The following is a 57,671-nucleotide window of genomic DNA, read 5'->3' as shown; positions in this document are numbered from 1 at the left end:
GAAGATCTTAATTAGAGATGGATATGCTCAAATAAATGAGAAGATTCATGTAAAAAAATCAAATCGTAATAAACCTCTTTATTGTTGTTGGTACAAAGGAAAGCATTATTTGGGGATATTGCACTATATTCTCTCCTTTTTCTTTCTGCAAAACATCTTTTTTATGAAAATAGGCCAATACTTAACGTTCTTATTCTTTTTATACCAAGCCATTCCATGTAAACTACCGGATTAGTCTTTCTGCAAATTCTTCGCTACAAATTCCTCAAAAAACGTTTTCTTATAGTTTCCACCTCCTATTCCTATCTCATAAGACTTAATAAAAATATCATTGGTATCAAAAGAGTCAATCCGTGAAGTATTGACAATATAGGACTTGTTTATCCGGAGAAACTGTTTAGCGGGCAGTTGCTCATGAATATTTTTCAGATTCATCTTAGTAATCACCCGCTGACCTTCCAATTGGAGAATGGAATAATCCTTTAGTCCTTCAATAAAAAGAATATCACTGAAGTTTATCTTGATATAGCGTCGTTCCGATTTGATGAAGATATATTCTTCCTGTATCTCCTCCACTCTTTCGGCTGTTTCCGACAATAACAGTTTATGATATGCTATTGCCTTATTGACTGCTTTCAGAAAACGGTTCATTTCAATGGGCTTCACCAGATAATCAATGGCACTTACTTCATAACTATCGAGTGCATATTCCGCATACGCCGTTGTAAAGACAATCAACGTATTCACGGGAATGCTTTGCGCAAATTCTATTCCGGTAATTCCCGGCATCTGAATATCAAGGAAAATCAGATCAACCGTATATTCATTTATATAAGCGGACGCTGCGATAGCATTATTAAAGCTACCCACCAATGTCAGTTGTGGAATCTGCTCCACCAATGACTTCATACCTTTGCGAGCTACCGGCTCGTCATCAACAATAATACAATTCATAAGTTTAGATGTAAGTTGACATTATAAGTTGTTTCTTTATCTTCTATCTGTAGCGTATACCGTGATTCATAAAGTAAATCCAGTCTGCGTTTCACATTGGCCAACCCTATTCCCCCTTCCCGCTTAACAGGAACACGGGGCTTAGAATTTTCGCAACGAAACGTCAACTGTTTATTATGCACAGAAAAATACAAGTGAACATAAGATAAATTGTCGCTATCCAAATTATGTTTCACCGCATTCTCTACAAAAGGGATAAACAATAACGGAGGAATACAGATATTCTCCATATTTCCCTCTTGAAAGATTGTATATTCAAAATGATCCCTTCTCACCTTCTCCAATTCAAGAAAGCTGGTGAGAAACTGTATATCTGCAGTAAGAAATACTTCTCTTCTTGTACTGTCATTCAACTGGTAGCGAAGTAGATTGTCCAGTTTCTCCAATATCTGTGAAGCCTCATCCGGAGCATCCTTTACCAAAATATTGGCATTATTCAGCATATTAAAAAGAAAATGCGGATTGATCTGTTTCTTTAATTGTTGCAATTCTGCCTGTTTAGTCGCCTTCTCCAATTCAAGAATCTTTTTATCGGAGACAACCCAACGGCGAAATAGTTCAAAGCTCGTACAGCCACCTGCACTTAATAGCAGTACTAATACTCCATAAGCAATACTATCAAAAGAAACAGCATGGTTATCCTGTATACAAAACCCACGAATACCGTATCGTTGATATAATGGAGACAGAAATATAAATCCTAATAATACACTCACTAAATTGACTCCGAGAAACGAAATCCAATAACACCATAACTTGCGCTTGGCCTTATACAGGAAACGGGGCACTAACCAATATATATTCAGATAGATAGGAAATGCAAAAACCAATATACTAACCGGATATGCATATAGGAAACCTTCTCTAGTAAAATCTCCATATACATTCTGAAAGCCCAAAAAGAGTATAATAAATAGCAATAGTAAGTTACTGATAAGCCTGAAACGGTCATTTACCAGATTCTTCCCCCATTCGTATACATTCCAGGTATCTTTCATAATTCCAACATTAAACCAATGGTACACAGTGCCTCATCATTATAGCCACTTTTTAATTGATAACCTCCCGGATATAACAAGTCCAATCGTTGCCGTAACTTGTCAAAAGCAGGTGCTACTTGCAGACTTTCCTTTTTTCGCAGACAGTATGTACAAATAAATCGAAGCTGATTCTCTTCCATTTGAAAATCGATCCTTATATTTTCTCCCTTTCCATTCTCTCCACATACAGTTGTCTGAATCACATATTCTATCACAGGCATAAACAATAAAGGAGGAACTTGTATATAACGCACTTCATTCAGGATGTTGACTTCAAAATTAAACTCCGGATTACATAGTTTCTCCAACTTCATATAATCAGTCATAAAATCGATATCATCTCCCAACAATACCTGTTGCCGTTCACTTTCATAAAGTTGGTATCTAAGCAACCGACTTAATTTAAAGATAAGCAATGACGCCTTTTCTCCATCTTCTCCCAGCAAGGTTCGTACCTTATTCAATATTCTCGAAAAAAACTCCGGTTGGAGTTGATCTTTCAAATGATTTAGATCAGTCTGTATATTAATATTCTCCAATTCATTTAATCGTTGTTGATAGGCCACCCAACGATGCAGAAAAATAGTAAAAGAAAAAGCCAGGAAATAGAGTATCAGTGCCAATGCATTTATCAACAGAAAGAAAGGGAGATCACTGTTTAGTCTTTGCATCTGTTCGGGTATAACATAATATTGCCCTAGAAAACAAATAGCACCAACCATGGCGGTCAGCATAAATCCAACAAGGCAACTCAAATATATGATATACTTTTTATATCTACGCTGAAACAGATAACCGGGAATTAACCAGTAAGTATGCAGATTTATGATTCCCCATAGAATGACAGAAAGTAAAAGACTAACTCCCGTAGAAAGATTTAGCCCTAAACTATCGCTTTCGACAAAAGTGCCTCTGAACACTAAAAAGGAGACTACAAGAAATATCCCAATTTGCTTCAGTAACGTATATAATAGTATCTTAACTGACATCAGGCGATAAAGTTACCATTTTTTTAGAACTTATACTTCATTCCCACCGAAACATACATTGCCGGTTTAAAATATGGATCAGTATCTTTAGACATATCTTCGAAGAAAGCCTTTAAAGTGCGGGTAGTGTAATAAGCTATTCTGCTACACGACACACCGGCAGTAGCAGTGATTGAAAAAGAATTCCCCATACTTACTTCCGGTTGTAAACCTACAATAATGAATTGCTGGGAAAACATAGTATCTTTTCCTTCTCTTTCCAACAATGCCAATGACCCGTTCATCTCTGCCACGATCCTTAGATTCAGATATTTATTCATTTTCATTCCTGCCGATACTTCCATGGCATTCAGCATCGAAACTTTAATTTGATAACGTCCTTCAGTGCTCCAATCAAAATAAATAGCAGGAAATACCATCGGATAACCAAATGTGTTGTTCACAGCCAATCCGGCCCCAAGAGATAAATTGGACTTGAACTGCCGGATGAAAATAACTCCTCCCTGTCCCAGAACATTCTTCAGTTTTACATCAGAAGAGGTATAGACGCCTGCACCGACAGTCGTCAACAAAAGCCATTTTTTGCTGATAGGGCGAATATTGGTTACGCTCAACTGCATATTTATAATTTGATCTATGTCTATGTAAGATTGAAGATTCTTATTATTCATTGCCGTATAGCTTCCTCCTGCCGAAATCATCCAAAGAGTTGGCTGATTTCTTTCATTCATTTTCTGTGATACGGGAATATTGACGTTCCCTTCCACAAAGCACATATCCCCTTTCCCGGGATACTGTCCATTTTCATCTTTATATCGGGAAGAAGATATATACCCGGTTTTCACAGTAACCTGTGCCTGTATATTTTCAGGAAGTAATAGAAACAAGGCGAACGCACTTAACAAAATAATCCTCATTCTTTTATCTGTTTTAGGGTTTGAATGAGACAAAAGTAGAGTTTTACCGATCTGCGTAGAGAGTTTGTAGACCAAACCCGGCATTAAGTAGACCAAACCTGTAAATTTGTAGCCTGTTTGGTCTGAATGTATTATATAAAAAAATAAAAGACTACCTTTCAACCGAAGATAGTCTTTTATCCGTATATCATTTTTTAATTATCCACAATGGAAATACTTATGTACGAGATCTAACATCTCCATCGGCTTTCCTTCCAAATCCGCACGCAATGTTTTATCTTCATAACCACGAAGTCTGCGGATGATACCATCAATCATTGCCGGGCTGAATACATTATATTGTTCAAAGATTGCCCGTTGTTGTTGCAGGCAATCGGCAGAAGCTTCACAGCTATCCGGCAGTTGCGCCAGTGATTTCAGCTTATCTTCGTTTTCTTTCTGATGGATATTCACATTTACATAAGTTTTTTCAGCAATGTCCAGCGCATTTTCAATCTCAAAACCATGACGGCAGGCAACAGCCAAACCAGCCAACAGTTGATACAAATCTGCCGAACCATCCGGAGAACGCATTTCTACAGTCTGCTTCTGGCTGGTGTCAAAATGACTTTCAGCTTCCAACGGATTTGCCAATGTACACATATCTGTTTTTGCAGCCCATCCCAGAGGTACACGCACTAATACAGAGCGGTTACGATCTCCCCAACAAACATTGGTAGGTGCTTCCTGATGAGGAACGAGACGGAAATAAGAAGTAGGGTTGGTATTTCCAAAAGCAGTAATTGACGGAGCAAGCACCATCATTCCGGCAATTGCCTTGCGTGCTGTTTCCGACAAAACACCGTCTTTCAGCATCTGGTTCTTTCCGTCTTTCATGATACGCATGTGGACATGCAAGCCCGAACCTGCTTTACCTGCCGTAATCTTTGGAGCAAAGGTTACATTGTATCCATATCTAAATCCCAGGTTACGAATCACCCATTTGGCAATCATTAATTGATCTGCTGCCTGCGATACGGGAACCGGCAGGAATTCTATTTCATTCTGCTCATAGATATAACCATCCAGCGTAAAATTACCCACTTCGGAGTGTCCATACTTTATTTGCCCGCCTGTCTGTGCGATGTAAGACATACATTGAGTACGGAACTCATTGAATTTAGCATAAGGACCCGATTCGTGATAACCACGTTGGTCGGTTGCCTGAAACATACCAGTATCCGGAGCTATTACATAATATTCCAATTCGCCCATTGCCTGAAATTCCATTCCGGTAACTTCTGTAAAAGTTTTGCTTGCTTTGTAAAGAGTGTGTTCTGGTGCACTTTCGAGGGGTTCGCCGTCTTTATTGAAGAAAGAGCACAGCATAGACAGCGTCGGAATCTCGGCAAACGGATCAACGAATGCTGTGCAAAAACGGGGAATTACATAAAGGTCACTACTGCCCGCTTCTATAAATGAGAAAAGACTGGAACCGTCTACCCGTTCTCCACATGTGAGAATAGCTTCCAGATAAGCTTGATTGTTGATGACAAAGTTCAGGGTTTTCAGACGACCGTCTCCCGCCGGATACATGAAATTGACCATGCGGATATCTTTTTGCTGGATAAATGAGATAATGTCGGCTTTTGTAAACTCTGAAGTTGGCTTTTGAAGGAATGCCACCAACTGGTTAGCATTCATTGATAAATCATAATTCATAATCGGTTGTTTTTCGTTGTTGTATGATTAAAACGGTTTGTTGAATGCCAAAGATAAGGAAAAGATGGAAAATCAAGTAAGAAAAGATTTAATTATTTCTTTGTTATGTTGCATTTATATCTATTCTCCTATTTAAAACGCTTCAGGTCTTTCTTCTCAAAAATCCATTCCGGAGTGTATAGTTTCCCAGTATCCGTTTCGGTCAGCTCGTACCAGGGAGAAAGGTTCCGGCTGGTTGGATTGACCAGGATATGAATCTGTTGGGCAGGCATATAGCTTTGTGCCAGGAGAAATACTTTCTTCCCGGTATTCGGATGAATGGCAACATCCATAACAATCACAGCATGACCGGGTGAACCGCCTTTAATAAAGACATCCCCGGGTTGCAAGGAAGTATAAAGCACAGCTGGGAGTTCACGAGATAAAGAGGCAGTTCCGGCATACATAAAAACCATATCGAGATAGTTACGGAAAGTTTTATAGGAATAATCCACTCCCTTGCCCGAAGCATACCATTGAACCTGATTATCGTTGACTTTTATTCGATTTCCCTCCGCCCATTTCTTATATTCGGCAGTAAATCCACTTGTGAAGTTGAATTTTATGTCTGCATACCGTTTATGTTTCCACAGATATTCCGCCCGCAAGCGTATCACTGCATCGGCACACTGCTGCAAATCACGATTGCCTATCTCCATATCTACGACTGCAAATGCGGCTGCCTGATTGGCTTTTTCTTTTCCATTGTAAAGTAACACTTTACTGCCTTTAGGCAATAATGGCAAATTGCGCAAATAAGTTGTAAACGAATTATCGGAGCAGGTCTCTCTAACATATCCTGACGGAGGAGCGATTCTATCCGCAAGCCTCTCCTGTCCCCATGAGTGAAAGACTATGAGAAGCAAGCCTGCACATATTAACAAATACTTCATATCGGTTTTTCTTATTCCATATCCGGACAAATATAAGTAATTATTATTGAAAACGAAGTTGAATGTCTGTTTTTCTCCCGATTGAAGACGCTATCGTCTTAAAAATATGTAATATCGGATTCTGACTAAAACAAAGTGGCCTATACTCTCTTTTTTCTGTAAGAATAGTGCGAACTTTGTTTTCTACAAATTATAATAGTGTTTTTATGGAACAGGTGGTAGATTTAGCTTTACCAGAATACTTTGAAAGAATATCCGCAGAAGCTACCTTTCAGGAGCAATTGTCCGTCATAGATATGGATAACTCCCGTCGTTCACCGGTTCAAGTCAAAAACTATCCGATACGTTTGAAAGGCTATTCCCTCATCTTTGTTCTTTCCGGAGAAATTACAATAGGAATAAACTATTTATCGCATACACTGAAAAAGAACACGGTGATGCAGGTGTATCCGGATGATATTATAGAGCACACAGCTTATTCAGCCGATTTCAAGGGCTATCTCATCATTCATTCTGCTGAATTGAAAAAGGAAATAATGGCTATGACATCCGGCATCCGTCTGCAACAGGCGGGTCAGTTGAAGAAATTACATACCAGGCAAGAGTTGAGTGAGGAAGAAAGCCTGCGTTTGAGAAAACAGGTTGAACTCATTAAAAGTTATATTCCTGATAAAGAACACGTCTACCACTCTTATGTCATCAAGAATCAGATTATAAATCTATTCTTTGACCTTGACAACTGCCGCTGGCATAGGTATGGCGACGGAGAGCTGGGACTATCCCGCAGTGAAACCCTCCGTCAACGGTTCAGGGAATTACTTATGGAAGAATGCCGGATGCACAGAGAAGTCACTTTTTATGCAGACAAACTTTGTGTTACTTCTGATTATTTATCGAAAGTGGTCAGAGAATATGATGGGCAGTCAGCAGCAAAGTGGATTATCAATGCAGTGATTACAGAAGCTAAAATTCTACTTCGTGAACCGGACAAGACGATCAACCAAATCGCAATAGAATTGAACTTCCCGGATCAGTCTACATTCGTGAAGTTCTTTAAAAGGAATACAGGTCTCTCACCATTGGAGTACAAGAAAGGTGAAAAGACAACGAATGGCGTTAGAATTTAAACAGCCCGTTCTCGTCCAGATTAATCGGTAACATTGCCGAATTGGAAGCATATTCTTTAGGGATTATCTGCTCGATACGTTGCAAATCCTCCGGACTAAGGTGAATATCAATCGCTTTCACGGTATCGTGAAGCTGATCGACAGTACGCGAGCCTACCAAAGCCAATATGTCATCCCCCTGCGCCAATACCCATGCAATGGCGAGTTGCGATACAGATACGTTCTTCTCATCGGCCATTTCTTTCAACAGTTCGAGCCGTGAAACGGCTTGCTTTAATTTCTCGGCAGCTTGCGGTGGCATCCGTTGACTCAATCCCGCAACTTTTCCGGCAGGATTGCTACCTCCAATTACTCCATGAAAGAGGTTGGCGAATGTAACCACATCAATACCCAATTCTCGTGCAGTGGGTAGAATCCCCTCTTCAATGTCACGATCCAGCAAGGAATATCGTACTTCAACCAAACTGATAGGATGAACGGCATGCGCCCGACGCAACGTTTCAGCATCTATCTCGGTGATCCCGACACTACGCACATAACCAGCTTTTACAAGATCGGCAACGGCACCAATAGTATCTTCCACCGGGATGTGCGGATTGATACGTGCTGGCTGATAGAGGTCAACATAATCTGTGCCTAATCGTTTCAAGGTGTAAGCCAGATAATTTTGTACGTTCTGCGGACGGACGTCAATACCATAGAACCGATCATCTGGAGTGAGCATTCCACCAAACTTGACGGCGATAAAAATGTCTTCGCGCTTCCGGGTTTTCAAAGCCTCGCGGATCACCAGTTCACTTTCTCCGTGACCATAAAAGTCCCCTGTGTTCAGATACGTAATTCCACTGTCCAGCGCGGCATGTATCGTGTCGACTCCCTGCTGAACGTCAGCCATTCTCATGGCACCCAGTCCGATACGTGAAAGGGTGATACCATTGGTTTCTTTATTCAAATACTTCATTGTTTCTTTTATTATATAGTACTAATTCGATTGCAAATTTCGGATAAATTCCTTCATGATACCAGAGCAATATCCGTTCATTTTTGGTCATTATCCGTCAAGAAGCCTCTTTCTCATGAAATGTCTCAAACATACTGATTATAAAAACCAATTGACTGCCTCAACTGTTTTATTTGAATAGAACTATTAAAACTACCGTCACATGAAAAAGGATATTCTAAAAGACCTGCTGGCAAAGCCCGGAAAGAAACATTTGGTATCGGATTTTGACTCGTCATTCACTGGCGATTTATCCAAACAAGACGCTAAAGAGCAACTGGCAAAGGATATTGAGAAGCTTTCGGAGCTGCAAAGTATGCTTTATGCACAAGACCGGTATTCAATCCTGATTATCTTTCAGGCGATGGATGCTGCAGGAAAAGACGGGACTATCAAGCATGTGATGTCCGGCATTAACCCACAGGGATGCCAGGTGTATTCGTTCAAACAACCGTCTGCTGAAGAACTGGACCATGATTATCTCTGGCGTATCAATCGCTCTCTCCCGGAAAGAGGACGAATCGGCATTTTCAACCGTTCGCACTACGAAGATGTGCTGATTGCCAAAGTGCATCCGGAAATTATTCTATCCAACAAGTTACCAGGTGTCGAAACCATAAATGACATTGATCCCGACTTCTGGAAGCGTCGTTATCGACAGATCAACGATTTTGAACGCTATCTGACGGAGAATGGAACGATTGTCCTGAAATTCTTTCTCAATGTATCGAAAGCCGAACAGAAAAATCGATTCATGGAGCGACTGGACGATGCATCTAAAAACTGGAAATTCTCTTCGGCGGACATCAAAGAGCGTCAATTCTGGGAGGACTATATGAATGCTTATGCCGATGTACTGACGGAGACATCAACGGAACTGGCTCCATGGTATATAATCCCTGCCGATAATAAATGGTTCATGCGTTACGCAGTAGGACAAATTATTTGTGACCGGATGCAGCAATTGGATTTACATTACCCCAAACTGTCGAAAGAGGGATTGGAGAAGCTGGAAGAGTGTAAGAAAAGTGTATCAAACATTAACTTTTAAATCACTTGCGCTTATCCTTTTTTATTCTAACTTTGTAGAAAGACCTACATAAAGAACCAAAATTGATAAGCTTATGGACATCCAAACTTTTATTCAAAATTTCAGAGAGGCATTCGGAAAAAATGCTGAATTGCCTCTTGTTTTCTGGTACTCGGACGAGCAAAAAGGAGAAACAGAAAAGATAAACGGTTGCTTCTTCAAAGGTATGAAGACGGTAAGAGATGGTGGTATTATCAGCCTGAATGCTGAAAACATCGGTTGTGGCGGCGGTAAATTCTATACTGGCTTCACCGAAATGCCAGAACGTGTACCGACTTTCGTTTCGCTCAAAGAGAAATACAAACAGACTCCTGAAATGGTCATCGACTTTATACAGCAAATCGGAGTTCCCCGAACAGAAAACAAGTATCTTCATTTTGCACGTATAGATAAGGTAGAAAGCCTTGAAGAAATAGAAGGTGTCGTATTTCTGGCAAATCCGGATATGCTTTCGGGCTTGACCACTTGGGCTTTTTATGATAATAACGCAGCAGATTGCGTCGTTTCTACCTTTGGTTCCGGCTGTAGTGCTGTAGTGACGCAAGCCACGATAGAAAATCGTAAAGGAGGCAAACGCACTTTCCTCGGTTTCTTCGACCCATCGGTTCGCCCTCATTTCGAAGCTGACAAACTAAGCTATACCATACCTATGTCCAGATTTAAAGAGATGTATGAGACGATGCGCCAAAGTTGTCTATTCGATACGCATGCATGGGGAAAGATTAAAGAAAGAATGAACGGATAATCTCCCATAACGAAATTGCATATCATTATACAATTATCGGGACATTAGGTTTTAGCTGGGATTGATATTTAGCCCTATCTGCAACAAGCATACTGCGTTCTGTTGATAAGTTTTTGAGTTTTTGTATTATAAGCTCTGATGCGGTATACGGTTGTAGGCAATCATTATATCTTTCTGCATACATTGCTATTCGGCAGGCATCTATTTTATCATTTTTGCCACGAGGTATTCCATGACAATATTTTATTTTAGCTGCATCTTCCAAACATAAGTAGACTCCTATACTTTTTGTTGCACAGACCAAAGGATAGGTATATTGCCCTGTATGTTCCGCACAGACAACCAAACTGTCCTCAGAGAGGAAAAATTTCTCAAACGTTCTTGTTAACCAAGATTTAATAGAGGATAGATCATTAGGAATAACATCATAAAGGATGTCCTTACCGTTACTCCTTAAACATAAATCCAATTTTTTCTTACTCACATCAACTCCTAAATAAAAAACTTTCATACTTTTGTTTTTGAACATTAAACAAAAAAGAAAGGACCTGAACTTGACCTAATAACCTTAAACAGGTTTACTGAAATTCTTATATGGGTTTGAGTTCAAGGAAGGAGCAAAAGGACCGAATAGGGACTTAGACTTGACTTCTATTGCCGCTGATGGTTTTCCTTTTGCTTTCCTTTCAATATCAATTCAAAGATAAATATTTTGATGCTGCAAATCTAAGGTTGCCGCTAGGGCGATCCCCGAGCGAAGAGTTTTTGTTATTTAATGAAAGTTTACAGCCCGAAGTCTTGCACTTATAAGAGAAGATACATAATTTTGCAAAATATCTAAAATGACAACTTATACAGGAATTACAAAGGGACAAGTAAACTTATTTAGGTTTTAAAAAATATTGAGTAAACGAACTTAGGTATAACAAGCGAAGTTGTCAACTAAATCCAGTACAGTACAATCCTGCCTGTCCTATTTTGTTTCCCAGTGTGGAACTTATAGTTTCACGCTTTGAAACCATCAGTTTCACACCGAGAAACCATTAGTTTCATGCCGGGAAACTAAAAGTTTCAAGCGCCTGAAACTTTCTTTTCCTACAGGATTAAAATAATATATCAGTCGGATTAAACCTTTTATCTGGAGAAAAGTCTTATTATTAATATATTATCGTTCTATTCAACATTAAAGTATCAACGAAAATGGAAACATCCGTCAAACTCTATTCGCTGAAACACAGCAATGTGAAAACCTACCTGTTCGCCTTACTATTCGTAGCGGGTAACATTGCACTTCCACAATTATGCCATCTTGTACCTTATGGTGGTCCTACCCTGTTACCTATTTATTTTTTCACGCTGATTGCGGCTTATAAATATGGTTTTCTTGTAGGATTATTGACTGCTATTCTTTCACCAGTCATCAATCATTTATTGTTTGCCATGCCCTCGGAAGCGGTACTTCCCATCCTATTAATCAAATCGTCCTTACTCGCCGGAGCTTCAGCTCTTGCAGCACGTACTATAAAATCGGTTTCATTACTGGCCATTCTTGGTGTCGTACTCACTTATCAGGTCATAGGCGTTGCATTTGAATGGGCCATCGTCGGAAGTTTCTACGAAGCAGTACAGGACTTCCGTATCGGTATTCCGGGAATGTTACTGCAATGGTTCGGCGGATACGCCCTCCTGAAAGCAATTGCCAAACTCTAAACTAATATAGAAAGATGGACAGAAGGGATTTTTTAAAAACAGTAGCTATCACCGGAGCCGCCTTGACTATACAGCGTTCGGAGGCTATGGAGGTGTTAACTCAAACAATCAATAAAGCAAACGGAAGCAATCCTGATCTGGTGGCCGTTATGGGCGGAGAACCCGAAGAGATGTTCCGCCGTGCCATAAGCGAACTGGGGGGTATGAAGCAATTCGTGAAACCGGGACAGAAAGTGGTTGTAAAACCTAATATCGGTTGGGATAAAGTGCCGGAACTGGCAGGAAATACGAATCCGAAACTGATTGAAGAAATCGTCAGACAATGTTTTGCCGCCGGAGCTAAAGAAGTGGTCGTGTTCGACCATACTTGTGACGATTGGCAGAAATGCTACAAAAACAGTGGTATTGAAGCTGCTGCCAAAAAAGCCGGAGCCAAAGTAATGCCTGCACATCTGGAGTCGTATTACAAACCAATTGATCTGCCAAAAGGCAAAAAGATGAAGAAAGCCAAAGTGCACGAAGCGATTCTGGATTGTGATGTATGGATCAATGTTCCTATTCTGAAGAATCACGGAGGTGCCAATCTGACTATCTCCATGAAAAATCACATGGGGATTGTGTGGGATCGCGGATTCTTCCACCAGAACGATTTGCAACAATGCATCGCAGATATCTGTACATTACAGAAGAAAGCTGTACTCAACGTAGTAGACGCCTACCGGATCATGAAAACAAACGGTCCCCGGGGACGCTCTGCATCCGATGTTGTACTGGCAAAAGGATTGTTTATCTCACCGGATATTGTAGCCGTGGATACGGCTGCTGCCAAGTTCTTCAATCAAGTACGTGAGATGCCACTGGATACAGTAGGACATCTCGCCAATGGGGAAGCATTGAAAATAGGAACCATGAACATTGACAAATTGAATGTCAAGCGAATTAAGATGTAAAACAACCATGTTAAGAAGGCTACGTATTGGAATATCAGCACTTTTATTTGTGCTGATTTCTTTCTTTTTTCTCGATTTCGCAGAAATATTACCGAACAGTTTTCATCGGCTGGCACATTTACAATTTATTCCAGCCATCCTTTCACTAAGTATAGGTATCTTATTATTTCTCATTGTGTTAACGCTTTTATTCGGGCGTGTATATTGTTCTACAATCTGCCCTATGGGTATCTTGCAGGATGTGATTGCACGAATTTCCAAAGCAACGGGAAAAAAGAAAAAAAGATATAGTTACAGTCCTGCAAAAAACAAATTGCGCTGGGGTGTGCTCGGACTGACAGTGGTCGGGTTTCTATGTGGATTTACATTTATTGTTGGTTTGCTCGATCCGTACAGTGCGTATGGACGTGTAGTAGTGCACATATTCAAACCTATCTATATGCTGGGGAATAATCTGCTGGAATCACTCTTTGCCAGATTTGATAATTATACATTTTATCAGGTAGACACCTCCATCTTGAGCATTTCTTCCCTTCTCATCGCTATTATTACTCTTGCAGTCATCTTTGTAATGGCATGGAAACATGGACGGACATGGTGCAATACGATTTGTCCCGTAGGAACAATATTGGGGTTATTGAGCCGATTTTCATTATTCAAAGTCCGTATTGATACTGCCAAATGTAATGGATGCGGGCTTTGTGCCACCAAATGCAAAGCAGCTTGCATCAATAGTAAAGAACACGCTATTGATTATAGTCGTTGTGTAGATTGTTTCAACTGTTTGGGAGTATGCAAACAAAAAGCATTAGTTTACGCCCCTTCTTTAAAAAAACAGTCTGATGTAGAAACTTCTGCACCATCATCACCGGATTTGGATTCATCCAAACGCCGTTTTTTGGTTGCCGGTCTTGTTACTGCCGGAGCAACCCCCAAACTCATCTCCCAAGCCAAGGAATCTGTAGCAAGCTTGGAAGGTAAGAAGGCATACAAAAAGGAAAATCCGATCACTCCTCCGGGGTCTATCAGTCGGGAACACTTCCAACAGCAATGCACATCCTGTCATCTTTGTGTCAGCAAATGCCCTTCTCATATCTTGAAACCGGCTTTTATGGAATATGGCTTGGCAGGCATGATGCAACCTACTATTAGCTTTGAGAAAGGATTTTGTAACTTTGACTGTACTGTCTGTGGAGATGTCTGTCCCAATGGAGCAATTCTTCCCATAAATGTAGAGCAAAAACATCTTACACAAATGGGATATGTTGTTTTCATCGAGGAAAATTGCATTGTTTATACTGATGGAACCAGTTGCGGAGCCTGCTCCGAACACTGCCCCACACAAGCTGTGGCAATGGTGCCGTATAAGGATGGATTGACAATTCCCCATGTAAATAAAGAAATATGTGTAGGTTGTGGAGGATGTGAATATGTTTGTCCCGCCCGTCCATTCCGTGCCATCTATATCGAAGGAAATCCCGTACAAAAAGAAGCAAAACCATTCAAAGAAAGCGAAGAGCACAAAGTTGAGATAGACGATTTCGGATTCTGACCGACATGGTGCCGGAGCAGAGTTTCCATCCGTGTTTTATGTTCTATGACGGTTTATTTCAAATGTGAACAAGACAGATGGTATGGATTTAAAAAAACTATCCATTATATTCCACCTACTTTCAATAAATTCACTAAATTCGTGGCGAACTAAAGAAAGCAATTCATGGAGGTATTCACAAATAACTGGAATAGCCGGAAATATCAGATTGGCTATGCACTAAGCGGAGGATTTATTAAAGGATTTGCCCATTTGGGAGTCATGCAAGCTCTTTTGGAACATGATATTAAACCGGAAATCATCTCTGGAGTAAGTGCAGGGGCACTTGCAGGTGTCTTTTACGCGGACGGCAACGAGCCGCACAAAGTACTTGATTATTTCTCCGGACATAAATTCCAGGATTTAACCAAACTGGTGATTCCCAAGAAGGGACTATTTGACCTCTGTGAATTTATTGATTTTCTCCGGACTAACTTAAAAGCAAAAAATCTGGAAGAGCTACAACTTCCCCTGATTATCACAGCAACTGACCTCGATCACGGTCGCATGGTTCACTTTCATCGGGGAAGCATAGCGGAACGGGTCGCCGCTTCCTGCTGTATGCCTGTCATGTTTTCTCCGGTCAACATAGACGGCACTAACTATGTGGATGGAGGATTGATGATGAATCTTCCGGTCTCTACCCTGCGCAGGGTTTGCAATAAAGTGGTAGCTGTCAACGTAAGTCCCATCATGGCACAGGATTACAAAATGAATATTGTAAGCATTGCTATGCGCTCATTCCATTTCATGTTCCGCGCCAATACCTTTCCCGAAAGAGAAAAATGCGATTTATTAATCGAACCATACAACCTATACGGGTACAGTAACACCGAACTGGAAAAAGCTGAAGAAATCTTCGGGCAAGGCTATAATACAGCTAACGAAGTACTTAGTCAACTGTTGGAAGAAAAGGGGAAAATATGGAAATAATCTCCTATCCATCAGAAACAAGAATGAATACGAATATTAATAATCTACTCTATATGAATGACGAAAATAAAATAATTATCTACCAAGTATTCACCCGCCTGTTTGGAAATAACAACAACCACTGTGTCTACAATGGAGACATTGCCACCAATGGTTGCGGGAAAATGGCTGATTTCACGCTCAAAGCACTTGGTGAAATCAAGAAATTAGGTGCTACACATATATGGTATACAGGCATCATCGAGCATGCCACTCAAACGGACTATCGCCGTTATAATATCAGTCCGGATCATCCTGCTATTGTGAAAGGAAAAGCTGGTTCTCCGTATGCTATCAAGGATTATTATGATGTAGATCCTGACTTGGCTAACGACGTGCAAGGACGTATGAAAGAATTTGAGAATCTGGTACATCGCACACATCGCACAGGTCTGAAAGTAATTATTGATTTTGTACCTAATCACGTAGCACGCCAATATCACTCGGATGCACAACCGGACGGTACGACCGAATTGGGAGCTAACGATGACTCCAGCCAATCTTTCAGCCCATATAATAATTTCTATTATATTCCGCAAGCGGAACTTCATGCCCAGTTTGATATGAAAGACGGTGCAGCAGAGCCTTACCGGGAATTCCCGGCGAAAGCTACCGGTAACAATCGTTTTGATGCTACTCCCAATATCACCGACTGGTATGAAACAGTGAAATTAAACTATGGAGTGGATTATCAGAATGGCGGTACCTGCCACTTCTCCCCGACTCCGGATACTTGGATAAAGATGCTGGACATTCTTCTTTTCTGGGCATCAAAAGACATTGACGGTTTCCGCTGCGACATGGCCGAAATGGTTCCTGTTGAATTCTGGGAATGGGCTATTCCTCAAGTAAAAGAGGCTTATCCTGAAATACTTTTCATCGCAGAGGTTTACAATCCAGGTGAATACCGTAACTATCTGTTCCGCGGCAAGTTTGATTACCTGTATGATAAGGTAGGGCTGTATGACACGTTACGCAATGTAGCTTGTGGATATGAATCTGCATCCGCTATCACTCATTGCTGGCAAAGTCTGAATGGAATAGAGAAAAAGATGCTCAACTTCCTGGAGAATCACGACGAGCAACGTATCGCTTCTGATTTCTTTGCCGGCAACCCGCGTAAAGGAATTCCCGCACTGATCGTTTCCGCCTGTATGAACACTAATCCTATGATGATCTACTTCGGTCAGGAGTTTGGAGAACTGGGCATGGATAGTGAAGGATTTAGCGGAAGGGACGGACGGACTACTATATTCGATTATTGGAGTGTAGACAGCATACGACGCTGGCGCAACGGAGGTAAATTTGACGGGAAGATGCTTACTGAAGAGCATAAACACCTCTACTCTATCTACCAAAAAGTACTGACGATTTGTAATGAAGAGCAGGCAATCAGCAAGGGAGTATTCTTTGATTTAATGTATGCCAATATAAACGGATGGCGTTTCAATGAGCATAAACAATATACTTTTATGCGAAAATATAAAAATGAGATTCTGTTTTTCATTATTAATTTCGACAGTCAACTGGTAGATGTTGCTATCAATGTGCCTTCACATGCTTTCGACTTTTTACAGATTCCTCAAATGGAATCTTATCAGGCCACTGATTTGATGACGGGCGCTAAAGAAGAAATCAGTCTATTACCTTATAAGCCCACGGATGTTTCGGTAGGAGGCTATAACGGAAAGATTTTAAAGATTACTTTTTAAATAAAAAGACTAAGATCTGTATACTCTTCATCCCTCGGTCACTTATGAATGACCGGGGGATTATTTTATGCACATCACTCAAACAAATATTCTCAAAGGCTGTTTAGGTAGATAAATAATCCTCTAAACTCAAAGCTTATGAAGAAATTTATGATTTGTGCAATCGCATTGTTTCTGCTATTATCTACATCTGTCTTTGGAGATACCCCTCCCGGCAATGTACAGTCGACTTTCAAGAAAATGTATCCTAAAGCAAATGGCGTCGCCTGGTCACAAGACGACGGATATTATTGTGCCAACTTTGCAATGAACGGATTTACTAAAAATGTATGGTTCAACGTTCGGGGACAATGGGTGATGACGCAGACTGATCTTGTCAGTCTCGACCGGCTGACCCCAACAGTCTATAATGCCTTTGTATCCGGCCCATACGCAAATTGGGTGGTAGATAATGTGACAATGGTGGAGTTTCCCAAATGGCAGGCTATTATAGTAATTAAGGTAGGGCAAGATAATGTCGACATCAAATATCAGTTATTCTATACTCCACAAGGGGTATTGCTCAAAACGCGCAACGTTAGTGATATGTATGATATTCTCGGGCCAAGTACCTTTCTGGAAAACTAGGAACTGAATTATATAATAGGGTAATAAACGAGAAAGCCCCCGCAGATATTCAATAATATTTGCGGGGGCTTCTTGATTTAAAGATAAAATTATTTTTTCTTTCTAAGTACTACAGCGGTACGGGCAGGAATATAGAGTTTCAGCCACTCTTTCTTTTCCTTCTTGTACAGCGGATCGGTAATAGTGAAGTGCACGACAGAGTCGTCTGCTAAACCATTTCCTCCAAATGCTACATCGTCGGTGTTCAGTATCACTTCATAAGCTCCCGGAGTTACCAGGAATCCATAATCAGTGAATGACTGCTTTGGATTAAAGTTAAAGACAAATATAAGGTCTTTCCGTTCGTATGCCAATACCTGATCGCCATCATTATGCCATATTTCCTGAACAGGTGTTGCCTGGAAATCTTTCACACTCTTGAGAACTTTCAGCATTTCTTTATCAAAATCACCCATATAGTGATAGGTCAGATTTTTGTTGTCCACCAAATCCCATTGGCGGCGGGCATATTTGCACGACCATCCGTTACCTTCACGCGGGAAGTCAATCCATTCGGGATGCCCGAATTCATTTCCCATAAAGTTCAGATAACCTCCGTTGATAGTCGAAGAGGTCAGCAGGCGGATCATTTTATGCAAAGCAATACCACGGTTGACAACATAATTTTCGTCTCCCTTCTGCATGTGCCAGTACATATCGGCATCAATCAGGCGGAAGATAATCGTCTTATCTCCTACTAATGCCTGGTCATGACTTTCTGCATACGAAATGGTCTTTTCATCCTGGCGACGGTTGGTTACTTCCCAGAACATGCTGGAAGGCTTCCAGTCTTCATCGATCTTTTCTTTGATTGTCTTGATCCAGTAGTCCGGAATATTCATGGCCATACGATAATCGAAGCCGTAACCGCCATCTTCTACTTTGGCAGCCAGTCCCGGCATACCGGAAACTTCTTCGGCAATGGTTATCGCCTTCGGATTTACCTGATGAATCACTTCATTAGCCAGTGTCAGGTAACAAATCGCATTATCATCCTGATGACCGTTGAAATAATCTCCGTAGTTACAGAAAGCTTCACCCAGTCCATGGCTGTAATATAACATAGAAGTCACTCCATCAAAACGGAATCCGTCAAATTTATATTCTTCCAGCCAGTACTTGCAGTTTGACAACAGGAAGTGGATCACTTCATTCTTGCCATAATCAAAGCAGAGAGAGTCCCAAGCCGGATGTTCGCGACGAGCGCCCGGATAAAAATACTGATTCGGATCACCGGCAAAGTTTCCTAGTCCTTCTACTTCATTCTTCACTGCATGTGAATGAACGATGTCCATAATCACAGCAATACCCATCTCATGAGCAGCATCAATCAATGCTTTTAGTTCATCGGGGGTACCAAAACGCGAAGAGGCAGCAAAGAAACTGGATACATGATAACCGAAGCTTCCATAATATGGATGTTCCTGAATAGCCATAATCTGGATACAATTATATCCTTCTTCAGCAATACGAGGAAGTATTTTCTCGCGGAATTCGTTATATGTGCCCACTTTTTCCTCCTGCTGTGCCATTCCGATATGACATTCATAAATCAACAGCGGATTCGTGTCGGGCTTAAATGTTTTCTTCTTGAATTTATAGGGGTTCTCCGGAGCCCAGACTTGTGCACTGAATATTTTGGTCTGTTCATCCTGTACCACACGTGTAGCCCACGCAGGAATACGTTCGCCTTGTCCGCATTCCCAATATACATTCAGTTTGTAGAGATCGCCATGATGAATGGCATCCGCCGGCAGGTTGATTTCCCAAATGCCATTCTTTTGTTTTTTCAGCTTGTAGGCAGCTTTTTCCTCCCAATTATTAAATGTACCCACCATATAAATATGAGTAGCATTAGGAGCCCATTCACGGAAAGTCCACCCCTTATCGGTGCGATGCAATCCAAAATAAAGATACCCCGATGCAAAATCTGAAAGGGTTTGTTTTCCCTTATTCGTCAATTCAGCTTCTTTGTCTAATACATGCTGATGGCGTCCGGTGATAGCACCGGCAAAAGGCTCCAGCCAGGGATCGTTTTTTACGAGATTAAGTGTCTTTTCCATATCAGAATTGAATTAGGATTATGCTTTTACTTTTACGATTACTTTCTTCACACCATCTGGAGTGATACCGGGAGCATGACCGTCTTGCGGGAAAAAGATAGCAAACATTCCCGGTTTTACGGCAACGTATGTTTCTGCTAATCCTTCGAAGAAAGTAATATCTTTTTCCTCGTTGTAAGGTGCATCTGCCGGAACACAGTCTTTAGCAGCAGTATACCCCATTATTTCTGTTCCCGACAATGGGATTTGAATATCAATAAATTCGTTATGAGTTTCCAGTTTGGCTTCCTCTTTTGTTTTAGGTTTGGTTTGTGCAATATTCACCAACAAATCTTTTCCTTTCAGTTCTGTCTTACCAACTTCCATGGCTTGGAGGTCATGAGACTTCAAGAATTCAATAGCCTGTGCAAACAGAGGGTTTAAAGACGCATATTTCTCCAGATTTTCTAAAGTATCTACTACCATATAAGTTAAATTTTAAAGTTTATATTCTAGGCATTATTTATTCAAAATCATCAATCGTATAATTTATAAAATCGGCAAACCGTTTGAATTGCCGGAACACTTTGTCTATCTGTTCCAACATATCCGGTCGGGTAAAGAAGTCATCTGGAACATTATAAGAGCAAACATATTCTTTACATTTCAAATAATCAATGTACTTGAAATCTTTCGGAAAACCTTTCGGAGCTGTTTTCAGAAAATCCTCTCCTATCACCGGGAAGTATTTCTTAAACTCCGGATCTTCTACGATCGCAACAAACTCTTCGATATTATCATAGATAGATTGTCGCACTGCTTTCAGGATATTGGTAGGCAGACACAGGCTTCCTCCGGCAAGCATAGAACCATCCGGCTGCAAGTGTACATAATATCCACAATGATCGGACTTCTTTCCTTTGGCATTGATATAACCTCCGAAATGTATTTTATAAGGTGTTTTATCCGCAGAGAAGCGGGTATCCCGGTAAATACGATAAGTACAGTCTTTGGGCTGAATCCCCCGGATAGTTTCATCAAACAGGGAAATACGGGCGATCACTGTTGCCAAAAAGTTGTCGAACTCGGCACGGGCTGTTTCATATTCTGCCTTATGCTCATTAAACCACTCACGATTATTATTCGCGGAAAGATCTTTTAAAAACTGAAAGATAACGGGTATGTTCATCTTTATCATTTTCTATTATTACTCTACAAACGTACAAATTTTATTTCATATAAACTACAAAAGGGGGTAAAAGGACATAAAAAAAGCATCGGCCTGGTAAAACCGATGCTCTAACACATTTATCAAAAAAACAGACTCTTCTGTCTCTGACGTACTTTAGCTTTCACAAGTGAAGTACAATCTCTTTAATTAATCTTATATCTAATACTATGAAAAACACATAAATATAACAGTACAAAAGAGACTTTTGTTCAGCAGTTCTCTGTATATTTCAGTTAATTATAGTTTATAGAATTAAATGTTTCTCATTTATAGGCAATATAATGTGTTTCCAGTCAATCATTGCATTGAATAACATGATATGGGAATAGTCTTTCAAACATATTTGCGGAATGTCTTTCTCAACAATGAGCTGCCTGTCCAGAAATTCGCTTCGTTTCGTCCCCCGGAGTAACGGATGAGCTGGTGTGAACCAGGTATCTCCGTCATAGAGAGCAACATTAGCTATAGAGGTATCTGTCAGATAGCCATTTCTCACAATTAAAATATCATCCGCCATTCCTTTTTGAGCGTACAAGGCATTCAGTTCTTCCCGATGCGCACTTTTATAAGTATAATCAATGGTATCGGACACAACCAAATGCAAAGAAGATACCTGTCGCATCTGATAGGGCGCATACGTAACTTCTTCCACTTCTTTTCCATATACAATCCGGCATTTATGAATTCCATTTAAAGTTGGCGGAGATATAAATTCCCGTAAATCCAGCGGAGTGCTGTCTTTCCAAAAAGCTGCACGGGTTTCATTAAAGCGCTCTGTGTGATAATCAAGATTATAAATCTGTCCATCCTCTATCCGGATAGTCTCAATAAATGGGTACATATACTTTTTGTTTCATTTCATTATACTCGCTTTCCACATCACTCTGGCAGGTAATCCCACCTCCACTTTTAAAATACATCTTCTCTCCTTCCTGTTCTACAAAACGTATCATAACGGCACTATCTAAATCAATGCCATCAGAATATCCCATAACTCCTGTATAAAATCCTCTGTCGTAGGTTTCAGCTTCCTGGATAATCTGCATCGTCTTTTTCTTTGGAGCACCGGTAATAGAACCGGCTGGCAGTAATCTGAAAATAATATCTCCCAAATGCTCCTGATAATTTTCAGGCAATATACCCTGAATTTCAGAACTCGTCTGGAAAATGACTCCCCGATTAGTCTGTAACCTGTCCATATACCGATACCGGGAAACTGACACCCGGTTGGCAACCATACTTAAATCATTACGAATCAGATCTACAATGGTAGCATGTTCGGCAGTCTCTTTCGGATCATTCATCAATAATTGAGCAGCAGAGGGAATTGAAGCATCAATGGTTCCCTTCATCGGATATGAGCTAATTTTTCCTTGATGAATTCTAACAAATATTTCAGGAGAGAAAACCGTAAAACGATCTTTAATCCATAGCTTATAAATCGCTTTTGAATGAAAATAAATATCTTTCAGAGTGAGATTGGTTTCTACCGGAGTGCGACACGTCAAATTCGTAAGGAAACTATTTCCTGCCAGGATGTTCCGTCGCACGATATTAAACGAACGTTGATAAGAAGAGAAAGATTCTGCGAAAGGCTGCCAATGTAGTGAAGGCACTGTTTTTGCGGAGTAAGTAGCTATATCATCTTCAGCCGATATAATCTGATTGGTAAATCCATTCAAATTATACAAAACTTCAGCGGAATCAACAGCGGCAACCTCCTCTATATAAGATACATCTTGTAGATAATTTATAATGAAAATGAAAGGACGGTGGAGTTGTCCCAACTGGTTCATTCGTTTAATAGCCTGTTCCTTATTATATAAGTGCATATAAAATACTTCTACGTTTAGGGAAGGCAAATGTACACAAAAAGTATAGATTAGAAAAAGATAGCAATAAAAAAGGGTTGTCCGACGTGTCATATCGGCAACCCTTTATCATTTATAAAATTGGTCAAATTACTTCATAACAGCTTTCACTTGAGGAAGCATCTTCTTCACATTTTCATTTTCCGGAGAGATCTTAGCAGCTTCTTCCAGATAGTCTAATGCTTCTTTAAATCTACCATCAGCTTTTTCTTTTTCTGCAGCATATTTATCTGCATCAGAATTTGCCAAAGGAGCAGCTTTCTTCAGGATATTAGCGCCATCATTATAGCACAGAACTCCTAAACTGTACAATGCATTTGTTTTATATTGCTTGTGATCCAAAGGAATTACTTTCTTAAAACAATCTTCAGCTTCTTCTGCTTTTCCTGCTTTCTGTGCTGCAAGTCCTGCTTTTAGATAATGAAGACCATAATTCTTCACCATTGTCTTATTCTTAGGATCGACTTTCAGCCCTTCTTCTAATGTAGCTACATATTCAGCAGTCTTCTTTTGTGCATCTAAAGCCAAAGCTTTACGAGCATACGCATTTCCTATATTAAATTTTTTCTGAATAGCAATATCGAAAAAGGTCACGGCTTCCGCATACTTTTTCACTTCGTCTGCTGCTATACCACAATAGTAAGCTGTTGCAGAATCCTGATTATTAGTCTGTTTCAGATATTCGCTGAACTTCGCATACGCTACTGGATAATTTTTAGCATTAAATGCATCATTTCCTTCTTTTTTCAATTGCTCTGGGGCGGTTTGTGCAAAAACATTAGTCACTACAATACAAAATGCAAATAAAAAAATCAATTTCTTCATAACTTTATGTGTTTTTTAGTTGTTTATCGTTCAAAAGTAGAAGTTATAATAGAAAAACACAACCGTATTTTATTTTTTTGACCTTTTTGAAACCTATATAACGTTCGTTATTCTTCGTAAAAATGACGTTTTCCTATTCATTCCTCCCCAATCATATAAGTAAACAAAATATTTCTCTTTTATAAATTACTGATTCATAGCCATAAAGAAAAATATGAATAAAAAAGTGCCGGAAAGTTTTTGAGTTTTCATAAAAAGCACTACCTTTGCATCCGCAAATAAGGCTGGTTCCGTAGCTCAGCTGGATAGAGCAACGCCCTTCTAAGGCGTGGGTCCTGCGTTCGAATCGCAGCGGAATCACTATTAACATCCGGTAACAGTTAAATGTTATCGGATTTTTCTTTTAAATAGCTGATATTAAACGTTTTACTTTCGCCCCGTTTAACTTTTAATAACCTGCCTGTGTAGGCATATTTGTAGGCATATCCCCTCTACAGGCATAAAATAGGCATATAAAAATGACGGCAATAAGAGTTGTAAGACAAGGCAAAAAAGGCAAAACCGACCGGCTCCCCCTGTATGTGGAATTTTATATCAACCGTGAGAAAATAAGGATCGCGGTAAGGTTAAGTGTCACGTCCAAAGAATGGGACGAGCAAAACGAAGTGATAAAAGGCCGGGACAAAGAGAGTAAAGACAAAAATTTAATCATCTCAAACATCCGGTCACGTGTAAGCGACATATTTGTTCGTGCCCGTCTTAAAAATGAGACGCTGACAAAAGAAAGTTTCTTCCGCCAGTATAACAATCCTTCCGATTTTGGTACCTTCTTTGATTTTGCACGGGTTTACCTCAAACAAATTAGCAAAACAATTTCTTTCGGTACCTGGAAACATCACGTTTCTATCATCAAGAAACTGGAAACATTCGCCCCCGGCCTTGTATTTTCAGAGATTACCCATGAATTTCTCCTGTCTTTCTTTGCATATCTTCGCAAAATAGGTAACATGGATTCTACGGCATGGCGTAACATGGCTACTATCAAAATATATGTAGGTGCCGCCATACGCGGCGGTTATATGGACCAGGACCCGTTCGCGGCCATAAAGATACGTCGCCCCAAAAGTGAAGTTATATACCTGACGGAAGAAGAACTCCTCCGTCTGACCGCCTTGTACCGGTCCGGCCGCCTGGAAGAATGTACCCAGAACGTACTCCGTTTTTTTCTGTTTCTTTGTTTTACTTCTTTGCATATAGGCGATGCAAAAGCATTGCAGATAAACCAGTTCATAGGGAATGAACTACACTACACACGAGGTAAGACCAAAATACCGGTAACTGTACCCTTATCGGACCCGGCACGTTATATTTATGAATATTACCGGGCCGGACGTACAAAAGGTAACTTGTTTATGAACCTTCCCACGGATCAGGATATAAACCGGGTATTGAAAACAATAGCCGGTAAAGTAGGAATAACAAAGGATATCAGTTCAAAGACCGGGCGGCATACATTCGCTACCTTGTATTATAAGAAAACACATGATATCGTAACGCTATCCCACCTTTTGGGACATAGTTCTATAACTATGACAATGGTTTACGCACATGCTCTGGAAGATGAACGCGAAGCGGGAATACACGCCTTTGATGATATGTTATAACTAAAAGAGTGAAGGGGGAACCGTATTTCCCGCTTCCCCCTTTCGCTTTTCTACTCCAACGTATAAACACTCCAGTCTATCGCCTTTTTAAGTTCCCAGCCTTCCTTTTGTGTCTCCTGTATATGTTTCACGGCACCGGTGTAAAACTCTTGTAGTTGCTGCATACTTGCAAACTCGTAAAACGTCGGGTTGTCTTCTTCCCCGAGCTTGAAAGTAACAGGAAGGTTTTCCCCGCCTGTCTGCAAGGCAAGATCGTACGCCGTCTTATAATTCATCTGGTTCTCCATGGAAAGCCAGACTTTCAGACCGTTCCATATGTACCCGCTTTCGATCGTGTCGGTTATCTTCCGGTTATACCATTCATTAATAACCGCCTTGATTTCTGCCAGTGCGGGTAGATGATCGAACGTCTCTTCCATGTAACTACGTTGGACTCCTTCTGCTGTCTCTGTTTCCTGGTAATCCCACGTAATGCGCCAGATTCCCCGGCGGCGGTTGGTACATCTTACCGGTTCCGCCTTGCTGTCTGCATAAATTCGTATCATTTCAAGTAAAATGTATAATTATCAATCCTTTTTCACTTACTTCACCTTCGCAATGTGCTTCAAAAGGCAGTTCTCCGTCTCTTGCCGCTGATTCACAAATGAAAAGGGTTTCCTCAAGGCTGGTAAAATACTTTCTCTCCTTGCCGTCGAGTTCCAGCTTTATAACAGTCCGGTTTCCGTTTTTCGTCGGAACATCCTTTTCATAATCAAGTACGATCACATCCTTGTTCATCAGTTCGGGCGACTTGATCCTTGCCCCGGTAAATCGTTTCCGTCCGTCTTTAGGCTTGTACTTGTAGCCCAAATCTTTTAATTTTTTCATTTTCTTTCCTGTTAGTTTATAAAATAAGTTCTTGCAATCAGCATGTTTTGTAAGCCCGTAAAATGAAGCGGTTAACTCCTGCCTACGTTTCTTGCTTTTAACCTTGTGCATCTTGCGGGCGAACTTTTGTTTGTTACGCTTCCTTAACCGCACATGATCCGGGCGGGTTACATATCCCAGAAAGTCGATACCTTCGGTAATCGGGAAAACGGTATCATTACTTTTAATCTCCAGGCGGGCTTTACGGGCCTGTTCATGAATGATATCCCTAACCTTCCAAAGGTATTTCTTGCTACCAGAAAGCACCAGACCGTCGTCACAATACCGGTAATAGTGTGCTACTGCCTCCTGATCCTTTAACCGGTGATCCAGATAAATAGACAGAAGCAAATTACAAAGCCCCTGCGATGATCTTAGTCCGATACTCACGCCTTTAGGCATCATGCGGATGCACTCTTCCAGGATTCCGATCAATATTTTATCCTTGAACATCTTTTTCACTGCATCCAGCAAAACGTCCTGGTCTACGCTCTCATAGAATTTCGTTATATCGAACTGGTACCCGAACAGGGTTCCTTCGGGATCATCCTTTATATCTTTAACGATATACTGTAAAAGGTCATGCGTTCCCCTGTTTTTAATGGATGCGGAAGTAGTCCGGATAAAACGTACTTTCAAATGCCGGTCCACCACATTCATAACGGCGTTAAGAACGATCCTGTCTTCCAGGGAAACCGATTGTACGATCCTTACTTTCGGCCCGTCGTCTACGGTCATTTCCCGATATCCTCCGAGCTTGAACCGCCCACTCCTGATCCGCTGCCTGATCCTCTCTACCGCCTTCGGGACATCCGCCAGTATTCTACGCCCGGCAAAGCTGCGCTTTCGTCTTCTTTTGCGCAATACCGTTTTTATGGCGTCCTCTATATTGGCGTCCTCGACAATCTCTTCTATAATATTATCTTCTCTCCACATGATAATTAAATCAGCCTTCAATTCCCCGGGCCGGGCTTCTTCGAAAAAACTTCCTACCAAACCCCATTGCCCTGCGCTTTATTTTTCCCCTTTCCAACCGTAAACGGCTGCTGTTGGCGAGGCTCATTCCTCTTGGCTCCACGCCGGGAACACGTTCCCACTGTTGTACGCCAATTTTCAAGGCTTATGCGCTTTTTCTTTATTCTAATTGTTTGCAAGCCGAACACCGATGTTCGCATTCGTGTTCGATGAATCGTTATTCGCGTTCGCATACGAAACACCGCCTAACGCGTTCGCGTTGTTGTTCGACCGATACACCACACGAGTGTATATGAGGAAATCCGCCTTTGTACTTTTCGGAAGTACCGGCGCCCGTCTTACTTTCCGGACGCCCGCGCTACCCGCACAACGTTTTACGTTGCTGTTTTTTCTCTTAATCTGCCTGATTTATGGCTTTAAAGGCCGCGACGCTGCCCGCCCAGCGTATTATGCCCCTGAAGGCAAGCCGAACACCGATGAACGCATTCGTGAAAGATGAATCGTAAAACGCGGACGCATACGAAACACCGCCCAACGCGTACGCGTAGCTGTACGACCGATACACCACACGAGAAAGACCGGTACCCACATAGAACCTATCGAACCAATGTGAGGAAGTGGAACCGCCTTCTTTAGCTGCAATCAAATCCATATACTGGCCCCAAACCATGTGGGTAGGATAAATATCCGCGTTATAAACAGTAATTCCCTGTACAATGCGTTCCGTTCCGTCCGGCATGGTAATAAACCACCTTCCGTCCGCCGCCGTCTTGTTTACTGTGACATACTGCAACCATTCCGCCTTGTTTCCCTGGAAATTCTCATATCCCAGCACATTGACGGACTGATAATTTACACCGTCCCGATAAGCACCTTCCGCCTGTGGATTGGAACCGCCCTTTTCCTTATAATAAGAAACCGTATCACGCATCCCCAGCGCATTGGTAAGGCCTGTCACTTTCTGGTAATTGTTTGTTCCATATCCGCAAACTCCCTGCGAATCGGTATTACCGTATTTAAAGAAATGCAGATTACCCACATCCTTGTGCATCTCCCAGTCGAACAGCTGGAAACCTTTGCCCCGATTCTGGGCGTATTTGACTGCCTGGCTCTGTGAAATGGTTCCTACACTTGAAACACCGCTGACAGAACGCAGCACATCATCAATCAGGTAGGCTTCATAAGCACCGCCCAGGCATTCCGTATGCTCTACCCAGTCCGGCTCGATCGCTTCCACACTTTCCGACGTTGTGAGTAAAACGAAATCGAAGGCCGCCGAATTAAGGAAAGTAAAGGCCAGGAAAGTAGCCCCTGCGGGAACAGCACAAAACAGGTACATACCATTAATAAAACCGTTCGCGTTTGAAACGCTTACCCGACTTACTATTTTGCCCGTATCATCTATAAATGCAGCCCCGTAAAGAGTGGAAGCCAGACCGGGGAAACGGACCTGCTTGTAATCCCGCACGTCCACCAGGGCGAACGATCCGGATTCGTATTCATTCTTCGCCTCTTCAAGGGTCGTGTAATCCGTATTCTTACGAATCCCGATCCCTTCCGTTACCTCCAGCTCTTCGCGGGTAAGTTTTACACTGGTGTACCCTGCCGCTGCCGGCGCATCCTCATTGCTTGAAATAAAACCGTACAGACATTGGTTCAGCACGTCCGTTACTCCCTTGTACCAGTAATGAGGCTCATATACGTAAACTTCGCCTTCCGATCCGGTTAATACTGCATCCGTGGCGTTCTCCACGCTGTCACTGTCGGCGTATTTGTTCCGGCTCTCATCATGAAGCGGATAACAGGTCATTTCACCCTCCGCCGTCTTTTTGGCCAGAACGCAATGTCTTTTCGCCAACACCTCCAGGATATGGGAAGACGGGGTAAATTCCGTATTATAGTCATATCCGGTAGAGTTATCCAGGTTTGTAATCTTTTCCCCGTCCTCTACCGTCTGGTCTATTTTTATGCAGACAAACTGCGGCTGAATGATATTCAGTTCCGGGAAGTGCGCACAGGTGGCGGCGTACTCTTCGTCCGACATGGACTGGGTCAGCCGGTACGTACCCACCAGGCGGCACGTCTGCACGTTTCCCCCGTCTTCATCAACACCGCCCATTGTCATAAGCCCGCGAAGCAAACTTCCGTCCCCGTCCATATCTATACCGGTAATTCGTAGATAGCTGGTCGCGCTGCATTGCTGTAACAACGTGTTCCAGTCGATCAGGCTACAGTTATCAATCACAAGGCGCGTGATATTTGCCGTGCTTTCCAGCTGCAGCCCTGCATTGGTCAGTTTGTTCAGGTACCGGAGCTCCAGCGTCTGCAAAGTTGCGGGAAGGACGCAAACGGCCAGAGGCGCACCGCCGGCGAATGTCACACCGGTAAGGGATGTATCACCGGCCAGGAAGGTTTCAAGTTTGGTGTTGCTTGAAAGGTCCATACCGGTAAAGGAAGAGGATTTAAGCCCGGATATGTCGAGTTGTCGAAGGTTACGGCAATTACCCACCAGAAGGGCATTAAGTGTCATCTGTCCGGCCTCACAGCTAACATTCAGTTCACGCAAGGCCGTACAGTTGTTCAGGTTCAACGTGCCGACAATGGCGTGGGCTACATCCGTCAGATCAAGCCCGCGAATACGGCTTGCACCGTAGAAATATTGCGGATCGTTTACTATTAAATCCGTGTCCATTGTCAGTTCCACCACAGCCCCGGCCGTTTCTGCAAGTACCGCGCTTTGGTGCGGTGTTCCGGACGTGTAACCGTACCCGTAATAATACCGTTCGGAGGCCGTAATCCGAATTTTCCGGTTATCGCTGCCGAACTTATACCCGAAATAAGCCGCGAAGCTGTCACGACGATAAGTACCGGCCACGTATTGACTATCCAGAAGGGCGAAACGGTTCTGAATGGTATAAGTACGGTGCGCGTAACGGCTTCCCTGCAAGGCATACAGATAATTATAATAACTGGTTCCGCTGCCGGTTGTCACCCCTTCGGTAAGCGGAAGGATATATTTATATTCCGAATCCTTGTTATAAATCCGCTCGCACCAGTTGCCCATTTGTTCCTCGTTAAATACTTGCAGGACATATTCAAGGCTCATATTGCTACGCAAGGTTTCCGCCACTTCACGCAATTTGTCCGGACAAGACCGTACCAGTTCCCATAAAACGGAATCATGGCCGGCAAAAGCATAACTACCGATACTATCGTCAAAACTTTCGTGGGTAATGGTATATTCGTATTTCAGTACCGAATCATTACGCACACCGAACAGCGTGTCCATATCGTAAGGAAGGAAATACCAGATCAGAGAGTCCCAAGTCGCCAGCATCATGTTTTTTGCCCGGTTATCCACAGCCATAAAGTAATCGGTAATCAGATACCATGCAAACGGGCTGTCATTACCGAAATACTGGTTATATTCCGCCAGGAACTTGGCGGGATCATCCTTACATGAATCGATCCAGTTCCAAAGCCTTGTAACTGCCGCCTTGTCGTCCTCGTGTGCATCCGCCCAGGTAGTGTCCGCCTTGAAACGAAATTCCAGCGCATCATCAAAAGAAGACATGTCGGTAGTCCCGAACAGACAAAGGGCCTCGGAGTTGTTCAGGAACTCCAGACAGATACATTTGTTACGCTGCCCGTTCAGGGCCGCTTCGTCGTTGAATCCTTCAATTCCTTCAAAACCGTAAATGATCGCACTTTCCGACTTCTCATTATTGAAATTGTATTTTCCCAGATAAGTATTCGCACCGGTGCCGTCGTTGTCATAAAACAGGTCCATAGGGAAACCGTCCACGCCTATACGTACGTCATATTCCCCCTTATATGCAGCCTGCGGCGGTGTCAGCCACCCGCACCTCTTCCAAACGTCGTTCACAATACGCACCGCACCGGTATTATGTGTACCGGAAGAATCGGAAAAGTCCGCTTTCAAACAGAATATACTGATCGGCCGTGCTCCCGGTTTGAAACTGTATTCAAGGGACGGCACATCCACGCCGTTAACTTCCAGCGTGGTACCGTATTTTTCCAGGCGCAAGAAATAAAGACGGTAATTCTTACGCGGATAAGTGGTGGATGATGTACCCTGTATTCTTAGACCGACATTCCTTGCTACAAAATCGTACTCCTTACCCTGCGGGCTATAAAAATAGATATCGACCGGTACCTCGAATTTCTTGTTATTGGTGGCGTTGACAAGGTTCACATCGCCGACAATTCGCATAACCGCCTTTCCCTGGGCGCGTAACTTGTCTATGTCGATATCCGTACCGTTGTCCCCCGTAACATCATTCTTTTCAAATAACAGGACCATTTCGTCCGACGTAGTCCGGTCTACCATGTAATTGTTCAATTCTTCATCATCCGTAAGCGCACGGTTATAAATACGGAAATTCCTGATCTCCACATCCGCCGTATCACTGAACAAACGGATGTTCACCGGTTCCGCCTGCAGTAATCCTTCGGTAGCCCCATACTGCACCGCTCCGCAACGGATTCCGTTTACATAAAGTTCCAGCAACCGCTTGCCGGCCTTGGCCCCGACAATAAAGGCCATTTTCAGGTTCATATCACTTGCAAACTTCGTACTTACTTCCGTACCGCCGGAAACACGCATAAGGGCCTGCTCCGTTGTCATCTGGAAACCGATATCGCCGGCCATACAGTCCAGTATCACCCCCTGCCGGTCCGTTACCGACGAACAAAGAATTTCCATTTCATAGGTAGCCCCGGTAGTGGTTGCATCCGTGGAGAACGGCCGGTACCCGATTTCAATCTTCGCGCCTCCCGTAAGTTTCAGGGCGTCACCCGTCCAGCCGTTGCTGCTCCAGTCGAAACCAGAAAATGTCGTATGTATGTCGCCATAATCCCAGGCTCCCGGATCGGATTCGCTGTTACTCCGCCCGGCTGCCGAAAGTTTCAGTACAAGCCCGGCGGTAGTTTCCTGCAAGTCGATCCCGCTTTCCGTTACGTCGATATAAAACGGGTATTCCGTGGCCCCCGTCTTAAATTTCATAGTGATCTCGCCCTGCTCCGTAAAACGGTTGGTATATGTCTGCGTAGTACGGGCCACACTGACAGACTGCGTTTTCACCCCGTCCCGGTAAACGTCCATTTGAGCCGGCGTTGCGTCAGGATCATAAGCCACAAAGTCAAATTTTACCTGTTCGTACTGCCCCGCTTCCAAGCGCGGAACAAGATGGTCCTCCGTAAAAATACGGCCGTCCGGAAAACTCATCATCGTGCCGATGAACGGTGCCGATCCTCCGGATTTCAGAATATCAATATAGATACTTTCAGACTTTAACACGAGATCGGCGGAAGCCTCCATTTCGGCAACCATTTGAACGGTATTCCGGCCGGTCACAAGCGAAGAGGGGGACAAACTGAAACTGCCGTTTGTCGTTCCCGATCTTGTAATGGTGTGCGCGTTCTGTTGCTGACCGTTCAGATAAAGCGTGACGACCTTTGTTCCGGCACCGTTGACAGCATAAGGAATATTAATCGTGTCGGCCAGGGTATAACCGCCTGCGGCTATGGCCCCGGCCAGATTGTAAGAGCTGGTAAGGGAAAGACTAACAACCTTTACGGATGTAAACGCCTGCCGGGTTTGTTTCTTGCCGGTAGTCGGATCGGTTGTGGTTGCCACTACGTAAATATCGGTATTCCCAACAAGCAAGTAACTTGAAAGGTCCAGTTCGTAACTGCCTTTGGAAACATCGCTGACCGTCTGGGAATACATGGTAGTTGTTCCACGCCTGATCGTAACGGTGATATCCGCCTTTTGCCCGGTAGATTCCCCCTTTTCATCCCCCGTGGTGTATTGGTGATCGTATGTATAAGTAAGACGGGCGTTTCCGCCTTCCTTGATTATGGCGTTATCTACAGCCGCATTCAAGACAATTTTAGTAGCCACCGTTTCGCCGGAACCTCCACCGGAACCGGCCGGGATATCCACGGCGGTAATTTCCGTGCCGCTTTTGTTCTGGAAAGACAGACGGACGGATGTTTCATCCTCGCTTACCTCCGCATTTACGTTAAACAGCGTGGAAGCGTCCACCTCGTTAAAACGGGCGGTTACTACCTTGTTTTCTACCGGATTGGTGGAATCGGCGGACAAAGTCTCGTCCACTTCCAGGATATCCACGTTTACATTCACATTACCGGCCGCGTCCGGCGTCTGCTTCTCGCCGTTTACCGTTACGCTCTTTACCGTTCCTTTGCCGCCGAACTCTTCCCAGCTCGCCTCCTGGTCCCAGGCATCCAGGGCGGTTCCGGTAAACTGGTACGTCTCCCATTTGCCGAGCGATGTTTCAAAGGTGATGACACGCCCCCGGCCGCGCCACTTCTCCGGTACCGCGGCAATGGCGGAAGCCAGGGTATAGAAACCTTCCGTAAGCGGCACACTGCCGGTTACGTTATAGGTATTCCCGCCGCCTGAACCGCCGCTGCCGAAATCCTCCCACTTTTCGACATTCTCAAAATCCGTGTCCGGATTGCCTTTAAATTGTTTCGTTACCCAGCCGTCGGCAGTAAGGAAAGAAAGGATCACGCCGTTTTTCCGGACATCGTCAATCTTCCCCGCCGTTTTCAATGCTGCAAACACTCCCGACAGGTCACTGTAAACGCTGCCGGCGTTCAAAAGGTTGTTTACATTGGTAAAGGTGGAAGACAGACGCCCGGCCGTCTGCTGCAGCTCCTGTTTCATTTTGTCACGGTCTATCTGCAATGTGCTTATGTCATCGGAACAACTGGTTATATCCTGGGACAAACTTTTCAGTTTTCCCCAAAGGGAACCGTCTTCACTCTCCGAACTGTCTTCACTGCCGATACGGGCGTTAATATCAGCCAGCAATGCGGCCAGCGAATCACTGTCTTTAAGCCCGTTCAGAAAATTAAGAATCTCGTTAAAGTTGTCGATTGCCTGCGAAGCGTTGTCACCGACAAGCCGGTCGATACGCAAAGAAACGGCGTCGATAGCCTTCTGCAAGGCTGCATCGGCGGCAATGCGGGCGGCTTCCTCCGCCTCGATTTCCTTACCCTGGGAAACCAGTTTCAGGTGTTCGTTCAAGAAGCCAAGAACCGCCGCCACCATTTGGTTAGTAACGCTTTCCGCGTCCTCCGCGGTTTCAATGACTATAATAAGATCATCGATATACTCCTGTGTTGCCATATAGATACATTAATTAAATTGTTTGCTGAACTCTTTGGAATGAACCCGCGGTTTCCGGTAGCCGCTTTCCGTAATTTCTCCCGTCCAGTTGGACTCTTTGTCGGCAAACGTGAGCTTTAACGTCACGTTCTGCGGCGCGTCCGGACGGACACGGTAAGAAAACTCTTCCGCCGAAGGAATTACTTTTATCTCTTCCCGGCCGTAACCTGCCAGGTAAACATCATCAGAGGAAAGCAGATCAAGAAGAAAGCGTATTTCCTGCGGGCGTTTGAATCCCGTCTTAATCGTTACGGCTTCCTGTATCTCCGTCCGTATGCGATCCGAATAATAATCATCGGTAATTTCATCGTAACGCCGGAAAACAGCGTCTTCGTCTTCATCCATGCCGGGAGTTACGCTTGCCTCGCCTTCCAGGGAAAACACTTCGTAAGTCCCGTAACTGTTCAGGAACCGGAGCCGGTAATGCTCGCGAACCGTCGGGCTTTGCTCGATCCCGATCCGCAGAGCGAACGTATCACCGCTATACACGTCAAAAAGGTTGGCCAGTACCCCGTAATCGGTAAAGAATTTAAGTCTTACGGCCTCCAGGTTCAAGGCGTAGAAATTCCCTGCCGTACCTGGCACTGCAAGGCTTTGTCCGGTAAGAAGTTCCGTTATTTTCAGCTCATGCTCCGGATAGATGAAACAGAGCGGGTAAAGCTCCGTTTCGCGCATCGTTATACGCCAGTCATCACTCCGGGTGGTAAAGAAGAAATTACAGGATTCATTCAAGAACTTCAAATCAAAAATGTTACTTCCCTTTTCATGCAGTTTCTTGAAAGAACGTTTGGATATACCACCGCGCCAGGCGGTAACAACCAGATAGGTCGATTCCTCCTCCTCGTTTTGAATGGCGACCGTGACGACCGCCTTGTTATACCGTTTGTCGGAAAGGCTTATCAACATCTCGGAACTGTCCGTTAACGGGGGAATATCGACAAAAAGCGTTTCCAAGACCTCCGCAATGTTTACCTTGAAACTTCCGTTACCGTTGCCGGTAAATATGGAACGCATGGCTTCAAAGTTCACGAAATACATTATATTGTAAGTCGCCATAGAAGTAGTTTCTACCGAAAGATAGACAGGGTTTCCGGTAAAGGCGTTTTTCGTCGGATCGATGCTTGCTGTCAAACTCATAATTCAAACGTGTTAACGATGAATATTCCGTTAAACTCACTCTTATTTTCAAGCCCGGAAAGGAAATGGTCACGCTGATCCGTGGGAGACGTCAGGAACTTGTAAAAGTCCGAGAGCTTCCCCGAATGATTTTCCCTCCAAAGCTTGTAAAGCTCTGCTACCTGTGTGGTACACGGAGCAAGTACGATATTATTCTGCTTTTCCATGCTGCAAAAGTTGGGTTTATCAAAGGAAGAATAAAGGACGGGATTAACCGGAATATACAACGGAGATGAACTCCCCTATATACGAAAGGGTAAATGTTTCATTATAAGTTCCGGTAGTTGCTTCCGGATCATTCTGTATATAATTTATATTCACTCTTAACTGGAACTGGTAATCCCGCGTCAGCGTATCATTTTCAGAGGTGGGCGGATTTTCTATTATATAATCATCCGTACCGGGATTTATAAAACCGTCCGTTATGGTCCAATAGCGTTCATTCTCAATAGTAAAGCCTAAACCTTTCAAGTAGTTCAATACCTCCTGCTTTTTATTTTCCTGCACTTCCGCCTGAGTATTACGAACCAGTTTCCAGACATATAAAGTACTACCGAAATCTTTAATAAAATGTTCCTCGTCAAGATTATAGGGAGCTATTAACCGGAGTGTTCTTAATGTCAGATCGACAGGTACAATCTTATTTGCCGGAAGCGAATAAGAAAGTCCGTCAAAAAGCAGATACTGTCCCCGCAGGGCTACAGGTGTCAATATATCCATGCTCATAAGCTGGTGGACCGGTAACAGGGTATTTGCTTCTACCTGGTTGAAAGAGTGTCTTATTATGGCATCGTATTTTTTCCAGAAGTTTATAAACAGGCCGTTCTTATATTGAAATAAAAGCGATATCGTATGTTTACTTCCGTCTTTGAGGATGACCTCCTCACCCTCGGAAGTATAAGGCAACACAGAACCGAAAGGATATTTACTATTCTGTGAGGATGTAAACGCAAACACGAAAGATAACGGTGTTTCCACTTTCTCCGAATCTTCATCATCATTATTGGAGGATGTTTTAAGATATGTGTAACGGTGTACGTAATCGGCCAGATATTGAGGGGAAAGAATATCATTCGGGGCAAAATCCATTGGAACGCATTCATCATCGCTGGTTAATTCGTTATCTTCAATACTGTCGCTTTTCCGGTCCCAGGAAAAGAAACTCGATGAAGAATAAGTAAGACGCTTGTTGTCTTCATCCCATTTGAACCAGCGTCCCGTCGTTTCCTCATAATTAAGGTGTATCACCCTTTGGGAAACGTCAACTCTCGCCAGGCGGGCCACTTCCTGATCCTTTAAGTAGTCTTCAAACCGTTCAACAGAGGGGGCCGCACCGGTAAAGGAAGTTTTGGCCGACAACTTCATTTGCCGGGCCGTTTCATAAGTTATTAAAGGTTCGTCTGTCAGGCTGCGGGATAAATCAATGTCCGGAACATCATCCACAATATCACGGATCAGTCTTAAAGTGGCCGTTTTCGTATCGGAAGAAACATTATAAACCAGTCCGAAACGCACATAAAGGGCGTTTAAAAAGTCCTCTACCGTACAATCCGGCATTAAATCGGCGTAAGAAAGCTTTCCTTTAACACAACAGTCGGCCGCATTATTCAGGATTACCAGGTTATAAAGTTGTTTATCCGTCTTAAAAGGATTTTCGGTTATGGTATATCCAAATTCCGAAAAAACAAGTTCCAGTACACGCCATACATATAAAAAGGCCGTTACGCCGTAGCCTTCCGGAAGTGTTACTGCAGTCGGAGTTCCATTTACTAAGAAAGTTTCCGTTCTTGCCTGATAACGCAACTTATAGACTTTACTTCCCTCTGATACAGGCGTGATATAATTCAGGTATTTGGGGTAAGACTGGTTATCTTTTGAATCGTTACCGGTCATAATCTGGAAGACGGCATAATCAGTCTGATAACCTCTTAATACTTGTTGCAAATGCGCACAAAGGGAATTTACGCTGCTATATTCCTTCACCGGTAATGTAATGGCATTTAATTTCTTTGCTTTCCAGGCGCTGTAGGCCTCCGAATTGTCAAAGCCGATGTTAAGGGTAATACCTTCTTTTTTACCGGCGGAAACGATATTTATCTTTCCGGTACGTTTATATACTCCGTCCAGTACCGTACATGCCTGATCTTCATTCATCGGCTTTACGCCCATGTCGAGACGGTGGGCAAAACCGGTTATTTTAGCATTGTTACCGGTACATGGAACCGTGACCGGTACGGTCTGCGATCCCCGGTCGTTCATGACGGGGGATTTCTCGTCGATCTGTACGGTAAAGTCACCCCCTAAATCCAGATAACCTTTGTTCGTCTTAATCTTTAGCATAATGATTACTTATTTTCCGCGTGTAAAGGTGTCGCGGGCGTTATCTATGGTTTCTTTGGCCTTCTCCAAATCCTGGTAAACGATATAGGCCTTTATCAATTTGATAGCCTCACAGGAGGCGCGAAGCTCCTTTGCTGCTTCCAGGAACTCCCGGTAGGAAGAATCACCTGCAGGGGAAGTGACGTAACCGCCTTCATAATATTCACCCGGATTCTGTGGTAACGGGTTGGCATTGGTACGCTGCCGCCTGATCGCTTCGATAGTACTAACGGCGTCGATCACTTTAGGATTATTCATTTCCGGTTGTGGTACCACATATTCCCCCTTATGAACTACGCCGGCCACTTCATAACGGCCACCGGGACCGGTGTAACCGCCTTCATAATACCCGCTTCCGGAAGAACCGGAAACAACACGTTCAGCCGTGGCGGTCTTGCTGCCGGTGGTGTTTTTCAAGGACATGTTTTTAATCTTGTCCCGTTCTGCTTTAGCCGCTGCAAGTTGGGCTACACCGGTGGCGGCCATTAAAGCAGCTGCAATAGGACCGGCAATGGGACCAAGTTCTGCATTCGATTTCATTATGGCGACCGCTGTATCGGCAATAATTTGGGAACATTTGATAGCAAAATTTACATCTGCATACTTTTTTTGAATCTCCAGTTTCTTGTTTTCTTTTTCTTCTTCCAAGGCGGCGGTATCTTCTCCGTTATTTTCGGCCATTTGTATAAGGGCGTCATATTTAGCGTCTACCTGGGCGAGTTCGGCCTGCTGCATTGTTTCAACTAAAGAAGAAGTAAGACCGGAAATCTTATCAAAATATTTTTTTGCATTGCCCAGTTGTATCTCTCCTCTTTTCTTCTGGTATGTCTTTTCATCTATTAATCCCTGTTCGTGCATGTCTTTCAACATAGCCAATTCATTTTGGTATTCCTGCCCCCATGATACACCAATTTGCGCCTGAATCTGATATAAATCATTCTGGTACTGATAATCTAAATGACTAAGGGCCTGTTTTTTCTGCTTTTCCAGTTCAATAGTAGAAAGACCGGCACGTTTAGCAATATTTATAATTGCATCATACATGGACATAGTCTCCTTTATCTCCTTATTATAATTTTCTTTCATTCCCTCGGTTCCTGATTTATTGGAGGTCAGTTTATTGACCATTTCAGCAATGGCCGCCCGGTCACGCAATAACTTCATTTCAGACTCACGAACGGCATCCGCTGCTTCCGTCGCTGTTTCTATACGTTTCTGTTTACCGGTAATTTCCAAAGCGGCAATATCATTCTGGTAAGTACGGTTTATCTCCAGAAGTTCTGCGGCGTGCTCCGCTTCAACTTCCAGCATATAGGCGTCGGCGGCTTCCTGCGTGATACTTTGGTTTAATACCGCTTTTTCCATGGTGTCCTTCTGGACGTTGTAATAGGCGGTTTCAATCTTTAACCGTTCGTCCCGTTTCTCCTGTACCAGTTTTATACGGGCGTCCTCCTGCTTGCCGGTTTCCGTAAAAATGGCCGTCTGTGCTTCTGTTTCGAGCTTGTGGATTTCATCGAGTAACTTCTTCTTCTGGGCCGGCGTTTTTGCTTCCAGCTTCTGGAGTGCGTCGATACGTTCCCGGTAATAGCGAAGGTTTTCCGCTGTTCCTTCGAGAATATATTGGGCTTCCGTCTTATTTTCCTTTTCCCGGTTCTTTTTGATTAGAAGCATACGTTTTTCGTGCTCGATCTCCAGAGGTTTTAATGTAGCGTCCGTTTCTGTATTTTTATACTCCCCGGCTTCCGCTTTCTTTTTGACCTTCCCCAGTTCGTTTAAACGTTTTATTTCGGTGTCGATACGTTCTATTTCCTTGTTTTTCTTGGCGATATTCGCTTCGCTGTCTTCCGCCCACTGTTCCTGAACCTTTTTCTTTTCGGCCTCCAGTTTCTTTATAAGGGATGTTTCAGTATTTATATTTTCTTTATTGGTTCCGGTTAATGAAGTGGCCGTCGCCTCTGTTTTTAAGATATCATTATTGATCTGGGCGATTGCTGATTCTATACCGGCCAAATCCTTCTGTGTTGTTTGTAGAGCTTTCAACTGGTTAGCCTCTTTTTCTGTACCAAATAAACGGCTTATTTTAGCGGTAAGACTGTTCCGGTTATATCCTGACAATGTATTTTGCTGGCGGGTGTCCCAATAAGCGTCGCTTTGCTCTGATTCCTGGCTTTCAAGATTCCTTTTTTTCTTGTACAATTCTTCCAGTTCCTCCTGGTAAGCTTTCAACTTGATTTGTTTTTCCAAGGAAACTAAATATTGATCTATGGCCTCCTTGTTGTTGTTTATGAGCCTGCCTTCTTCATTCAATTCCGCATTATAATCCGGTATCAGTTCTTTTAATTCCGCAAGCCTTTGTTTACGGGTGTAGTTGGAAAGGTTCTCATCATTGATAGCAGCTACAAGAGTTTTTATTTTTGCTTCCTGGCTGGAATATTCTTCATTCACTTTCTTTACGACTTCCTGGTGGGCCTTCATCGCCGCCGAAGCCTGTTCCGTCTTCTTTGCAAGCTGGTAGATAGCAACACCGGCTGCCACGAGTAACGCGAGCAGGGCCGTATATGGATTCTTCAAAAGTTCGATCCTCATTAACCGGAGTGCAGCGGTACATCTGGTAGTATTCTTGTGTAATAGTGCCTGGGCTGCCGCATAAGTCAGAGTAGCCGCCCGGCTGATATAAAGCTGTACGGCGTGCGCTTTCTCTGCAACGACCGAAGCAAGGGTCGCCGTTTTAAAACGGGCGTGCCACATGGTAGTGATTTTCAGTCCTCCATAGTAAGAAACCAGATAAGCGGTAACGGTATAAGTGACAACACCCCATTTATTAAACATGTCAATCATACCCCCTACACCTTCCACCATAAGCGTAACAAGGTCTATTAAATCCCGGAGAATACCCTTTGATTCATAGAAACGTAAAACTACCCCTTCGATAGTTGAACTTAGCCGGTTTAATGCACCTTGAACGTTATCACCCATTTCTTCGGACATGGCGTTAAATCCCTCTTCGGCTCCGGTTACTGCATCACGGAGATTTAAAACGGTATCAGTACCATTTAAAAAGGTATTAAATGCGGCAACCGAACGTTTATCCGTTAAATCCAGTGCCTTATTAAGGTCTATTCCTTCACTGTTTAATTTTTTAAGTCCTTTTACCAGGTCTTCCAGATTATCCACCGGACCACCGAGAGCAAGTGCGAGTTTGCCGCTACTGTCAGCCAGGTTAAGCAAAATATTACGTGTTGCCGTCGCTGCCGATGAAGCGTCAAAACCGCTGTTTGCCAAAGCACCCAAAAGGGCGGTAGTTTCTTCAATCGTGAACCCGAAAGAATTTGCAACCGGCCCAACAATAGACATTGCCGTATTTAAGTACTCGAAACTTAAAGCGGATGCGTTACATCCCATAGTCATAGTAGAAACAGCCCGTTCCGTATCTTCTGCATCAAGATTGAAAATACGCAATGTTGCACCGGCAAGCGTAGCAGCCGAGGCAAGATCCGTGTCCACCGCCTTAGCGAATTTCAACACGGAAGGCGTCATCGCTTTAATATCCTCTTTGAAAAATCCCAGCTTGGCAAGCTCTATCTGAAGTGCCGTTACCTGTGCGGCCGTATAAGAAGTAGTAGCACCCAGCCGGCGCGCTTCATCCGTTAAATCCTTGATACTTTTTTTCGTAGTTCCCAGGATAGCGGCCAACGTACTGTTTTTCTTCTCGAACTCTATAATAGTACTGATCGCATCCCTTAGCCCGCCGACAATCTGCCCGGTTATCATTGCGCCGATAGTGACAAACACACCGGCCAGAACCGTTTTTATCTTGTTCAAGGAAAGAAGGGAACCGCCGAAACCTTCCGCCTTTTTCGTGGCCTGCCCGTATGCTTTCTCAACTTCTTTCAGTTCCTTCTCCAGGGCGGCATATTTTTCCGGCTGCAAAGACTTCACCGTATCGCGAAGTTCTTTCCGCAAGGCGTTTGCCTTCCTTGCCAGCTGGTTGGCACTCATGGTGGTTTTATCCAGCCGTTTCTCACATTCGGCAATCTTCTTGTTATTCTCGGATATAGCCTTATTATTGGCATTTAATCTATCCGTAAGATTCTTCCACTGTTTACCGCCAGCCTTACCGGTAGCAATAAGTTCGGTCATTTTCTTTTTAAGGTCCTTATTGCTGTCCCGAAGTTCTTTGTTCTTCTCCGAAAGATTATGTATTTCCTTCTGCGCATCGGAGGCGTTCAGGGTTAACACCCATTCGATATAGTCAGGTTTTAATTTTGCCATAAGAGTAAATTTTATAAGGCAAAATTATCCTGGTGTAAAGTGGCGGAAAAGGACATAAAAAAAGCCCGTAGAACCATTCTACAGGCTTATTATACTAAGAAGAAAGTATTTTATCTCTTAAATGTAAAATCCGAAGGATCAAAATATCCTTTATCCTTAATTGTTGCCCGATCAAACATCCGGCAAACGTACCAAGTTAAAGGTACTGATATAAGAGGCGTCACGATAAAGGAAAGAAAGGCAAAAGCAAGCCACCCGGATAAAGTAGCCGGTTTATGCTTACATCCTACGAAAAAAGCTATTACCAGGAAAAAGCCGATCAGAAATAAAATATCTTCATATGTCATATAATTACTATAAGATACAAGTAATAAATAATTGGAAATAAGCCCGCCCGAATTGGGCCGGGCTTAATTGATATATCATTTCTCACGAAATAATACATCGGGTGTATTAAGTTCTTTTTTATGAAGTATAATAGAAACCTTATAACAGGTTGTATTATCAAAATTGAGCGGAAACTAATTCATTTCCTATTTTCTTTATTGCTATCCTTATTTTATCATACTGTTTTTCACCGACATTCGCCACTCCGGACGCATACTGACGCATAAGAGACGGATTTATACCAGCAACCTCTGCTATCTTTGAAATATTGAGAAATGAAAAATAATTAAAGAATGATTGTAGATCATATTTATAAGAAAATTCCAATACTGGAACCTCCTTGCCTTCTTCCGCTAACATCTCTTTTATTTCCTCGTATGATTTCAGAAAATCAGCCTTAGCCGCTTCCGCTGTATCTCCGTAGCCGGCCAATCCAAAATCCGGTAACTCTTCTTCCATAAAACAGGAATAATAACCGTCTTTCGCACGTTCAAACAAAACATTCACTTTCATACTATTTATTTTTAAATGTGGCAGGCAATATTACCTGCCACTATCGCACCTAAAAGTCTTAAATTATGAAGTAAAGAAGTGCGGGGATTAAATCCCCAGCACTTTTCTTGCGTTACGTTCTATGTGAAGAGAAACCTCTTTAGACCCGTGACGGGGTATCGAAAACTTTTTGCCAGTCTTGGGACTGAACCAAACATCGTGTTCTCCGCCATGTCTCACAACGTAACAACCTGCCGCCTTTAATTCGGCGTAAAGTTGATTGTACTTCATAAAATAAAAGAACTTTTAAATACAGTGCAAATATAGCAAATTTGCAATAACCATGCAAATAATACAAATACATTTATTGCGAATTTGCTATATTTTAACATCGTAATATAAAGAATGAACTTTGGAAGATAACAACACACTTACTTTAGCGAACCGACAAACATTTCCTTTACCCTTTCCCTTACATAATCCTGATATTCATATTTAATCTTCCCGAGTGTGTCATGATACAGAATCCCGTATATCTGCCGGTTATAAATCTGGTAATTACCGTGTTTCTTCATATCCAGGAAGCGGGTATATAATGGAAGGTTAGAACGTGCGATTACTCCTTCGCCGTCCGGAACGACCGAATAATTCGGGTTCTGTAGTGCGGCCATTAATGCACCGGACCGCCCTTGTATGATCTCCCCGGTTCCCTGTACTTTCTTACGTTCACGGCCTTTCTGGTAAATCCGTTTGGTAGCGATATCCAGTTGGGCTTGAAATATGTCCTGTATTCCACGCCCGATCCGGTCGGTAAAGAAATCCGTTTTAAAATTCTCGGCCATTCAGTTATTCATTTTTTGAAAATCCGGAAATAATGTGCCTTTTCCCGGATTCGTCTTTAACAGTTTCATTTTTCTTGTTTGAGGCATATTTATATTTCCAATAGGTACACAACGCATCATTTACACCTATTGTAATAATACCTACTATGACAGTTAACCAGAACCACGCAAAAGCATCCATTAGAATCTTGTTTTAAATGAGAAAGCCAGGCTCCACCCCGCAAACGTCCGGTAAAAGCCGGATTCCGGAAGAGTGGAAAGGCTGGTTAAATCCAGTTCCTTAGTGACAGGGCAACCGGTGGCAGAATCTTCTATCAGCATTTGTTTGATACGCTCCATAACCGGCTGCACCTCTTCGATAGTCTCATAAGCCCCTTTCCGTTGGGGATCGTACTTGCTCATAAGGAAAATAACGCATAAATTATTTTCCCTCACATTATCAGCCGAAAGGCTGGCGCCCGTTCCCGACGGGATCAGAATAAAGAGCACCGGACATTCTTCTTTTGATAGCCCCTGTATCGTCTTACTCATTTCCTCGTCAATGGTAACGGGTAGCACCTTCTTTATTTCAGGAATACGTTTTTGCACGCCTTCCCAGTATTCACGGTAAACCTTTATATCTATCATATCGTCAATCCCTGATAACGTTTCGCCTCCCATTCACGGCGGGTAACAAGCCCCGGAAGAATCTTACCGCCCCCGTATATCCACTTTTTAAACTCTGCCGGTATGGATGAATCATACGCATCCGCTCTGATCTTCTTATAAAGCGTTGATTTCTTGAATTTTCCGATACCTACATTAAAGCAAAAGCTTACTACCGCGTCAAACTGGTACTGTCCCAAATGAAGGGGAAGCGCGTTTACCTGGTTTTCTACCGCCCTGATATCCGATTCAAAGAAAGCATCGGCCTGGGCCTCGGTGATAACATCACCCGGTTTTACGCCGATCGTGTGACCGTAACCGATCGTACATACTCCCGCGGCACATACATACGCTTTCAGGCGTAACCCCTCGAATTTCTTGATCTTGTTTTTTGTTCCTGTTGTCGTTCTCATTTCTTGTTACGTTTTTGGTGTAAATACTCAAACTTACATTTATACAGATAAAGCAATACATCCCAAAAGGGTGTATCGTCCACCTCCTTCTTATTTCCGAACACGCCGGAAGCCGCCACCTCAAAGACTATCCCGGTCCAGCCGGTTTTATCGTCCGCCTTCCGGTCCTCGGATGCCAGCTTCTGGAACAATATCCGAAAGTCGATAGCTTCACCACCGATATAAACCGGTCCGGAAAGAACCATTTCCCAAACGGCGGAAAAGAAGTTTACCGCATGAATGGCAAGCAAGGAAGGAACGGCCGGCGTCTTCTCCGGGTCCTTGTACCGGTAAAGCTTTAACGTGATATCCTGGAAGATTTCATTTATAGCCGGATCGTCTTTTTCTGCTGCCGCCTGTTTGCTTTGCTGTAACAAATCCAGGCAATCACAAAAGTTACCGAAAGTAAGACCGTTCAGCATGTCACCGACACCATGCCAGCCCCCGAAATCCTGCATTAGGTTACGACCGGTTTTCAGAATAGGCGTAACGATCCGCTCGCCCTCCTTACCGGTTGTATAAGAGAAAAAGCCGTCCAGCTTTTCCAGTTGACCGTCCAGCTCTCGGATGATCTCACGCCGGTACATGGTGTAATCCGCTTTCATGCCCAGAAGGAAAGAAAGCCATTTTACGCGGAACTGTCCGGGGCTGATCGTACCGCGGTTCATCAGTACCGACAATATAAGAAACTGCCGGTACTGCTCACTACTGACTTCATCCAGGCAGGAAGGGACCTCCACCGTCTTATTATTATATGTAAACTTCTCCATGTCCGGACATTAAAAGGTTATTCCTTTGGATTGTACGGTAACACCCGGTATATAGTAATCCACCGTTTCCGACTGTGCGTCCAGCTCACGGATGATATCCTGCAATACATCCAGGTAAGCCGCCGCGTCCTGCTCCAGGCTGTTAGCAACCGACTGCCGGGCCTCTTTTTCCGCCCGCAGTTTATCTCGTACGGTTGTGCTCTGCTGCACCTGTACGATTCCACTGGGCAGAACTTCCACCGGTAAACGTTCAACGGCCTTTTTTATGGTAAGAAGTGCAAGCGGGCGGCGTACATATTCCAGCAATTTCTCCGTTAAAACGGTATCGCCTTCAATCAGTTTATTATAACGGTTCCGGGTGATAACAGGTATTATCTGCCCGTCCTGAACTTCCCGGATCATAGGAATAAGCACCAGGAAAAGCCGGTGACTTCCGATATTGTAATATTCATCGAACGTTTCCTTATTCTGAATAAGAAGCCGGTTTATAGCCTTTTTCTTAATGCCGTTCATCCAGAAATCAAACTTTTCGCGGTCCATTAGCTCCACCAACGCGTCTACGGCTTCATAAGCCAGGTTCCGGATATTCTCTTCATCCTTGAACTCCTGTAAGGCGGTCATGCCCGTTTCATTCTCTCCCAAATGTTTACCACGTCCGGCCGTTCCGTGTTGTGCGTCCAAAGTGGGAATGACCTTTAACCAGGTAAACATCGCTACCGCCTGCTGCATCAGCCGCAAAGTTTCCGCCATGCCGTCCGGTTCCGTAACGTCCGCATGATCTTCACGATAATACTTATCTACCGCGTCTATGGGTTCCGTTCCGATGATAGCCTGTAAATCCCGAATACCCAGCGGTAAGATAGGTTCCCACTTGGTAAAATCAAGATCATTATCGATCAATCCCAGGACACGGACTATTTCACCGGCCCCGTCACCGCCTTTATTAAATAACTTCGTCATTTGCTCGGTCTCTTTTTAATGTATATGGTTTCCAATTATCAAAATCCTTTGTGAAATTGTTTATTTCATCGTAGAACTCCTTATAAAAGCGGGCCAGCCCGGTATCTATCGTTATACAGGTCTGCTCCGTGCGCGGATTGGTGTTTATATTGGCCGAGCTTTCTATTACAAAATCAAAAGCGTTACCAAAACCGGCCATTACTTTAGCATGGTTACGGAAAATACAGACACGTGATCCGAAACGTTCCGCCACCTTCTTTAGGTATAAATAAACATCCGCGTAGGAACCTTGAAAGATTTCACCTACATAAAAATCCGCGCGCCCTATGTCTTTTCTCTCCAGCCATTTCTCCACCTCCTTGACATCGGTAATTGCCATGCACCAGGTAGAAATCAGAACATATTCCAACGGTTGTTGCTTCACGATCACACGAAGATAAGTAAGGCTGTCAACGTCCCCATGACTGATACAGTGATAAGACGCCCCTTTCTCAAAATGCCAGGGCAAACACTCTTCCAGGTGCAGCTCCGATTTTACTCGCCGGTCAAAATGGACGTTTTTCGTCCGGCGTGCCTTTATATGCTTGTCCGGGCTATCATTGGCCCGGTTCTCTTCCGGTTGCCGGTCGCTTACCGGTTCTTCCGGCACATCTTCCGGTTTCGGTGTGAAAAACAGACTACGCATTTTCTTTCATACGGTTAGAGGGTGAAACGTTCTGTTCCGCTTCCACTATGGTACGATAAAGCCCTACTTTCGTTGCGGTACCCGGAAAGTTGGCATTAATATACTGCTGTAACGGTTTACAAAGGATCATGTCCGGAATAGCCGTTTCGGAAGCGTTATACACTTTCAGGCTGTATAATTTTTCCGATCCGGAAGAAAGCTTGTTTTCTATAATCAGGTTTGAAAGTACCGGATCAAGACCGAAGCCGGAAGTGGCGGCAGCGTCCGCCTTATTGGATATCTTAATCTGGGCGTCCACATAATCCTTTATCTTCTTATCCAGCGGTTCCACCGTCCAGCCCTCAAAGTTATTCGCTTCCGGATTCCAGAATTTGGTCGTGTGCATGTATTTCCCGGCGTTCTGCCTTCCGGTAATATTGGAGGCGAATTTCTCCATAGCTTCGTCCTTGAAATCTTCCAGCATCTGGGCCGTGTATTTCTCGCCCGTACGCTCGCAAACCTGTTTTATACGTGCTTCCGCGCGGTCCCAGTAAGACTGCGGCGATTCGATATGCAGGGAAATGGCCGAAGCGTTTTCATTATAGGCGATCAGGATAGCGGCCAGACCGCCGGCAAGCTCCAGCCAGTCAAGCGCACCCAGAAAACGCGGCGTACTCATGAAGTCCTTGCAAAAGGAATAGATATTATAGTATTTCACGGAAACCGGATATTTGAACGGGTGGGCCGGATCAAAGACCGGGTAACGGTAAGTATAAGCCGGATCAGGATAAGGAAAGTCGCCCACAAGTACTTCCTGCGGTTCATCCTCGCCGTCGGGAGGATATACCAGGCGGGCCTTCTGATAGGGAATATGTTCCAGCCGTACCAAACGCCCGGGATTGCCCACACGCGGCGCACGGTTCCGGACAAACTTTATAAAAAAGCCCTGCATGTGTGTTAAGTCTACGAGTGAGCGGTGAAGAACCGTTGTGTAATCCCACGACTCCAGGTCGGCGGTTATTTCCGGATCGAGTTTCCAACGCCGGTAAAAACGGTTATTGTCTTCGTCGATTGCATCCTCATACAGCCGCGGGCCTTCTCCCCACTGCAAACCGGCTATTTTACCCATAATGCCTTCACCGGCGTAGAATTTATCCAGTAAACGCATGACCTCGCCCGGCATGTCGTTATTGTCACCCATGGGAACGATAAAGGTACCGTTTACGCTGATCTTCCGCGAAAAGAAAGCCCCCCGCCGGTTTAACTGGATGCTGGAAGGTTCCCAACCTTTACCGCGGCCACCGATAGAAAAGGAGATCAAACCCTTGTCGGTGCCGGTATCTATAATTCCAAAGTTGCCACTTCGTCTTATTTCCATAATCTTAAATCGTTATTCTTTTCCCGTTGAACTCCATTACCAGACATTCCCAGCAATTCAGCGGCCGGCCTGTTGTGGTGTCCGTCAGGAATAGTTTATAGCTTGAATTTTCGATGCTTTCATCCGTCGCCTTTTTCCTCAAACGGGCAGCCGTGAGTATCACCATGTCGCCGCCGTCCCGTGTCTGCCGGTTCCATTTCCGGAACTTGATAGAAAAGGTTCCCCCGGAAATGGTAATCCGCTTCATCTGTTCTACCGCTACATAAAGGTTTATTTTTTCCATAGTCGGCGGATAAAACTTTTAATCCTGCCCCAGTTATCATGGACCAGGCAAAAGGATAGAAAGAAAAACATGAATTTTAGGAACGTCCATAAGCTACACCCGTTTGTAACCTTTTCTTTTTCCTGGCTTTGTTGCTTAACGTCGGATTTACGGGTAACGACTGTTTCCGCTTGACTGGTAGTTTCCTTATGATCCTGGAAGGAACTGCTTTGATTCTTTCCAGTTCTTTTTTCAGTTTTTCGGTTGCTGAAATCAATTTCTTTAATTCTTCCGAGGCTGTCGTAGTTGATACGGATATGCGTACTATCTTCCCGGTAAACGTCAAGTACGTGCTCCTCATGGCTCGAATCTCTCCGCGCAAGTTCAATAACTCCGTCAGTAGTTGTTTGTTTTTCTTCTCCAGTTGCTTCTGTAACCGTTTTTCGTGTAACAGAGCGAGGAGAACGACAACCGTAAAAACAAGCTGCAAAACAAATAAAAATAAGTAGGTGTACGATTCCATGTCTCATGTTTATTAAGTCGTTAATTATTATTAGTATCAAAAGTGATAGATTTACGGTTCGGGCAATTCTTCACGCCGCAAAGAAACGGCTTCATAGTGTCCATTACACGGGCGTTCTGCTTGATAGCCTTTTCCATTTCGTTACATTTCTGCAGGACTTCCTTGTACTTGTTATCCACTTCGTCAAACCGTTTTTTCTGTTCCTGGTATGCGTTCTTTAGCTCCTTACGGTCATTCTTCATATCTTCTATTAGTTCCTGGTAAACCTCTTGTACTGACTTCATGGCATCAGCTTCCGCTTGTTTACGGGTATATCGGAGAGTGAATAACCAGGTCAGGCCACCCGTGCAAAGAGCCGTAATAATCGCTGTAATTATCGTTTCCGTCATATTGATAGAGTTGAAAATTCTACATTATGGTCCGGACGATACATACATGCGTCAAATAACCCGCCACAATCCCGGCCAGGTCCGCCAGAATATCCTTCCAGTCCCATTTATTACCGGGTGACATTTTATCCCCGTATTCCTTACCCAATGAAGCACCCAGGGCGAAGGGAACACCATAATTACCCAACAGGGCACATATAGCGTAATTAATTCCGAAATGCTTCCATTTGTCAGTTCCTATTTTCATAATTTGAATCATTGGTTATACTGCAAAGGTGGGAAGAACGGAAACCGACGAAAAGGACATAAAAAAGAGTGCCGGGAACCACCCCGGCACAAACAAACCCTAACCTGGGACTTAAACCCAACGGCTGCCTTTTCAGCCGGTATGCTAAATTGTTAATATTAAGGATTAGACAACTTTTCGATGTCTTTTTTCATCATACGTAATAATTGAATCCTCCTTAACACCTCATTTGTTGGTGTACTTTCATCTCCTTTCTCTATTAGGAAATCGATTAGGTCCTCAATAACTTCGATGTAACAAGCGGAAACCGGTTCCGTCTTAGTTTGCCACTGTGTCAAAATCTCGGCACTTTCATCTGTTATATGTGCGCCGTTTACTTCTATATCTTTCATAATAATTCTTTCTTTAAATGTTTTTAATCGGTGTAGTCTCTAAGGTAGTGAAATCAATTATTCCGGCCTGCCGGTATATCCCGAGGGCGACTTTCCTAAACCGTTCGTAATTACGTCTATCAATGGGCGATAACTGCCACCTCTTCATGTCTTTCATCAAATCCGGTATATTATTAGCACTATTATACAAACAGTTGTTTTTACCGTACTCGTGATGAAGTGATACAGACTGAAAATCACCGGAGAAAACAACCAACCGTAAACGTTCAAGTTCGAGGAAAGCAAACTCATCGTTTACCTTCTCCACTTTGTATGCTCTTAATTCAATGGAAGGCGCGCCGTATTCACGTCTAACGAAAAATAGGATATCAGGATTATTTGTATTCATCTGGCACCTCCTTTTAAGTCTTCTGATTTGATATGTGAAATACTTGTTATACTTTTCAGTACCCCGTCGCATATACTTTTAACTCTTAATCCGCGGGAACCGTCTTTCTTGGGTAAATTCAGGTGATAATACGGGCGGTTCCTCCAGAATGTAATCCGGAAAATCCAGCCGCGAACTTTAAAAGTAGCATTGCTTATTTTATAATCAATCTGTATCAGATCACCCGGTTTAAATTTACTTTCTTGTAGAAACATTTCCTGTATTTCTTCCTGTTCCTTCTTTATTTCCTCAATTCTTTTATCATTGTTTTGTAATTGGGTAAGTAACACTTGCTGATATTCAGTATATATCATTCGGCACCTCCTTTCTTTTCTATCTGGGGACGCTCTGAAAACCTATATATTCTTTTAACCCGGTAAATAAAAAAATAGGCTACAGGCTTGTCACAGCCGTTATTATGTGTTTTAGTGTCCTGATCTATGTGAATAAATCCGATGCCGGAAGATATTTTCAACGGCATTGTTTTAGGGTATTTCTCGTTCAGCTCCTTTACCTTTGCTTCCAGTTCAGTTTTAAAAGCATCGAAGGAAATTTCGTCAGGGCAAAGCGTATTACCAAACTGGTTTGCAAACTCTGCCATTTCAGCACATTTTCGATTCTGTGGCTTATACTCGTTAAGCTCTATAAAATAGGATGTCATTTTCGGCCTCCTTTCTGTACCTTCTTTGCCCGGTACACACAAACAACTGCACCGATAACAGCCGGCGGAAAGATAAAGGTTAGACAGAACCAGGCAATAGCAGATAAATAATAAGCATCGGAAGCCGAGTTTACGGAACAATCTTTTTCCAATTCCTGAAAATAACGATGTTGGATCGTGTTTACGTCCGTGCTACCAGTACGGAACGAAGGCACGTAGCTTGTGCCGGATTGAAATTCTTTTTTCATAACAGATATGCGGTTTTGACTATAAAAAATGAGAAAGGCGGTCACCATTTCCCATGTTCGTCAAAACCACATATCACTTACCGTCCGAAAAGCCGGGTTAAATGTAATAGGGAAAGGCAACCGCCTTGTATTAAACAAGCATTTGTCGGGCATAAAAAAAGCCCGTTGTTTATTCGAGCCAATAACCGGAGGCTCACCGGATCACCTAAGTGATACATGGATTTGACAGGGGCAAATGTCGGCATTAAATTCTAAACAAAAAAAAAAAACGTTAATAAAAGTTTATCAAGAAAGGAAATTTATCGACTCTACGATTCGTTACTTCGTAACAAAAAAACGCCCACCTGATTAAGGGTGAGCGTTAATTTATATTTTACTATTCGTATCGCTTTCTTATAGCTTCCTCGGTATCTAAAATGCTATCATTATTGGGGGTATTGTTTTCCTGTGCCTTTAAAGCCTCTTTCTCCATGTCTTCAAAATCTTTCTGTGTTATAATACCTTCGCGTATTTCATCATCAGAAACTATATCTTTACTTAATAACCAATGATACACATTTTCTCCCCCCACGGTAACAGCATACGCCTGTTCAAATTTCCACCGAAATTTTGCTAAATAATTCATGGCGTCTACCATAGAATTAAATTCAATTTTCTTCCCGGATTCATCTACCATAAACGTTTTGTATTTTCCGAAATAAGATGTTTTTTGCCCGAAGTCTATTTGTATTTTGACTTTAGAACTTAAGACTTTCCCTGTACCAACAATTTCACAAAACGTTTTTCGAGTTTCTTGTGCTGTAGCTGCTACTACTAAAATAGCCAACACGGTAATTAATAATAATTTCTTCATATCAGTAACTTAAAATTAGTGTATACTTTCGTCTGTACCACCCGTAAGTTCTGACGGTTATATGCAGTGTAATTTTGACGGCTGCAAAAATACTTAATATGTACAATTATAAAGAATATTATCCCCAAAAATGAAAGGCAACCGCCCCAAAATACACGGTAATTCATGAAAAACGCCCCAAAAAATGAAGCAAAAACGCATAAAAAACACGCTTTTTCGCGTAAAATTTTGGTCTAAATGCAGATAAACGACTGAAAAACAATCAAAAACCGGAGAAAATTTCAAAAACTAAAAAAATAGCACCTTCCGAAGACCGAGCCGCTCAGAAGTCGGAAAGCAGTTGCCCTCCCCCTAAAAGGTGAAATATGACCTCTGGGGAGGGGTACCCGTAACCTGGTAACACAAAAAACGCCGGAAAAGCAATTTTCCAGCGTTACAAGGCAATTACCTTTTATGCCTGTTCTCTATCCATTGGTCCACAAACGAATCGGCCTGCAGCGTCCGTTTGCCTCGTACTAAAGCTATCCAGCCGGGGCGCATCAGTAAGTATTTGAAAGCGTCGGAGAAATTGGTGGATAACATCGGTAGTTTTTTCGGTGCCAGCTTTTCGGACTTCTTCACTTTGAACACTACCTTAGAATTACCCCGGTATTTGATTTCAGCCTTTGCCTTTTCTACGGAACTAACCATTTCTTTACAGTTCACCGCATCAACCAACAGGATAGGCAGGTTCTTGTTGGTACCGCCCATAATCTCCTGCATAAAGTCGTATTCCGCATCCTGCCGGATAACTGCCTGTTTACGGCTCTTTAGGTTTACGATCCAGCCGGTACGGTTTCCGCTGCCGTCTTTTTCTATGGCGTCTTTGATCTTACCCGCGTAATCCTCCTTCTGTTTCTCAAAGTTATTACCTGCACGGTCATAGTACAAATCCAGTTCTTTATATTCGTGGTTCTGGAAGAAAGTGAGGAACTGGTCGGCGATCTCCCGGAACCAGCCCGGCGGTATCTCAAAAAAGTTCTTATGTACCCGGTAATAAGCACCGTCCGCCTGACCGATCACCAAAGAAAGCATATTACCGAAGTCCATACCGCCTTCAATCGTTTTATCATGGTGCAGGTACCGGAGTTCCCGCGAGCTATAAGCGGCCTCCCCGGACGCGGTACCGTTATAATACTTATGTCCTTCACCAAACAACACATAGAAACGTAAATCCCTGCGAAGACCGGGACGCATACCCACCACCGACTTTTTAAATTCGTGAAGCTCCATTGTTCCATTATACATACGCTTTAAATACTCTATCGTAAGTATCTCAACATTAGCGAATGAAGAAGCGTTAAGAAAGAACGTTTGTCCTTTTCTCAACTTCAACAAAGCCCGGTCGTAATATTCAATATCCCGTTTCAAACGTTTCAGTTTCAAGGAGGAAGGCTTGTTCTTTCTTTGTTCCCGTAAAAAGGAAATTATCAAGTCATTACGTACACTTGCCGCCTGTACTATTTTAATGATCCGTTCCGGGTCCATTTGCTTGACATACCGGAAAAACCAGTCGTACTCGTTTTCGTCGATATCCGGCATGTCGGTAGTAATGGTTATCCCCAGGAACAAATGGGAATGTCCGTAAGTGATCGCATCACCGCGAAGAATAGGCATAGCGCGGTTTACTTTCATTTCCTTGTCGTACTTCGCTTCATCATAAAACAGATGTATTACAGACTTTCCGGCAAGCAGGGAAGGGTTATCCAGTGATCCCATGAAAATAACACATCCGTTCCAGAAGCTATAAACATGCTTATAATCATCCACGATAACCGAACATTTACGCCGCCAGGATTCAGGCGGGCGGGTATCTTTTACATAGTGTACCCCTTCGATCAGGCCCATAAGCTGCCAGCCCTTCTGAACGGCCGGCATTATATTATCTTCCAGGTTACTGTAGGTATTGGCAACAAAAGCAAACGCACCGCCGGGCATTTCTTCCACACACCGGGCGGAACGCCTGGCTTGTATAACGGTGGATTTGGCCATACCGCGCCCGTCAACAGATACAAGGATAGTAGTATCGATCCAGTCCGTCAGGACCTGGATTATATGGCCGTATTTTATCTCCACATCGTCGGCGTTGGCGTTACTCACCTTCGTTATCTTCCCCGAACTCTTTGATATCATACAACATACGTTTTTTCAGGTCAAAAGCTTTAATACGCGCATCCTCTTTTATATTCTCACGTACAATAACAGGAATTTCCGGTATCGCGTCGATAAATTCTTCCAGTTCTTTACGGTCGATTTCAGGAACACCCAGATCCTTACGGCTGGTAGTATAAATAACCGTACTTTTCTGTGAAAGCAGTTCCTCCGGTATTTCGGCCTGTTGATCCTTGTAACATCCGCGAAGTTCCGCCGCCAATTTCAGCAGGTTCTTAGCCTCCTTCACATTTCCCATAAGAAAAACAGTATTCGCCCAATTTTCGGCCTTTTCAGCATACAGATTAGCGAAAGCCTGCGGGCGTACGTTATCCTGCGTATAAAAGAAATTGAGACTGTCGGCGTACACCTGGCGGGCCATCCAGTCCGAAAGCCCGTAAGGTTCCGACTTCAAAAGGCGGATGATACCGGCCTTTGTCACCAACTTACCATTTATACGCATACGGGCACGAAGTCCCCGTACCATTTCCATAAGGCTATAATATTCTCTTTCATCGGGTGCGAGGGCTTCCAACGTACCGGTAGAAAGAATCCTTTGAATCTGGTTAATATCTACCTTGTCAAAGTCTATTCGTGAGGGCTTAATTAAATTCGTCGTCATCCATTTGTTCGATTAAACGTTCGAAAGTGTGTCTTTTCCGTACGGCCTCCAGCTGTTTTATAGCTTCCACGTTTCCGCCTTCCGCCGCTTCATGGAGTTTTATTTCAGGAGCGGCACGTGCTACCAGAATCCCTTCCCGGATCAGGAAGTTAACAGAAGTTCCTACCGTTTCCGCATCCTGGACAAAAAGCCCGGCATCCTCCAGAGAAAGCCCCAGGGAAACGGCTATATCTTTCGGGGAATATCCTAAAGAAGATAAACGCCGTACATCCTCCTTTTGCTGCGCATCCAGGTAAATACTATCCACCACCGTTAAATCGTTCATACGCATCTTTTATTCGTTTCTGTGCGGGTTATTAGTTATACTGCTCTTTCTTTCTCATCCCACGGATTAAAATCTTCCTCTATGGGTATTTCTTCTTCGTGATAATGCTTCATTCTATCTTAGGTTTGTTATCATTGGAAAGTTGTTTAATCCGGCTCTCTTCTTTTTCTATCCGGAGGGTTAATATTTTGAGCTGGTGCCCCAGCTCCGAGCGGTCGCAAGGATGAGAGAAACGGCCCAGGTTCTTTGTGATCCGTTGCCGTTTCCCTGTCAGACTGGCAATAAGTTCAATTACTTTTTTTTTCGCGCCTCGATTTCTTCCTCTATGGCCTTCTGTGTAGTTTCCCACTTTTGGATCAATGCAAGGGCACTCGCTTTCTTCTTCTCATCATCCCCGGCCTGTTCCAGTTTCGCCTTATTCTTTGAAAGGTTGGCACGAGCGTTATTCAGTGCCTTTTGTATGTCGATATCCGAAAGGTTCTCAACACCCTTACGGACGGACAAACTTTTTACCTTCTCACATTTACCCAGAATCTTTCCGTTTTCCCGGTAATATTCCAGTTCATCCCACATCTCGCGGTTAGCGATGAAGTTTTCCACAACCGCCTGCGCTTCCTGTGCTGTAGAAAGTGAATTGACATCATCCGGCGTAGCCTCCAGACGGGCGAAAGCTTCCTTATATTTCCCGTATGCGGTGAACATGTCGGAAACAAGTATTTTCAGAATGTCGGGACAATCCGGAGAGTTCAGGAAAGTAAATTTCTCGCGGAAACGTATCATTTTGGTTACGGTTTCCGGGGCTGCCTTGTATCGTTTCTCCGCCTGATCCAGTTCCTCTTCCAGCTCTTCCACACGGTCGGCATTTTCATCCATGGAAAGAACCTTATCCCGGAAATCGGACGAAACGAGTTCTTCCACGCTGACGCCAAAAGATTCGGCAAGTTCCAGCAGCAAATCATCGCTGTATTTTACCGGCGTTTTGGGTGTTTCCTCCCGGGCGGGTTCCATTTTTGCCACGACCGGCTGTTTGGAGTTGCGCCGGATCGTCTTAAATTCACGTTCGGAAAGCCCGGCCAGCTTCCGTAGTTCCTCTAAAAGAATGGCCTTCATCGTTTCCGTTTCTCCCTGCCGGCGAAATGACTTCTTTAACATACGGTTGATACCGTATTTCTCGTACAGTTCCACGCCCTGAATAAAGTTACGCGGACCGGCCAGATAGGTAA

The 57,671-nt window shown here is 43.3% G+C and carries 55 protein-coding genes and 1 tRNA gene (1 of these 56 cut by a window edge); 11 read left to right on the top strand and 45 right to left on the bottom strand.

All coding sequences use genetic code 11. The features are described from left to right. Window positions 1-231 precede the first annotated feature (231 nt). The 6 genes from DXA54_RS01010 to DXA54_RS00985 form a co-directional block, all read right to left on the bottom strand. Window positions 232-954, bottom strand: a complete 723-nt coding sequence (locus DXA54_RS01010) for a LytR/AlgR family response regulator transcription factor (protein WP_004295863.1) — start codon at window positions 952-954, stop codon at window positions 232-234. Then, on the bottom strand, window positions 951-2,012 hold the full coding sequence (locus tag DXA54_RS01005; protein ID WP_207903475.1) for a sensor histidine kinase: 1,062 nt from the start codon (window positions 2,010-2,012) through the stop codon (window positions 951-953). Before DXA54_RS01005 ends, DXA54_RS01010 begins: the two co-directional genes overlap by 4 nt. Then, the gene (locus tag DXA54_RS01000) at window positions 2,009-2,725 is read right to left on the bottom strand and encodes a histidine kinase (protein WP_243647624.1); all 717 of its coding nucleotides are present in this window, start codon (window positions 2,723-2,725) and stop codon (window positions 2,009-2,011) included. The genes DXA54_RS01005 and DXA54_RS01000 overlap by 4 nt, the downstream gene beginning before the upstream one ends. Window positions 2,726-3,066: 341 nt before the next feature. Next, window positions 3,067-3,960, bottom strand: a complete 894-nt coding sequence (locus DXA54_RS00995; protein WP_004303320.1) for a DUF6268 family outer membrane beta-barrel protein — start codon at window positions 3,958-3,960, stop codon at window positions 3,067-3,069. Between the two features lie 198 nt (window positions 3,961-4,158). Next, complete coding sequence (locus tag DXA54_RS00990) at window positions 4,159-5,661, bottom strand: glutamine synthetase family protein (RefSeq protein ID WP_022200158.1); 1,503 nt, start codon at window positions 5,659-5,661, stop codon at window positions 4,159-4,161. Window positions 5,662-5,789: 128 nt separating this feature from the next. Continuing rightward, window positions 5,790-6,593, bottom strand: coding sequence for a DUF4846 domain-containing protein (locus DXA54_RS00985; protein ID WP_032845290.1), 804 nt, complete (start codon window positions 6,591-6,593; stop codon window positions 5,790-5,792). Between the two features lie 206 nt (window positions 6,594-6,799). On the opposite strand from DXA54_RS00985, the gene DXA54_RS00980 reads away from it, so the two are divergent. Then, on the top strand, window positions 6,800-7,720 hold the full coding sequence (locus DXA54_RS00980) for a helix-turn-helix domain-containing protein (RefSeq protein ID WP_008647970.1): 921 nt from the start codon (window positions 6,800-6,802) through the stop codon (window positions 7,718-7,720). Here the strand turns inward: DXA54_RS00980 and DXA54_RS00975 are convergent. Beyond that, complete coding sequence (locus DXA54_RS00975) at window positions 7,710-8,681, bottom strand: aldo/keto reductase (RefSeq protein WP_008647971.1); 972 nt, start codon at window positions 8,679-8,681, stop codon at window positions 7,710-7,712. The two genes, DXA54_RS00980 and DXA54_RS00975, sit on opposite strands and share 11 nt — an antisense overlap. Window positions 8,682-8,883: 202 nt before the next feature. On the opposite strand from DXA54_RS00975, the gene DXA54_RS00965 reads away from it, so the two are divergent. Both DXA54_RS00965 and DXA54_RS00960 read left to right on the top strand, forming a co-directional pair. Then, on the top strand, window positions 8,884-9,771 hold the full coding sequence (locus DXA54_RS00965) for a polyphosphate kinase 2 family protein (protein ID WP_120078826.1): 888 nt from the start codon (window positions 8,884-8,886) through the stop codon (window positions 9,769-9,771). Window positions 9,772-9,844: 73 nt separating this feature from the next. Next, window positions 9,845-10,555 (top strand): DUF169 domain-containing protein, encoded by a 711-nt coding sequence (locus tag DXA54_RS00960; protein ID WP_008647972.1) that lies wholly within the window; start codon window positions 9,845-9,847, stop codon window positions 10,553-10,555. A gap of 25 nt (window positions 10,556-10,580) precedes the next feature. Here the strand turns inward: DXA54_RS00960 and DXA54_RS00955 are convergent, their stop codons facing one another. Beyond that, window positions 10,581-11,066, bottom strand: coding sequence for an IS110 family transposase (locus DXA54_RS00955; protein ID WP_232284321.1), 486 nt, complete (start codon window positions 11,064-11,066; stop codon window positions 10,581-10,583). Window positions 11,067-11,755: 689 nt separating this feature from the next. On the opposite strand from DXA54_RS00955, the gene DXA54_RS00950 reads away from it, so the two are divergent. The 6 genes from DXA54_RS00950 to DXA54_RS00925 all read left to right on the top strand — a co-directional run bounded on the left by DXA54_RS00950 (window position 11,756) and on the right by DXA54_RS00925 (window position 18,117). Then, the gene (locus DXA54_RS00950; RefSeq protein WP_004295851.1) at window positions 11,756-12,265 is read left to right on the top strand and encodes a hypothetical protein; all 510 of its coding nucleotides are present in this window, start codon (window positions 11,756-11,758) and stop codon (window positions 12,263-12,265) included. Window positions 12,266-12,279: 14 nt separating this feature from the next. Then, window positions 12,280-13,215, top strand: a complete 936-nt coding sequence (locus DXA54_RS00945) for a DUF362 domain-containing protein (RefSeq protein WP_004295850.1) — start codon at window positions 12,280-12,282, stop codon at window positions 13,213-13,215. Window positions 13,216-13,222: 7 nt separating this feature from the next. Beyond that, complete coding sequence (locus DXA54_RS00940; RefSeq protein WP_120078825.1) at window positions 13,223-14,767, top strand: 4Fe-4S binding protein; 1,545 nt, start codon at window positions 13,223-13,225, stop codon at window positions 14,765-14,767. 165 nt (window positions 14,768-14,932) lie between these two features. Continuing rightward, on the top strand, window positions 14,933-15,739 hold the full coding sequence (locus tag DXA54_RS00935) for a patatin-like phospholipase family protein (protein ID WP_004295848.1): 807 nt from the start codon (window positions 14,933-14,935) through the stop codon (window positions 15,737-15,739). 53 nt (window positions 15,740-15,792) lie between these two features. Next, complete coding sequence (locus tag DXA54_RS00930; protein ID WP_004318215.1) at window positions 15,793-17,490, top strand: alpha-amylase family protein; 1,698 nt, start codon at window positions 15,793-15,795, stop codon at window positions 17,488-17,490. Between the two features lie 138 nt (window positions 17,491-17,628). Beyond that, window positions 17,629-18,117, top strand: coding sequence for a PepSY-like domain-containing protein (locus DXA54_RS00925; protein WP_004303340.1), 489 nt, complete (start codon window positions 17,629-17,631; stop codon window positions 18,115-18,117). 89 nt (window positions 18,118-18,206) lie between these two features. Here DXA54_RS00925 and DXA54_RS00920 read toward each other — a convergent pair whose 3' ends face one another. From DXA54_RS00920 to DXA54_RS00895, 6 genes are all read right to left on the bottom strand, one after another. Then, window positions 18,207-20,219, bottom strand: a complete 2,013-nt coding sequence (locus DXA54_RS00920; RefSeq protein ID WP_004325877.1) for an alpha amylase C-terminal domain-containing protein — start codon at window positions 20,217-20,219, stop codon at window positions 18,207-18,209. Between the two features lie 18 nt (window positions 20,220-20,237). Further along, window positions 20,238-20,684 (bottom strand): YhcH/YjgK/YiaL family protein, encoded by a 447-nt coding sequence (locus DXA54_RS00915; RefSeq protein ID WP_004303343.1) that lies wholly within the window; start codon window positions 20,682-20,684, stop codon window positions 20,238-20,240. Window positions 20,685-20,721: 37 nt separating this feature from the next. Then, on the bottom strand, window positions 20,722-21,396 hold the full coding sequence (locus DXA54_RS00910) for a DUF2461 domain-containing protein (protein ID WP_004303345.1): 675 nt from the start codon (window positions 21,394-21,396) through the stop codon (window positions 20,722-20,724). 277 nt (window positions 21,397-21,673) lie between these two features. After that, window positions 21,674-22,270, bottom strand: a complete 597-nt coding sequence (locus DXA54_RS00905; RefSeq protein ID WP_004318214.1) for an aminotransferase class IV family protein — start codon at window positions 22,268-22,270, stop codon at window positions 21,674-21,676. After that, window positions 22,254-23,261, bottom strand: coding sequence for an aminodeoxychorismate synthase component I (locus tag DXA54_RS00900; protein ID WP_008647983.1), 1,008 nt, complete (start codon window positions 23,259-23,261; stop codon window positions 22,254-22,256). The genes DXA54_RS00905 and DXA54_RS00900 overlap by 17 nt, the downstream gene beginning before the upstream one ends. Window positions 23,262-23,390: 129 nt before the next feature. Then, window positions 23,391-24,125 carry a hypothetical protein gene (locus tag DXA54_RS00895; RefSeq protein ID WP_004295839.1) on the bottom strand — a complete coding sequence of 245 codons (735 nt, stop codon included), beginning with the start codon at window positions 24,123-24,125 and terminating at the stop codon, window positions 23,391-23,393. 286 nt (window positions 24,126-24,411) lie between these two features. On the opposite strand from DXA54_RS00895, the gene DXA54_RS00890 reads away from it, so the two are divergent. Continuing rightward, a tRNA-Arg gene (locus DXA54_RS00890) sits at window positions 24,412-24,485 on the top strand. 158 nt (window positions 24,486-24,643) lie between these two features. Further along, window positions 24,644-25,789 carry a site-specific integrase gene (locus DXA54_RS00885; RefSeq protein WP_004303351.1) on the top strand — a complete coding sequence of 382 codons (1,146 nt, stop codon included), beginning with the start codon at window positions 24,644-24,646 and terminating at the stop codon, window positions 25,787-25,789. Between the two features lie 50 nt (window positions 25,790-25,839). Here the strand turns inward: DXA54_RS00885 and DXA54_RS00880 are convergent, their stop codons facing one another. The 31 genes from DXA54_RS00880 to DXA54_RS00730 form a co-directional block, all read right to left on the bottom strand. Further along, window positions 25,840-26,334, bottom strand: coding sequence for a hypothetical protein (locus DXA54_RS00880; protein WP_117683876.1), 495 nt, complete (start codon window positions 26,332-26,334; stop codon window positions 25,840-25,842). A 1-nt stretch (window position 26,335) separates the two neighbouring features. Further along, entirely contained in the window at window positions 26,336-27,631 is a 1,296-nt protein-coding gene (locus DXA54_RS00875) for a reverse transcriptase domain-containing protein (RefSeq protein ID WP_117683889.1), read from the bottom strand. Between the two features lie 433 nt (window positions 27,632-28,064). Next, window positions 28,065-34,853 (bottom strand): CotH kinase family protein, encoded by a 6,789-nt coding sequence (locus DXA54_RS00870; protein ID WP_120078824.1) that lies wholly within the window; start codon window positions 34,851-34,853, stop codon window positions 28,065-28,067. A 9-nt stretch (window positions 34,854-34,862) separates the two neighbouring features. Further along, window positions 34,863-36,029, bottom strand: a complete 1,167-nt coding sequence (locus tag DXA54_RS00865; RefSeq protein WP_117971704.1) for a hypothetical protein — start codon at window positions 36,027-36,029, stop codon at window positions 34,863-34,865. Then, window positions 36,026-36,235, bottom strand: coding sequence for a hypothetical protein (locus tag DXA54_RS00860; RefSeq protein ID WP_117816270.1), 210 nt, complete (start codon window positions 36,233-36,235; stop codon window positions 36,026-36,028). The genes DXA54_RS00865 and DXA54_RS00860 overlap by 4 nt, the downstream gene beginning before the upstream one ends. Before the next feature lie 43 nt (window positions 36,236-36,278). Beyond that, window positions 36,279-38,408, bottom strand: a complete 2,130-nt coding sequence (locus DXA54_RS00855; RefSeq protein WP_117971701.1) for a hypothetical protein — start codon at window positions 38,406-38,408, stop codon at window positions 36,279-36,281. A gap of 9 nt (window positions 38,409-38,417) precedes the next feature. Further along, on the bottom strand, window positions 38,418-42,719 hold the full coding sequence (locus DXA54_RS00850; protein WP_120078823.1) for a phage tail tape measure protein: 4,302 nt from the start codon (window positions 42,717-42,719) through the stop codon (window positions 38,418-38,420). Window positions 42,720-43,223: 504 nt separating this feature from the next. Beyond that, entirely contained in the window at window positions 43,224-43,619 is a 396-nt protein-coding gene (locus DXA54_RS00840) for a hypothetical protein (protein ID WP_007478399.1), read from the bottom strand. 87 nt (window positions 43,620-43,706) lie between these two features. Then, window positions 43,707-43,889, bottom strand: a complete 183-nt coding sequence (locus tag DXA54_RS00835; protein ID WP_007478400.1) for a type II toxin-antitoxin system HicA family toxin — start codon at window positions 43,887-43,889, stop codon at window positions 43,707-43,709. Between the two features lie 140 nt (window positions 43,890-44,029). Further along, the gene (locus DXA54_RS00830; RefSeq protein WP_117816276.1) at window positions 44,030-44,440 is read right to left on the bottom strand and encodes a hypothetical protein; all 411 of its coding nucleotides are present in this window, start codon (window positions 44,438-44,440) and stop codon (window positions 44,030-44,032) included. A gap of 4 nt (window positions 44,441-44,444) precedes the next feature. Next, window positions 44,445-44,621 carry a hypothetical protein gene (locus DXA54_RS28115; RefSeq protein ID WP_008998354.1) on the bottom strand — a complete coding sequence of 59 codons (177 nt, stop codon included), beginning with the start codon at window positions 44,619-44,621 and terminating at the stop codon, window positions 44,445-44,447. Beyond that, complete coding sequence (locus tag DXA54_RS00825) at window positions 44,621-45,067, bottom strand: hypothetical protein (RefSeq protein WP_004318197.1); 447 nt, start codon at window positions 45,065-45,067, stop codon at window positions 44,621-44,623. The genes DXA54_RS28115 and DXA54_RS00825 overlap by 1 nt, the downstream gene beginning before the upstream one ends. Next, window positions 45,064-45,498, bottom strand: a complete 435-nt coding sequence (locus tag DXA54_RS00820) for a lysozyme (RefSeq protein WP_004318196.1) — start codon at window positions 45,496-45,498, stop codon at window positions 45,064-45,066. Before DXA54_RS00820 ends, DXA54_RS00825 begins: the two co-directional genes overlap by 4 nt. Beyond that, window positions 45,495-46,307, bottom strand: coding sequence for a hypothetical protein (locus DXA54_RS00815; protein ID WP_118049940.1), 813 nt, complete (start codon window positions 46,305-46,307; stop codon window positions 45,495-45,497). Before DXA54_RS00815 ends, DXA54_RS00820 begins: the two co-directional genes overlap by 4 nt. Before the next feature lie 9 nt (window positions 46,308-46,316). After that, window positions 46,317-47,267, bottom strand: coding sequence for a DUF6712 family protein (locus DXA54_RS00810; RefSeq protein WP_118049943.1), 951 nt, complete (start codon window positions 47,265-47,267; stop codon window positions 46,317-46,319). Then, window positions 47,251-47,952, bottom strand: a complete 702-nt coding sequence (locus tag DXA54_RS00805; protein ID WP_118049945.1) for a hypothetical protein — start codon at window positions 47,950-47,952, stop codon at window positions 47,251-47,253. Before DXA54_RS00805 ends, DXA54_RS00810 begins: the two co-directional genes overlap by 17 nt. Then, a complete protein-coding gene (locus DXA54_RS00800; RefSeq protein ID WP_024988705.1) occupies window positions 47,945-49,309 on the bottom strand; it encodes a hypothetical protein in 1,365 nt (454 codons plus the stop codon). Before DXA54_RS00800 ends, DXA54_RS00805 begins: the two co-directional genes overlap by 8 nt. Before the next feature lie 4 nt (window positions 49,310-49,313). Beyond that, window positions 49,314-49,592, bottom strand: coding sequence for a hypothetical protein (locus DXA54_RS00795; protein WP_004318191.1), 279 nt, complete (start codon window positions 49,590-49,592; stop codon window positions 49,314-49,316). Between the two features lie 76 nt (window positions 49,593-49,668). Continuing rightward, window positions 49,669-50,094, bottom strand: coding sequence for a hypothetical protein (locus DXA54_RS00790; protein WP_118049948.1), 426 nt, complete (start codon window positions 50,092-50,094; stop codon window positions 49,669-49,671). A gap of 20 nt (window positions 50,095-50,114) precedes the next feature. After that, window positions 50,115-50,483, bottom strand: a complete 369-nt coding sequence (locus DXA54_RS00785) for a hypothetical protein (protein WP_007478410.1) — start codon at window positions 50,481-50,483, stop codon at window positions 50,115-50,117. A gap of 19 nt (window positions 50,484-50,502) precedes the next feature. After that, the gene (locus DXA54_RS00780; protein WP_022042348.1) at window positions 50,503-50,730 is read right to left on the bottom strand and encodes a hypothetical protein; all 228 of its coding nucleotides are present in this window, start codon (window positions 50,728-50,730) and stop codon (window positions 50,503-50,505) included. Window positions 50,731-50,888: 158 nt separating this feature from the next. Continuing rightward, window positions 50,889-51,122, bottom strand: coding sequence for a hypothetical protein (locus tag DXA54_RS00775; protein ID WP_004318187.1), 234 nt, complete (start codon window positions 51,120-51,122; stop codon window positions 50,889-50,891). Window positions 51,123-51,135: 13 nt separating this feature from the next. After that, window positions 51,136-51,510, bottom strand: coding sequence for a hypothetical protein (locus DXA54_RS00770; RefSeq protein ID WP_120078822.1), 375 nt, complete (start codon window positions 51,508-51,510; stop codon window positions 51,136-51,138). After that, window positions 51,507-51,863, bottom strand: coding sequence for a hypothetical protein (locus DXA54_RS00765; RefSeq protein WP_120078821.1), 357 nt, complete (start codon window positions 51,861-51,863; stop codon window positions 51,507-51,509). The genes DXA54_RS00770 and DXA54_RS00765 overlap by 4 nt, the downstream gene beginning before the upstream one ends. Further along, the gene (locus DXA54_RS00760) at window positions 51,860-52,210 is read right to left on the bottom strand and encodes a hypothetical protein (RefSeq protein ID WP_008775593.1); all 351 of its coding nucleotides are present in this window, start codon (window positions 52,208-52,210) and stop codon (window positions 51,860-51,862) included. Before DXA54_RS00760 ends, DXA54_RS00765 begins: the two co-directional genes overlap by 4 nt. Further along, window positions 52,207-52,458, bottom strand: coding sequence for a hypothetical protein (locus DXA54_RS00755; RefSeq protein ID WP_120078820.1), 252 nt, complete (start codon window positions 52,456-52,458; stop codon window positions 52,207-52,209). Before DXA54_RS00755 ends, DXA54_RS00760 begins: the two co-directional genes overlap by 4 nt. A 376-nt stretch (window positions 52,459-52,834) precedes the next feature. Further along, window positions 52,835-53,311: a hypothetical protein gene (locus DXA54_RS00750; RefSeq protein ID WP_120078819.1), complete on the bottom strand. Its 477-nt coding sequence runs from the start codon at window positions 53,309-53,311 to the stop codon at window positions 52,835-52,837. 444 nt (window positions 53,312-53,755) lie between these two features. After that, window positions 53,756-55,483: a hypothetical protein gene (locus DXA54_RS00745; protein WP_117816291.1), complete on the bottom strand. Its 1,728-nt coding sequence runs from the start codon at window positions 55,481-55,483 to the stop codon at window positions 53,756-53,758. Then, a complete protein-coding gene (locus tag DXA54_RS00740) occupies window positions 55,443-56,123 on the bottom strand; it encodes a hypothetical protein (protein ID WP_117816293.1) in 681 nt (226 codons plus the stop codon). The genes DXA54_RS00745 and DXA54_RS00740 overlap by 41 nt, the downstream gene beginning before the upstream one ends. Further along, window positions 56,104-56,448, bottom strand: coding sequence for a helix-turn-helix domain containing protein (locus DXA54_RS00735; RefSeq protein WP_117816325.1), 345 nt, complete (start codon window positions 56,446-56,448; stop codon window positions 56,104-56,106). The genes DXA54_RS00740 and DXA54_RS00735 overlap by 20 nt, the downstream gene beginning before the upstream one ends. Window positions 56,449-56,739: 291 nt before the next feature. Beyond that, window positions 56,740-57,671: the 3' portion of a hypothetical protein gene (locus DXA54_RS00730; RefSeq protein WP_117816295.1), read on the bottom strand. The gene runs 16 nt beyond the window's last position; the window shows 932 of its 948 coding nt (coding positions 17-948); its start codon lies beyond the right edge, outside the window; the stop codon is at window positions 56,740-56,742.

The sequence above is a fragment of the Bacteroides sp. OF03-11BH genome (assembly GCF_003604005.1).
GTDB classification, from domain to species: domain Bacteria; phylum Bacteroidota; class Bacteroidia; order Bacteroidales; family Bacteroidaceae; genus Bacteroides; species Bacteroides ovatus.
This window is presented reverse-complemented; position numbering and strand designations above follow the sequence as displayed.

Excerpts from the sequence above, each read along its gene's own strand:
- DXA54_RS00960 (WP_008647972.1), top strand. The coding sequence starts at position 9,845 with ATGGACATCCAAACTTTTATTCAAAATTTCAGAGAGGCATTCGGAAAA.
- DXA54_RS00945 (WP_004295850.1), top strand. The coding sequence starts at position 12,280 with ATGGACAGAAGGGATTTTTTAAAAACAGTAGCTATCACCGGAGCCGCC.
- DXA54_RS00840 (WP_007478399.1), bottom strand. The coding sequence starts at position 43,619 with ATGAAAGTGAATGTTTTGTTTGAACGTGCGAAAGACGGTTATTATTCC.
- DXA54_RS00875 (WP_117683889.1), bottom strand. The coding sequence starts at position 27,631 with ATGTGGAGAGAAGATAATATTATAGAAGAGATTGTCGAGGACGCCAAT.
- DXA54_RS00980 (WP_008647970.1), top strand. The coding sequence starts at position 6,800 with ATGGAACAGGTGGTAGATTTAGCTTTACCAGAATACTTTGAAAGAATA.
- DXA54_RS00985 (WP_032845290.1), bottom strand. The coding sequence starts at position 6,593 with ATGAAGTATTTGTTAATATGTGCAGGCTTGCTTCTCATAGTCTTTCAC.
- DXA54_RS00940 (WP_120078825.1), top strand. The coding sequence starts at position 13,223 with ATGTTAAGAAGGCTACGTATTGGAATATCAGCACTTTTATTTGTGCTG.
- DXA54_RS01000 (WP_243647624.1), bottom strand. The coding sequence starts at position 2,725 with ATGCAAAGACTAAACAGTGATCTCCCTTTCTTTCTGTTGATAAATGCA.
- DXA54_RS00745 (WP_117816291.1), bottom strand. The coding sequence starts at position 55,483 with ATGATATCAAAGAGTTCGGGGAAGATAACGAAGGTGAGTAACGCCAAC.
- DXA54_RS00870 (WP_120078824.1), bottom strand. The coding sequence starts at position 34,853 with ATGGCAACACAGGAGTATATCGATGATCTTATTATAGTCATTGAAACC.
- DXA54_RS00900 (WP_008647983.1), bottom strand. The coding sequence starts at position 23,261 with ATGCACTTATATAATAAGGAACAGGCTATTAAACGAATGAACCAGTTG.
- DXA54_RS00785 (WP_007478410.1), bottom strand. The coding sequence starts at position 50,483 with ATGACGGAAACGATAATTACAGCGATTATTACGGCTCTTTGCACGGGT.
- DXA54_RS00995 (WP_004303320.1), bottom strand. The coding sequence starts at position 3,960 with ATGAGGATTATTTTGTTAAGTGCGTTCGCCTTGTTTCTATTACTTCCT.
- DXA54_RS00850 (WP_120078823.1), bottom strand. The coding sequence starts at position 42,719 with ATGGCAAAATTAAAACCTGACTATATCGAATGGGTGTTAACCCTGAAC.
- DXA54_RS00925 (WP_004303340.1), top strand. The coding sequence starts at position 17,629 with ATGAAGAAATTTATGATTTGTGCAATCGCATTGTTTCTGCTATTATCT.
- DXA54_RS00740 (WP_117816293.1), bottom strand. The coding sequence starts at position 56,123 with ATGACGACGAATTTAATTAAGCCCTCACGAATAGACTTTGACAAGGTA.
- DXA54_RS00835 (WP_007478400.1), bottom strand. The coding sequence starts at position 43,889 with ATGAAGTACAATCAACTTTACGCCGAATTAAAGGCGGCAGGTTGTTAC.
- DXA54_RS00885 (WP_004303351.1), top strand. The coding sequence starts at position 24,644 with ATGACGGCAATAAGAGTTGTAAGACAAGGCAAAAAAGGCAAAACCGAC.
- DXA54_RS00765 (WP_120078821.1), bottom strand. The coding sequence starts at position 51,863 with ATGATATATACTGAATATCAGCAAGTGTTACTTACCCAATTACAAAAC.
- DXA54_RS00865 (WP_117971704.1), bottom strand. The coding sequence starts at position 36,029 with ATGAGTTTGACAGCAAGCATCGATCCGACGAAAAACGCCTTTACCGGA.
- DXA54_RS00815 (WP_118049940.1), bottom strand. The coding sequence starts at position 46,307 with ATGGAGAAGTTTACATATAATAATAAGACGGTGGAGGTCCCTTCCTGC.
- DXA54_RS00880 (WP_117683876.1), bottom strand. The coding sequence starts at position 26,334 with ATGATACGAATTTATGCAGACAGCAAGGCGGAACCGGTAAGATGTACC.
- DXA54_RS00760 (WP_008775593.1), bottom strand. The coding sequence starts at position 52,210 with ATGACATCCTATTTTATAGAGCTTAACGAGTATAAGCCACAGAATCGA.
- DXA54_RS01010 (WP_004295863.1), bottom strand. The coding sequence starts at position 954 with ATGAATTGTATTATTGTTGATGACGAGCCGGTAGCTCGCAAAGGTATG.
- DXA54_RS00895 (WP_004295839.1), bottom strand. The coding sequence starts at position 24,125 with ATGAAGAAATTGATTTTTTTATTTGCATTTTGTATTGTAGTGACTAAT.
- DXA54_RS00990 (WP_022200158.1), bottom strand. The coding sequence starts at position 5,661 with ATGAATTATGATTTATCAATGAATGCTAACCAGTTGGTGGCATTCCTT.
- DXA54_RS00950 (WP_004295851.1), top strand. The coding sequence starts at position 11,756 with ATGGAAACATCCGTCAAACTCTATTCGCTGAAACACAGCAATGTGAAA.
- DXA54_RS00820 (WP_004318196.1), bottom strand. The coding sequence starts at position 45,498 with ATGAGAACGACAACAGGAACAAAAAACAAGATCAAGAAATTCGAGGGG.
- DXA54_RS00790 (WP_118049948.1), bottom strand. The coding sequence starts at position 50,094 with ATGGAATCGTACACCTACTTATTTTTATTTGTTTTGCAGCTTGTTTTT.
- DXA54_RS00930 (WP_004318215.1), top strand. The coding sequence starts at position 15,793 with ATGAATGACGAAAATAAAATAATTATCTACCAAGTATTCACCCGCCTG.
- DXA54_RS00755 (WP_120078820.1), bottom strand. The coding sequence starts at position 52,458 with ATGAAAAAAGAATTTCAATCCGGCACAAGCTACGTGCCTTCGTTCCGT.
- DXA54_RS00735 (WP_117816325.1), bottom strand. The coding sequence starts at position 56,448 with ATGAACGATTTAACGGTGGTGGATAGTATTTACCTGGATGCGCAGCAA.
- DXA54_RS00910 (WP_004303345.1), bottom strand. The coding sequence starts at position 21,396 with ATGATAAAGATGAACATACCCGTTATCTTTCAGTTTTTAAAAGATCTT.
- DXA54_RS00780 (WP_022042348.1), bottom strand. The coding sequence starts at position 50,730 with ATGAAAATAGGAACTGACAAATGGAAGCATTTCGGAATTAATTACGCT.
- DXA54_RS00810 (WP_118049943.1), bottom strand. The coding sequence starts at position 47,267 with ATGACGAAGTTATTTAATAAAGGCGGTGACGGGGCCGGTGAAATAGTC.
- DXA54_RS00830 (WP_117816276.1), bottom strand. The coding sequence starts at position 44,440 with ATGGCCGAGAATTTTAAAACGGATTTCTTTACCGACCGGATCGGGCGT.
- DXA54_RS00825 (WP_004318197.1), bottom strand. The coding sequence starts at position 45,067 with ATGATAGATATAAAGGTTTACCGTGAATACTGGGAAGGCGTGCAAAAA.
- DXA54_RS00775 (WP_004318187.1), bottom strand. The coding sequence starts at position 51,122 with ATGAAAGATATAGAAGTAAACGGCGCACATATAACAGATGAAAGTGCC.
- DXA54_RS00860 (WP_117816270.1), bottom strand. The coding sequence starts at position 36,235 with ATGGAAAAGCAGAATAATATCGTACTTGCTCCGTGTACCACACAGGTA.
- DXA54_RS00955 (WP_232284321.1), bottom strand. The coding sequence starts at position 11,066 with ATGAAAGTTTTTTATTTAGGAGTTGATGTGAGTAAGAAAAAATTGGAT.
- DXA54_RS00975 (WP_008647971.1), bottom strand. The coding sequence starts at position 8,681 with ATGAAGTATTTGAATAAAGAAACCAATGGTATCACCCTTTCACGTATC.
- DXA54_RS28115 (WP_008998354.1), bottom strand. The coding sequence starts at position 44,621 with ATGGATGCTTTTGCGTGGTTCTGGTTAACTGTCATAGTAGGTATTATT.
- DXA54_RS00795 (WP_004318191.1), bottom strand. The coding sequence starts at position 49,592 with ATGGAAAAAATAAACCTTTATGTAGCGGTAGAACAGATGAAGCGGATT.
- DXA54_RS00935 (WP_004295848.1), top strand. The coding sequence starts at position 14,933 with ATGGAGGTATTCACAAATAACTGGAATAGCCGGAAATATCAGATTGGC.
- DXA54_RS00920 (WP_004325877.1), bottom strand. The coding sequence starts at position 20,219 with ATGGAAAAGACACTTAATCTCGTAAAAAACGATCCCTGGCTGGAGCCT.
- DXA54_RS00805 (WP_118049945.1), bottom strand. The coding sequence starts at position 47,952 with ATGCGTAGTCTGTTTTTCACACCGAAACCGGAAGATGTGCCGGAAGAA.
- DXA54_RS00905 (WP_004318214.1), bottom strand. The coding sequence starts at position 22,270 with ATGTACCCATTTATTGAGACTATCCGGATAGAGGATGGACAGATTTAT.
- DXA54_RS00800 (WP_024988705.1), bottom strand. The coding sequence starts at position 49,309 with ATGGAAATAAGACGAAGTGGCAACTTTGGAATTATAGATACCGGCACC.
- DXA54_RS00915 (WP_004303343.1), bottom strand. The coding sequence starts at position 20,684 with ATGGTAGTAGATACTTTAGAAAATCTGGAGAAATATGCGTCTTTAAAC.
- DXA54_RS00855 (WP_117971701.1), bottom strand. The coding sequence starts at position 38,408 with ATGCTAAAGATTAAGACGAACAAAGGTTATCTGGATTTAGGGGGTGAC.
- DXA54_RS00965 (WP_120078826.1), top strand. The coding sequence starts at position 8,884 with ATGAAAAAGGATATTCTAAAAGACCTGCTGGCAAAGCCCGGAAAGAAA.
- DXA54_RS01005 (WP_207903475.1), bottom strand. The coding sequence starts at position 2,012 with ATGAAAGATACCTGGAATGTATACGAATGGGGGAAGAATCTGGTAAAT.
- DXA54_RS00750 (WP_120078819.1), bottom strand. The coding sequence starts at position 53,311 with ATGAAGAAATTATTATTAATTACCGTGTTGGCTATTTTAGTAGTAGCA.
- DXA54_RS00770 (WP_120078822.1), bottom strand. The coding sequence starts at position 51,510 with ATGAATACAAATAATCCTGATATCCTATTTTTCGTTAGACGTGAATAC.